This window comes from Enterobacter cloacae complex sp. P16RS2 (genome assembly GCF_014982155.1).
Classification (GTDB): domain Bacteria; phylum Pseudomonadota; class Gammaproteobacteria; order Enterobacterales; family Enterobacteriaceae; genus Enterobacter; species Enterobacter cloacae_M.
Genome location: NZ_JADCKW010000009.1, coordinates 190,664 through 246,515, shown reverse-complemented (window position 1 = coordinate 246,515; position 55,852 = coordinate 190,664). Strand labels below are relative to the sequence as shown.

Genomic DNA, 55,852 nt, shown 5'->3' with positions numbered 1-55,852 from the left:
TCCCTCTGACCTGTCACTTGTTCGGTTGTTTAACGCTCAAACAGGTTAATACTTTTTTCATAGCCAAAAATTTCTATACATCTGTGATCGCGATCACCCTGATAACTTCATGTTGAATTTTTGTTGTCAAAACCCGCCTAAACCCATTGTCTGACAAGATACTCTCCTTCTATCACCGAAGATAAGACCAGCTATTTTTCAGAATATGGGCTATATCACTGCGCCAAGCGGCAAATAGCAGAACATATCGCCAAAGGCCGGTTGAAGTGGGTTAGTGCCAGTCGAAAAAACTACCTTTAATCATCGTATGAAATTTAACGCTGAATAACATTTATATGAACCGACGATTATACCACTTCAGATATATGTAACAGATTATTACAAACGTATTGCCAGATGGGGCAGGATAGTGAACATTACCCGCCGTTTCTCCTCCCAATATAACTATAAGGCGTATGGACGACGGCCATCACGCTATGAACACCCCCGTTAATATGGGATGTAAAAAAAGAGGTATATGTGTCTACTGCAAACAATAAACCAACAGATGAAAGCGTAAGTCTTAACGCTTTTAAACAGCCTAAAGCGTTCTATCTCATCTTCTCTATCGAGTTATGGGAGCGTTTTGGTTATTACGGCCTGCAAGGGATCATGGCGGTTTACCTGGTAAAACAGCTGGGTATGTCCGAAGCCGATTCCATCACGCTGTTCTCTTCCTTTAGTGCTCTGGTGTACGGTCTGGTCGCAATTGGCGGCTGGCTGGGTGATAAAGTCCTCGGGACTAAACGTGTCATCATGCTGGGCGCCATTGTCCTGGCGATTGGCTATGGTCTGGTTGCATGGTCAGGGCACGATGCCGCTGTCGTGTATATGGGTATGGCGACGATTGCCGTCGGTAACGGTCTGTTCAAAGCAAACCCGTCCTCCCTGCTCTCTACCTGCTACAGCAAAGACGATCCGCGTCTGGACGGTGCATTTACCATGTACTACATGTCCATCAACATCGGTTCGTTCTTCTCGATGCTGGCAACCCCTTGGCTCGCGGCGAAATTCGGCTGGAGCGTGGCGTTTGCGCTGAGCTTCGTGGGTATGCTGATCACCGTGGTGAACTTCCTGTTCTGCCGCAGCTGGGTTAAAGACTACGGTTCAAAACCTGACTTCGAGCCTGTGCATATGGGCAAACTGCTGGCCACCATCGTGGGCGTTGTTGTCCTCGCGGCAATCGCCACCTGGCTGCTGCACAACCAGGGTATCGCTCGTGCCGTTCTGGGCGTGGTTGCGCTGGGTATCGTGGTTATCTTTGCGAAAGAAGCGTTCGCCATGCAGGGTGCTGCCCGTCGCAAGATGATTGTGGCGTTCATTCTGATGCTGGAAGCGATTATCTTCTTCGTGCTGTATAGCCAGATGCCAACCTCACTGAACTTCTTCGCCATTCGTAACGTTGAGCACTCAATTCTGGGCATCGCGTTCGAACCGGAACAGTATCAGGCGCTGAACCCGTTCTGGATCATGATTGGTAGCCCGATTCTGGCCGCTATCTATAACAAGATGGGCGACCGTCTGCCAATGCCGCACAAGTTTGCGATCGGTATGGTGCTGTGCTCCGGCGCGTTCCTGGTGCTGCCGCTGGGTACCAAATTTGCCACCGACGCGGGTATCGTGTCCGTTAACTGGCTGATCCTGAGCTACGCGCTACAGTCTATCGGTGAGTTGATGATCTCCGGTCTGGGTCTGGCGATGGTTGCACAGCTGGTTCCTCAGCGTCTGATGGGCTTCATTATGGGTAGCTGGTTCCTGACCACTGCCGGTGCGGCAATCATTGCGGGTAAAATAGCGAACCTGATGGCTGTGCCTGAAAACGTCACTGACCCACTGGTCTCCCTGAACGTCTACGGCACCGTGTTCATGCAGATTGGTATCGCTACTGCGGTTATTGCAGTTCTGATGCTGCTGACCGCGCCGAAACTGAATCGTATGACTCAGGACGACGACAAGACGGCTGAAGCGACCAAAACCGCTACCGCGTAAGATTATTGAGAAACGACGAGCCGCTAATGCATATTAGCGGCTTTTTTTTTGTCCGTTGGCGCACTAACATAGCTGAAACCTCAGCAAAAAGGAGTTACCGATGAAACTGTTCTACAAACCGGGCGCGTGCTCTCTTGCTTCCCATATCACCCTGCGCGAGAGCGGCAAAGATTTCACGCTGGATGGCGTTGATCTGATGAAAAAGCGTCTGGAAAATGGCGATGATTTTCTTGCCATTAACCCCAAGGGACAAGTTCCGGCTCTCCTGCTGGATGACGGTACTCTGCTGACCGAAGGCGTCGCGATAATGCAGTTCCTGGCCGATAGCGTACCCGATCGTCAGCTGCTGGCACCGGTCAGTACCATTTCTCGCTATAAGACGCTGGAATGGCTGAACTACATTGCGACCGAACTGCACAAAGGCTTTACTCCCCTGTTCCGCCCGGATACCCCAGAAGAGTTTAAGCCGACCCTGCGTGCGCTTCTTGAGAAAAAGCTGCAGTACGTTAACGAATCGCTGAAAGACGAACAGTGGATTTGTGGTTCGCGCTTCACGATTGCCGATGCTTATCTGTTTACCGTGCTGCGCTGGGCGCGCGCGGTTAAGCTGAACCTGGAAGGGTTAGACCATATTGCATCGTATATGAAACGCGTGGCAGAGCGTCCTGCAGTGGCTGCGGCGCTGAAAGCGGAAGGGTTGAACTAACCGAGCGGCCTGTGTTGCCGGGTGGCGCCAACGCTTACCCGGCCTACACGTTTTGGCCGGCTATAACCGGGTTGCGCTGAAATAGTGCTCCGGCTTCGCGATACGATCCTGTGCCGCAATCACCTGCAGTTCATATTCCTGCATCTCTTTCGTCGCAATCATGATTTCGTACACCGCCGCGGTAACGTGCTCCAGCGCGTCGCGTATCGTCGCCCCCTGCAGCAATTTCACCAGCAGCAGACCGCTGGTGACATCCCCGACCCCAACCGGCTGGCGCAGGCCGAAATCAACCAGCGGGCGGCTGATATGCCAGGCGTCATCTTTCGTCACCAGAAGCATCTCAAAACGGTCCTGACTCAGCCCTGCGCGCGCAAGGTGTTTTACCAGCACAACTTCCGGCCCCTGAGCGATCAGCTCACGAGACGCGCTTACCGCCTCTTCAACGCTATTAACCGGATGCTCGCAGAGAATTTCGAGTTCGACCAGGTTTGGCGCAATGATATCGCTGGCGGGCAGCGCGTGGCGGACGTGAAACTCTGCAACGCCAGGCGCCACGATGCAGCCTTTCTCCGGGTGGCCCATAACGGGGTCGCAGAAGTATTTTGCCGCCGGGTTTGCGGCTTTCACCTGGCGTACGATACCGAGGATATGCTCCCCCTGCTCCGCTGAGCCGAGGTAGCCGCTCAGCACGGCGTCACAGCGTTTAAGCTGGTCGATATCGGCAATCCCCTGCACAACCTCGCTGAGGTGCGAAGGCGGCATTACGCAGCCGGTCCATTTGCCGTATTGCGTGTGGTTAGAGAACTGTACGGTATTAAGGGGCCAGACGTTGACGCCGAGGCGACGCATCGGGAATTCCGCGGCGCTATTGCCAGCGTGTCCAAAAACAACGTGGGACTGAATGGCGAGGATGTTCTTCATTTTTTTCTTACCAAACCCTGAAAAAACAAAAGGGGCGTGGTTTCCCACGCCCCTGGAGACTGTTAATTATTTCCAGCAGACAAGGCAGTAGTTTTTCTTACCGCGACGCAGCAGCGTGTAGCGGCCATACAGACGGTCACCGTCAACGAAGGTGTATTCCGGGTCGGCCTGTTTCTCACCGTTGATGGTGATAGCGTTAGACGCGATGGTTTTACGCGCCTGACCGCGCGAAGGCTGGAGCTCGGAGTCCACCAGCGCCTGCATCAGGTCAGCCCCTTTTTCCATCTCAACCATCGGCACACCGTCCTGCGCCAGCTGTTCGAAGTCCGCTTCGCTCAAATCGCTCAGGGTACCGTTGAACAGGCTTGCGGTAATGCGTTTTGCCGCGGCCAGACCTTCTTCACCGTGAACCAGTTTAGTCACTTCGTCCGCCAGCACGTACTGAGCGCGCGGTGCTTTACCGCTGTTCTTGTCTTCTTCTTCCAGCGCGTTGATCTCTTCAATGTCCATAAAGGTGAAGAACTTCAGGAAGCGGTAAACATCGGCATCCGCCGTGTTGATCCAGAACTGGTAGAACTTGTACGGGCTGGTTTTCTTCGGATCGAGCCACACCGCGCCGCCTTCGGTTTTACCGAATTTGGTGCCGTCGGCTTTGGTGATCAGCGGAACGGTCAGACCAAAGACCTGGTTCTGGTGCAGACGACGGGTCAGGTCGATACCGGAGGTGATGTTACCCCACTGATCGGAACCGCCAATCTGCAGGGAAACGCCGTGCAGCTTGTTCAGGCAGGCAAAGTCATAACCCTGCAGCAGGTTGTAGGAGAACTCGGTAAAGGAGATACCCTGGTCGTCACGGTTCAGACGCTGCTTCACCGCCTCTTTGTTAATCATCTGGTTAACAGAGAAGTGCTTGCCGATGTCGCGCAGGAAGGTCAGCACGTTCATGCTGCCAAACCAGTCGTAGTTGTTCGCGGCAATGGCAGAGTTATCACCACAGTTGAAGTCGAGGAACGGTGCAACCTGTTTGCGGATCTTATCTACCCACTCCTGCACGGTATCTTCGGTATTCAGTTTACGCTCAGCGGCTTTAAAGCTTGGGTCACCAATCAGGCCGGTCGCGCCACCCACCAGGGCAACAGGCTTATGGCCCGCCATCTGGAAGCGTTTCAGGCATAACAATGGAACAAGATGCCCCAAATGCAAGCTGTCAGCGGTGGGATCGAAGCCGCAATAGAGCGCGATCGGGCCTTGCGCCAGTCGCTCTGCTAACGCTTCCTCGTCCGTCACCTGGGCCACGAGGCCCCGCTCTTGCAATTGTTTAATCAAGTTACTGCTTGCCATCAAATTCTCCATGTATAAACGACTGCACCTTTGCCGGTACACGACTTTTCGCCTGATGCGAAAGGAACATAGAATAAAGCGCAAGCGCGGTGTGCGCTAGCGCTTAAATCAACAAATTTCGGGGATTACGGTGCCAGTCTGTCGATTTTCCAGCCGCCATTCTCGCGCTGGTATAAAAAGCGGTCGTGCAGGCGATGTTCGCCCCCCTGCCAGAACTCTATTTGCTCAACCGGGATGCGGAACCCGCCCCAGAAACTTGGCAGAGGAATTTCCCCCTGCTGGAACTTCTGTTTCAGCTCCAGGAATTTACTTTCCAGCACGCCGCGGGCAGAAATTCGGCTGGACTGTTTTGATACCCAGGCGCCAATCTGGCTGTCGCGCGGGCGGCTGTGGAAATACTTCACCACTTCCAGCGTCGAGAGACGTTCCGCTTTGCCGGTGACCATTACCTGACGTTCCAGCATGTGCCAGGGGAACAGCAGGCTAATACGCGGATTGTTTTCTAAATGGTGCGCCTTGCGGCTGCCGAGGTTGGTATAGAACACCAGCCCTTTCTCGTCATAATGCTTGAGCAATACGATGCGCTGATACGGTTGACCGTTTTCATCCACCGTTGCGACGACCATGGCCGTGGGGTCGGCGAGTTTCGCTTCGCAGGCCTGTTTCAGCCAGCGTTCAAAAAGCACGAGGGGTTCAGCGGGAAGATCCTGGCGACGCAGGCCGCCTTTAGTGTATTCACGGCGCAGATGCGCAATTTGCTGCAGTTCGTCGTTATCTGACATGGCGTTAGCTGACATTGAGAGTGGGTGGCGCTATTGTGCGCCGCCCCTGTAAAAATCTCAACGCTTCGGATTTTCGAGCTGGCAATTGTTCAGCACAATGCGGTCGCGTTTGTAGACCGTGGCGCTGTCGCCTTTCGACCAGAAGACGTAGATACCGTCGGAATAACGCGCACCGGAGGCTGACATCCCCTGCTTCAGCGTCAGCAATTTATTGTCATAAACAAAACTGGCTTCCTGGCGTGGATTGTTCAGCTTTACGGTCAGCGGTTTTTCGTCACAGCGATACTCCAGCGTATCGGTCTGCATGCGCTCAAGGAGCTGGTTGTAGACGCTGCATCCTGACAGCAACAAAGGAGCGGCAATAAGAAGAAGTTTTTTCATGGGCGTATTCCGAAGACTTTCCTGGTCCTGGAGGGCATGGCTGCCCTCCTGTTTCGTTCCATTCTAACGACGACGCGCCGCGCTGAATTTCAGTTAACTCTGATTATGACGAGGATTTGCCGGGAAAATCGCCCCGAGGACGCTCGCCTCGCGCGCGCCGGTTACCGACGGCAAGTTGCCCGGCAGTCCCGCAATGGTGCGCCAGGCAAGCCAGGCGAAGGCCAGCGCCTCCATATCATCACCGCTGATGCCGGCCTCATCGGTCGTGGTCACTTCAGTACCCGGCAGTAGCCCCGCAAGACGCGCCATCACCAGCGGGTTGCGGCTTCCTCCGCCGCACACCAGCAGGCGTTCACATCCGCCGCTGAGCAGAACCTGTTCGGAGATCGACACGGCCGTCAGCTCGGCAAGCGTCGCCTGGATATCTCGCGGTGCGAGCGCCGGGAATGGCGCCAGCTGACGCTCAAGCCAGCCCAGGTTGAAGTATTCACGCCCCGTGCTCTTAGGGGCCGGCAAGGCAAAATAAGGATCGCTCAGCATCGACTGCAGCAGCGGAATAATCACTTTCCCCCCGCTAGCCCACTCCGCGTTTTTATCATACGGTTGTCCGCACTGCCGCCAGATCCAGGCATCCATTAACATATTGCCCGGGCCGGTATCATAGCCGCGTACGGGCTGCCCCGGGATGAGCATCGACAGGTTGGCAATCCCACCAATGTTGAGCACCATACGCCGTTCTGAAGGGTGCGCCAGTAACGCCTGATGGAACGCGGGTACCAGCGGCGCGCCCTGCCCGCCAAGGGCGATATCGCGACGACGGAAATCGCCAACCACCGTCACGCCCGTCTTCGCCACAATCTGGTTGTTATCGCCGATTTGCAGAGTATGCGGGGCCTCTCCGATGGGCTCATGCCAGACCGTTTGTCCGTGACATCCGATAGCGACCACATCCTGCGGGCGAAGATGTTCTTTTTGCATCAAAGCCTGCACCGCATCCGCAAACAGCGCCCCCAGGCGAACATCAAGTTGTCCAAGCTGGGAAAGGGTCAGCTGCTGCCCCTGACAGATACTCAGAATATCCTCTTTCAGTGAAATGGGGATTGGCCAGGTCAGGCTCGCCTGCTGCGCCACCATGTTTTCGTCAATGGCGGCCAGAACGACATCTACCCCATCCAGACTGGTACCTGACATCACACCAATGTAGCGACCCGATTTCATGCGCTTTCCTTACGTTGCGTGGGCTAAGGATATCCACTCAACCATAAACGGCGCAGCTTTGCCATCCGGCGATAATATTTTTTAACAATGTCAGACGGGTAACACGGGCGGATCCTGTTTATGTCTCGTTAAGTCAAATTCAAGTACAATTTTCTTATTGTTAGTGCAAAGATATGAACTATGGCCCCTTATGCCATATAATTTAGCCATAACGGATGCCCCCAATCGGGCGTTTTTGGTGAACAGGAGATTCAAATGATTTTACGTGTACTGGGCGTTTCGCTGATTGGTTTAACTCTGGCTGGCTGTGTGAATGACAGTTCACTTTCTGGCGACGTTTACAGCGCGTCTGAAGCAAAACAGGTTCAGAACGTGACTTACGGCACCGTTGTTAACGCTCGTCCTGTACAAATTCAGGGCGGTGATGAAAACAACGTGATGGGTGCAATCGGCGGTGCCGTTCTGGGTGGTTTCCTGGGTAATACCGTCGGCGGTGGTACAGGCCGTTCTCTGGCGACCGCAGCAGGCGCTGTTGCCGGTGGTGTAGCAGGCCAGGGCGTTCAGGGTGCGATGAACAAAACCCAAGGTGTAGAGCTGGAAATCCGTAAAGATGATGGCAGCACCATCATGGTTGTTCAGAAACAAGGCAGCACTCGCTTCTCTGCAGGCCAGCGCGTTGTGCTGGCAAGCAACGGTAGTCAGGTGACCGTTTCTCCACGTTAATTAAAAATGGATGTGGCCATCGTGCCACATCCATTTACAATATATATCACTCCCACAAATATATTTACAAAATATATTCACCACGCCTATTATTTACCACGGCATATATTGTTTCTGCGCAAAGTATTTAGCGCGCTAATTGATTAAACTCTTCGCATCTCTTTATTCATTATAAATTTGTAAAAATCTATGCTTGCGAATTGTCTCTCCCAAAAGAGCCGTTATATCGCGTTCTGTCTCGGTTGCCTTTTTGTAATCGGGATATTACACGCGCTGTTTTTAAAACTCGTTGAATGGGTTCCGTCCTTTTCACCGCTTTTATTCCCTACGCTCACTATTTTTCTTCTCGTGTTTCACCTGTTTATTGCCTGTTTTATGACAATGAAATACTGGTGTGACAAAAGACGGTTGTATCTGCTTGCAATCGCCTTTGCCTTTGCCGGGTCGGCATCGCTGATGGTCGGAACGCTGTCCAGCTTTCCCGCCTGGCTGGATCTCTATCAGTTCAATGTGGTGAACTACAACGATGCGATGATCTTCTATATGTTCCGCCATCTCCTAATCGCGGTGCTTTTTATCGTTTCGGCAATACTCTTTACCACGCGCAATTGTCCCCTTTCACGGCTGGCGCATATCGCTATTGTCAGCGCCGAGTTTCTCTTTACCGCCTTTGTCGTCGGGGTGGCCTGGATGTATTCCAGTCATTCTTCCTTTTTATCCATCGATCTTGTGGATAATGAAACTCGTGAGTTTATGGTTCTCTGGAGCCACTTTATTAATATTGCATTGATTGCACTCTGGGTGGTCACATTAGCCACGCTGATGTTTATTACGCGTATACGCAATTTATTCTGGGTGGGCGGTAATTTTCTGTGCGTCTGCTATATCGTCACGCTCTCAATGCTGGTAGCGTGTGGACATGTCGAAGGGATATCCTGGTACCGCGCGCGATTATTTGAAACTGTCGCCACGCTGCTGATCATTTTTGTTCTGCTCTACGATGTTTTCAGGCTGTATCGCGACTCGCACATAAAGTATGAGCAGTCCTATCAGAACTCAATTCGCGACCCGCTCACGCGCCTGTATAACCGCAGTTATTTTTATGAATCATTAAAGCAGGCGCTGGATATCGCCAAACCCAGCCGTCCGGTTTCCGTCATCGTCAGCGATCTCGATCGCTTCAAGCGTATCAACGACACCTACGGGCATCTTCAGGGCGACAAGGTCCTGCAGTTTGTTGCTAATCTGCTGATGGATTCCGTGCGCCCCCAGGACATCGCGGCCCGTATCGGTGGTGAGGAGTTTGTTCTGATGCTGGCCAACACCTCATCAGACGCGGCGTACCAGGTGGCGGAACGAATTCGGTTAAATCTGAGCAGCTTCGATAACGCCAGCAGCGGCGGTCAACTACCGGAGCCGATCACCATCAGCATGGGGGTGTTTACGGCGACGTCAGCCGCAGTAGCCGCAGAAACGTGCGTGGAAAATGCCGACAAAGCGATGTATGAAGCGAAGGAGACCGGCCGTAACCGCGTGGTGGTCTTTAAATAAAAAAAGGCCTTGCTGCTGCAAGGCCTTGTTGTTTGTCAGTCGCGCGACTGCAGCTCATGGATGTTTTGTTCCAGGCGGCCAATAAGGCTGATGAGCATTTCAAGCTCCGCCGGAGAAACACCCGAGAGGATTTCACCCCGCGTTTTGGTAATCACGGCTTCCATCTCAGTAATGATGGGAGTCGCTTTCTCTGTAAGTTTAATCCGCTTGGCGCGACGATCGCTGGCGCAGGTTTGCCGCGAGATCAACCCCTTCTCTTCCAGCTGGTCAAGCGTGCGCACCAGCGACGGTTGCTCAATCCCTATCGCTTTTGCCAGTTGTATTTGCGACTGATCGGGCGGCAGCTGATGAATGTTGTGCAGCGTGACCCAATGCGTCTGTGTGAGTTCCAGAGGTTTCAGGCGATGGTCAATCAGAGCACGCCAGACGCGTACCAACCTTGCCAGATCAGAACCTAATGGCGATTCCAATTTCATCTCCTTATAATTAGCTTGCTAAGTTATTATACTGATTTTAGAATAGTGTGCAGCATTTGTATTGCCAAAACAAATGCAATACTGCATTCATCGAACTTAAAAGTATGACTTACACTGAATTATGATGCTTCATCATACTAAGACAAGCCAACGCGGCATTCTGTTCACTGCAAAGGATTTCTGCCCGTGACGTTTTTTCATCGCTCAGAGGGTTTACCCCTTCAGGACCTGATCTTCGGTGCGTCAGTCTACTTTCCTCCTCTGTTTAAGGCCGTTCTGGTGGGCTTTATCCTCTGGCTCATCGCCCATCGTCTGCTTCGCGACTGGATGTACTCCGGCGAAATCTGGCATCCCATGCTGATGGATCTTTCCCTGTTTGCCCTTTCCGTATGCCTGGGCCTTGCCGTGTTGACTGTGTGGTGAATATGTCCCTGAAAACGCTAAAGTACTTTTCCACCCTGTTTGTCCTTGCCCTCGCGCTGGTTGCGGGCTGGTGGATGTGGAATTTTTATATGCAGTCGCCCTGGACGCGTGACGGCAAAGTTCGTGCTGAACAGGTCAGCATTACCCCTCAGGTGTCGGGAAGTATTACGACGCTGTTGGTTAAGGATAACCAGTTCGTCAAAAAGGGAGACATTTTATTCCGCATCGACGACACCCCGTACCACATTGCGATCCTGAACGCCCAGGCGCAGCTGGCTAAAGCCCAGTCGGATCTGGCAAAGGCCAACAACGAGGCCAACCGCCGCCGCCACCTGTCGCAAAACTACATCTCAGCGGAAGATTTAGACACCGCCAATATCAACGTTAAGGCGATGCAGGCTAACGTCAACGTGGCGGAGGCGACGTTGAAGCAGGCGCAGTGGCAACTGACCCAAACCGTGATTACGGCACCTGTTGATGGATGGGTGACCAACCTCTCGGCCCGCGTGGGGAATTATGCCACCACCGGACAACCGATATTCGCCCTCGTCGACAGCCACTCCTTCTACGTCGTGGGCTATTTCGAAGAGACCAAGCTTCGACATATTCGCAAGGGTTCGCCAGCCGCAATAACGCTTTACAGCGGCTCGCAGAAGTTACAGGGTCACGTATCCAGCATTGGCCGCGCCATTTACGATCAAAGCGTTGAAACGGATTCAGGGCTGGTGCCGGACATAAAGCCGAACGTCCCCTGGGTGCGTCTGGCCCAGCGCGTTCCGGTTCGCGTGGAGTTTGACCGTTTACCGCAGGACATTACCCTTGTGTCCGGCACCACCTGCACTGTCTCCATCGGCAACCGGTGATGAAGCTGCAGGGTCTCTCCTGGCAAAACACGCCGTGGATGAAAGCGACGCGTCCCCAGTGGCGCTACGCTCTGCGTAACGGCATTGCCATGTGTCTTGCGCTAACTGTGGCTTATTACCTGAACCTGGATGAGCCCTACTGGGCGATGACGTCTGCGGCGGTGGTCAGTTTTCCGACGGTCGGCGGGGTGATCAGTAAAAGTCTTGGCCGCATCGCAGGCAGCCTGCTGGGTGCCACCGCGGCGTTAATTATCGCCGGCCATACGCTGAACGATCCGTGGCTGTTCCTGCTGAGCATGGCCGCATGGCTGGGGTGCTGTACCTGGGCCTGCGCCCATTTTACCAATAACGTCGCCTACGCGTTCCAGCTGGCGGGCTATACCGCCGCCATCATCGCCTTTCCGGTGGTTAACGTGCTCGACACCACCGAGCTGTGGGATATTGCCCAGGCGCGCGTTTGTGAAGTGATTGTCGGGATCCTCAGCGGCGGCTTCATGATGATGCTCCTCCCCAGCACATCCGACGGCACCGCGCTCATCACCGCGCTGAAAACCATGCATACCCGGTTACTGGAACACGCGAGCCTGCTGTGGCAACCGGATACCAGCGACGATATCCGCCTCGCGCATGAAAAGGTTATCGGACAGATCCTGACGATGAATCTGTTGCGCATTCAGGCGTTCTGGAGCCACTACCGCTTTCGCCGCCAGAACACACTTCTTAACTATCTGCTGCACCAGCAGCTGCGCATGACCAGCGCCATCTCCAGCCTTCGCCGGATGCTGCTCAACTGGCCAACGCCGCCTGAATACACCCGTGCCGTGATTGAAACTCTGCTCACGGCCCTTGCGCGCCCGGATGCGGACATTTACACCGTAGCGCGGATTATCGCCCCGCTTGCTCCGGCTGATGAGTACGACTACCGCCATCGCGCCTTCTGGCAGCGTCTGAATTACTTCTGCCGTCTGTACCTGCGCAGCAGCCGCTGGATTACGGCCATCGAAAACGCGACCCCATTGACGGAGTTCAACGTCCCCGGCAGCCCGGCACTTGCGCGCCATACCGACTATCTGGAAGCGCTGTGGAGCGGTTTTCGCACCTTCTGCGCGCTGATGCTGGTGGGGGCATGGAGCATTACCACGCAGTGGGAGTCCGGTACGGCAGCCCTGACGCTTGCCGCCATCAGCTGCGTGCTTTATTCCGTAGCGGCCTCGCCGTTCAACTCGCTTACGCTCCTGCTGCGCACGCTGTTGCTGCTGTCGCTGTTCAGCTTCGTGGTGAAGTTTGGCCTGATGGTGCAGATAAGCGATCTGTGGCAATTCCTGCTTTTCCTGTTTCCCCTGTTAACCACCATGCAGCTTCTGAAGCTGCAAATGCCTAAGCTGGCGGGCCTCTGGGGACAGCTGATTGTCTTTATGGGCTCGTTTATCTCCGTGACGAATCCACCGGTTTATGATTACGCCGATTTTCTCAATGATAACCTGGCAAAGATCCTCGGCGTGGGGCTGGCGTGGCTGGCTTTCGCGGTGTTACGTCCCGGCTCCGATGCACGCAAGAGCCGCAGGCATATCCGGGAGTTACGCAGAGGGTTTGTCGACCAGCTCAGCCGTAAACCGCATCTGAGCGAAAACGAATATGAATCTCTGGTCTATCATCACGTCAGCCAGCTGAATAACAGCCAGGATGCGCTGTCCCGGCGCTGGCTGCTGCGCTGGGGCGTGGTGCTGTTGAACTGCTCGCACGTGGTCTGGCAGCTTCGCGCGTGGGAAACGCGTTCCGATCCGCTGTCGCAGGTTCGTGATGTTTGCATCTCCCTGCTGCGCAATGTGATGAGCGAGCGCGGTGTCCAGCAGCGGCCGCTCGAAGCCACGCTGAATGAACTGCAGCGGATCTGCGATACGCTGGCACAGCATCATCTGCCCGCAGCCCGTGATTTGGCCTCGATAATCTGGCGCCTGCACTGCTCGCTCTCGCAGCTGGAACAGGCACCGCCACCGGGAACGATTGGGGATCAGATCACGCCGCACGCATAGCGTGCCCCGCCGCCGCCAAGCGGTTTAGGCCGATCGGACATATTGTCGCCGCCGACATGGATCATCAGCGCTTTGCCTTTCACCTCATCCAGCTTTTTCAGTCGCGGCGCGACGACGGGATCTGTGGCTTTACCGTCGTTATTCACCACCAGCACTGGCAGATCGCCTAAATGCCCCATTCCATCCGGGCCTTCATGTTTGCCGGAATGCTGCGGATCGAGGTGGCCTCCTGCCGCTTCCGCAGCAGACGGTTTACCTTCTTTTAAAGCTGGCTGACAGCTGCCTTTGGCATGAACATGGAAACCATGTTCGCCGGGAGGGAGAGCTTTGAGGTTGGGGGCAAACTCCAGTCCTTTATCGGTTTCAGTGATTTTCACCGTTCCGATGGACTGACCCACACCCTGTGGGGTGACGAGATTCATTTCCACTTCGTCACTGGCTGCCTGCGCCCCTGCGCAAACAACCAGCGTGACCAGTGCCAGAGCAAAACGCTTCATATGACCTCCGCGGGTTATTTTTTGCCCCTTAAGTGTATACCAGGGGCAAAGATTTCACCGGAAAGTCACCTTCAGGCGGTTTATGGTACGTCGTAACCCAGCGCGGCCTTACGGATGCGGAACCACTGCTGACGGGTCATCTCCAGCTCTTCAGCGGCCAGCGCAGAACGCACGCGTTCTATTTTGCCGGAGCCGATAATAGGCAGAGGTTTTGACGGCAGGCGCAGGATCCATGCGTAAACAACCTGTTCGATGCTCTCCGCGTTCAGTTCGCGGGCGATGGTTTCAAGCTCGTTGCGCAGCGGCTGGAATTCATCATCATTAAACAAGCGTCCGCCCCCCAGGCAGGACCACGCCATCGGGCGAATGCGCAGCTGCTGTAGTTGATCGAGCGTACCGTCCAGCAGCAGCGGCTGGTGTACTGGGGAGATCTCAACCTGGTTGGTGGCCAGAGTAAACGGCAGACGAGACTGAAGCAGCGCAAACTGTGCCGGGGTAAAGTTAGAGACGCCGAAGTGACGTACTTTCCCACTCTGATGCAGGTTCAGGAAGGCTTCCGCCACCTCATCGGCATCCATCAGCGGGTCGGGGCGGTGGATTAACAGCAGGTCGATACGATCGGTCGCCAGATTGACCAGCGACTGCTCGGCGCTCTTGATGATATGCGCGCTGTCGGTGATGTAATGACCGAGGGCGTGTTCAGGTTTTGCCGTGGTGGCAATCCCACACTTCGTGACGATCTCCATGCGATCGCGCAGGGCTGGAACCAGCTTGAGCGCCTCGCCGAAGGCGGCCTCGCACTGGTAGCCACCGTAAATATCCGCATGATCGACCGTGGTGATGCCTAAATCAAGATGCTCTTCAATAAAGCTCGCCAGCTGGAGGGGGGACATATTCCAGTCCATCAGGCGCCAGTAGCCCATGACAAAACGGGAGAATTCTGGCCCCTGGGGGGCAAGGGTAATTCGCTGAACCATAACATTTTCCTCAAGGACGTAATGTCATGAGTATACGCAATTACCGTGTTAAAAAAGTGAAGGTTGCTGGGGTTCTTCGGTTTCACCCGCTTTGTTTGCGCGTATTTTGCGCAGAAGACGCTGTCGGCAGAGGCGTAACACCTCCTGCTTTTGCGTGTCGCTAAAGTTTTGCCAGTTAAAACGCTCATCGCGGGTACGCATGCACCCGCGGCAATATCCGCGTTCATCGACCTGACAAATACCCCGGCACGGGCTCTGGATGGGGAAAAACTCCAGCTGCTCTGCCACACTCACCTCCCGAAAGCTCCTCTCACCTACAGTGAAGACGTTAATCGCATCACGTGCAAGGCCTATATCACAGATTTATGGCATTAAGGTTTCACTAATCTTCCCTCTCTATACTCGGTCCATCATGACAATAACGGGTTTACCGATCGATGTGGTTAATCAAAAAGTTACAATGTAACGACATTAAATTTACTCTGGGCTGTGCACTCTTTTTTACTCTGCTGAACGGACTGTTTATCCAGCGCAGCTGGGCCATTATCGGCCCAGTCCATCTGCACGACTTCCTCTTTGCCGCATCCGTACCGCTGGTGCTGTTTTGCGGCTGGGTGATTGTCTTTAGCCTGCTTAACATCCCGTATCTCCGCAAGCCGCTGCTGATTATATTGACGATCGGATGCGCCGCGGCAACCTACTTTATGTACACCTATGGCGCGGTGATCGATCAGAACATGATTGTGAACGTGTTCGAAACCAACTCTCAGGAAGCGACCGCTCTGGTGACCCCACAGATGATTCTGTGGATTGTTATAGCCGGCATCGTTCCCTCCGTGGTGCTGGCGTTGACCCGGATTCGTACCGGAAAATGGTGGTACGCGCTGCTGACGCGCGTTGCCGCGATGCTCGGTGCTCTGCTGGTGATTATCCTGATTGCCGCGCTGTTTTATAAAGATTACGCGTCGCTGTTCCGCAATAACAAAAGCATCGTCAAAATGGTCACCCCGGCGAACTATGTCAGCGCCGTGGTGAAGTACAGCAAAATGCGCTGGTTTGCCGGCGATCAAACACTGGTGCGCATTGGTGAAGATGCCCATAAAGGGTCACTGATTACCGGTCAACAAAAGAAAACCGTTCTGGTGCTTGTCGTCGGCGAAGCCTCTCGCGCGGCAAACTACTCCCTGAACGGTTACGAACGCGAAACCAACCCGGAGCTGAAAAAGCAGGACGTGATTAACTTCCCGCAGGCCTCCTCGTGTGGTACCGAAACCGCAGTTTCCGTTCCCTGCATGTTCTCCGGTATGACGCGCAGCAAATACGATGCCGACCTGGCTCACCATCGCGAGGGACTGCTCGACGTGCTTAAGCATGCGGGTATCAATTTGCTGTGGCGCGACAACGACGGCGGCTGTAAAGGTGCCTGCGATCGCGTGCCACATACCGACATGACGCAGTGGCAGCTGGATCAGTTCTGCAAAGACAAATCCTGTATTGACGATGTGAACTTCTACCGTCTGGACAACGTGCTGGATGGCGTGAAGCAAGATACAGTGCTGGTTATCCACCTGATGGGGAGCCACGGTCCGGCATACTATCGCCGTTACCCGGACAACTTCCGTAAATTCACCCCAACCTGCGACACCAATGAAATTCAGGATTGCGATCATCAGGCGCTGATCAATACCTATGACAACACTATCCTCTATACCGACAGCATGGTCAGCAAAACCATTGATGCGCTGAAAGCGCGCCAGTCGAGCATGAACACCGCGCTGATTTATCTCTCAGATCACGGTGAATCGCTGGGCGAAAGCGGTATTTATCTGCACGGTACGCCGTATATGCTGGCGCCGGAGCAGCAAACGCATATTCCGTTTATGTTCTGGCTGTCACCGGATTACGCGAAAAACTTTGGCATCAACGAACAGTGTTTGCGTGACCATGCAGCAAAAAATGCGGTTTCCCAGGACAATTTATTCTCAACCGTATTGGGTATGATGGACGTGAAATCAACGGTTTATCAACCGCAGCTGGATATACTGAGCGCATGTCGTCAGTAAACTCGCTTGCATTAGACCGAACGGTCTATTAGAGTGCGGCCATGAGCAGAAATACTGAACACGATACCCGCGAACATTTACTGGCAACCGGCGAGCAGCTTTGCATGCATCGCGGGTTTACCGGTATGGGATTGAGCGAGCTGTTAAAAACCGCTGAGGTTCCGAAGGGGTCGTTTTATCACTACTTCCGGTCCAAAGAGGCTTTTGGCGTAGCGATGCTGGAGCGTCATTATGCTGGCTACCACCAGCGTCTGGCGACCCACTTTGCTTCAGGTGAAGGTAACTACCGGGATCGTGTTCTGAACTACTATCAGGAAACGCTGAACCAGTTCTGTCAGCAGGGCATTATTAGCGGATGCCTGACCGTTAAACTGTCTGCAGAAGTGTGCGATCTTTCTGAAGATATGCGCACGGCGATGGATAAAGGTGCCCGCGGCGTTATCGCCCTGCTGGCCCAGGCGCTGGAGAAAGGCCGCGATGAAAAAACGCTGGCCTTTTCCGGCGAACCGTTAACCCAGGCGCAGGTGTTATATGCGCTCTGGCTAGGCGCTAACCTGCAGGCAAAAATTTCGCGCAGTGCCGTGCCGCTGGAAAGCGCGCTGGCACATGTGAAAAACAGCATTACTGCGCCTGGCATTTAACAGGCGTTTTTATTTACCCAACTACTAGTCGACTGGTCTACTCAGGAGTCTTTATGTCAGCTGAAAAATTATTTACCCCCTTAAAAGTGGGTGCCGTCACTGCGCCAAACCGCGTGTTTATGGCTCCGCTTACCCGTCTGCGCAGCATTGAGCCGGGCGACATCCCAACTCCACTGATGGGTGAATACTATCGTCAGCGCGCAAGCTCTGGCCTGATCATCACGGAAGCCACGCAGATTTCCGCTCAGGCTAAAGGTTATGCGGGTGCGCCGGGTCTTCACAGCCCGGAACAGATCGCCGCATGGCAGAAAATCACCGCGGGCGTTCACGCTGAAGAGGGTCGCATTGCGGTCCAGCTGTGGCATACCGGTCGTATCTCCCACAGCAGCATTCAGCCTGGGGGCCAGGCTCCGGTCTCCGCTTCGGCCCTGAGTGCAAATACCCGCACTTCCCTGCGTGATGAAAACGGTAATGCGATCCGCGTGGATACCTCTATGCCACGTGCCCTGGAGCTGGATGAAATCCCGGGTATCGTTAACGACTTCCGCCAGGCCGTGGCCAACGCTCGTGAAGCCGGTTTTGACCTGATTGAGCTGCACTCCGCGCACGGCTACCTGCTGCACCAGTTCCTGTCACCGTCGTCCAACCACCGCACCGACCAGTATGGCGGCAGCGTCGAAAACCGCGCTCGACTGGTGCTGGAAGTGGTTGATGCCGTATGTCAGGAGTGGAGCCCGGATCGTATCGGGATCCGCGTTTCCCCAATCGGTTCTTTCCAGAACGTCGACAACGGTCCGAACGAAGAAGCCGATGCCCTGTACCTGATCGAAGAACTGGCTAAACGCGGCATCGCATATCTGCACATGTCAGAGCCGGACTGGGCTGGCGGTAAGCCTTACACGGACGCTTTCCGTCAGAAAGTGCGCGAGCGTTTCCACGGGGTGATCATCGGTGCGGGGGCTTATACCCCGGAGAAAGCCGAAGATCTGATCGGTAAAGGGCTAATCGATGCCGTCGCGTTTGGCCGCGACTACATCGCCAACCCGGATCTGGTTGCCCGCCTGCAGAAAAAAGCGGCCCTGAATCCGCAGCGCCCGGAAAGCTTCTACGGCGGCGGCGCGGAAGGCTACACCGACTACCCTTCTCTGTAATCTCGCCGTTGTTCATTGATAGCGGCGATACTTCGCCGCTATACTAAAACATCGTTTCTGTTCAAAAAGACAGTCTATTCCATTGGTTAATGAGGAAATTATGCGCCTACTTCACACCATGCTGCGCGTTGGCGACCTGCAACGTTCCATTGATTTCTACACTAACGTCCTGGGCATGAAGCTGCTGCGCACCAGCGAAAACCCGGAATACAAATACTCGCTGGCGTTTGTGGGTTACGGCCCGGAAACGGATGAAGCGGTGATCGAGCTGACCTACAACTGGGGCGTAGACAGCTATGAGCTGGGCACCGCCTACGGCCACATCGCGCTGGAAGTGGACAACGCGGCCGAAGCGTGTGAGCGCATTCGCAGCAACGGCGGTAACGTTACGCGCGAAGCGGGCCCGGTAAAAGGTGGCACCACCGTGATTGCGTTCGTGGAAGACCCGGACGGTTACAAAATCGAGCTGATTGAAGCCAAAGACGCGGGTCGCGGTCTGGGCAACTGATCCCTCAGGGCGCAACATGCGCCCGTAGTTTTACTGCATCACCCTGCAAAATTTGCCATAATGCGCTCTGCTTTTTTCCCCTGGTAAGAGACCCTGATGTCCGATAACGCTCAATTTAGCGGTCTGTGCGACCGTTTTCGTGGTTTTTATCCCGTTGTCATTGATGTAGAAACAGCCGGATTTAACGCTAAAACCGATGCGCTGCTCGAAATTGCCGCCATCACGCTGAAGATGGATGAACAGGGCTGGCTTACACCGGACACCACGCTGCATTTCCACGTTGAACCTTTCGAAGGGGCAAACTTACAGCCGGAAGCGCTGGCGTTTAACGGTATCGACCCGCATAACCCGCTGCGTGGTGCAGTCAGTGAATATGATGCGCTGCACGCCATTTTCAAAATGGTGCGTAAAGGCATGAAAGAGAGTAACTGCAGCCGCGCCATCATGGTGGCCCATAACGCCACCTTCGATCACAGCTTTACTATGGCCGCCGCCGAGCGCGCCGCGCTTAAACGCAACCCCTTCCATCCTTTTGTGACCTTCGACACCGCCGCACTGAGCGGCCTGGCCCTGGGACAAACGGTGTTATCAAAAGCCTGCATCACAGCGGGTATACCTTTTGACGGTACGCAGGCGCATTCCGCTTTATACGACACGGAGCGCACCGCAGAGCTGTTCTGTGAGATCGTCAACCGCTGGAAGCGTCTGGGCGGCTGGCCGCTGCCGATGGGCGACAGCGAAGAATAAAAAAAGCGACCTTATCAGGTCGCTTTTTTATTTGCGCAGAAAATTACTCTGCGTCCGGCTCTTCGGTTTTGTACTTCGCCGCCGTCTCTTTGATCAGCTGCTGCAGTTCGCCGCGCTGATACATTTCAATCAGGATATCGCAGCCGCCAACCAGCTCACCGTCAACCCACAGCTGTGGGAAAGTCGGCCAGTTAGCGTACTTAGGCAGCTCAGCGCGGATGTCCGGATTCTGCAGGATATCAACGTAAGCAAAACGCTCACCACAGGCTGACAGCGCCTGAACCGCTTGTGCGGAGAAGCCGCAGCTTGGCAGCTTCGGAGAACCTTTCATATACAGCAGAATCGGGTTTTCAGCGATCTGGCGCTGGATTTTTTCAATAGTGGTGCTCATGTCTTGCTTCCTTTAACTTCTGTTACGGCATTCGTCTGACATTGTAGCGGTTCAGACTGGCATCGGAAAATAACATTTTTGTCACGTTTATACATTCTACCCCGAGTCACGAAAAGTTGCATTGCAAATGGTGTTTACCCCTGCGGCGGTCAGGGTTTTGCTTAGGGAGTGGGCAAATGCGCGACAGAACGATGAATTTTTTTGCACTTGCTAACGAAACACGATTGTAGATTGAAAAATGCTATTAACTTTCTGGGTTTTTATAGATTAGAATCGACGGGCTTTGTAAATCACACGCGGGTATTATTGATGACCTGCATTTATCAGGGGACTGCCCAGTGGCGCGGATAAATAAAATCTCGATCACGCTCTGTGCTTTACTGTTTACTTCACTCACTTTCACGCCAGTGGCAAACGCCTCTCAGCAGGCGCGGCATTCTGCTGTACAAAAAAACCATCTGGTGAAAGCCACAGAACGTAAGAAAAAAACCACCGCTAAGAACGACAAGAAAAAAACACCGGCTCAGACGAAACAGACCGCTTCCAGCAAGACGAAAACAAAACCTTCCCGCACTGCCCACTCCGCTAAAAGTAAAGCTTCGCAAACCGCCGCTAACCTCGTTACTGAAAAATGCATCACGCGTAAAGGCCACAAGGCGAAATGCACGAAGGTCACGAAAATAGCTGAAGTGCATAAAGTGCGTGTACAGAAAGCGCAAAAAACCGCGATGAACAAACTGATGGGGCAGATTGGCAAACCTTATCACTGGGGTGGCAGTTCGCCGCGTACCGGTTTTGACTGCAGCGGCCTCGTCTATTACGCCTATAAAGATCTGGTCAAATTCCGCATTCCTCGTACCGCCAATGAGATGTACCACCTGCGCGATGCCTCACCGGTTGACCGCGGTGAGCTGGAAAACGGCGATCTGGTGTTCTTCCGCACTCAGGGTCGCGGCACGGCTGACCACGTCGGCGTGTATGTCGGCAACGGGAAGTTCATCCAGTCTCCACGTAGCGGCCAGGATATTCAGATCACCTCTCTCAGTGAAGACTACTGGGTACGCCACTACGTCGGCGCGCGTCGCGTGATGACGCCGAAAACCATTCGCTAACCCCTGCCCTGCCACATCCGTGGCAGGGTAAGTTCCTCTTTTGCATACCCTTTCAATTTGCTATCCTGTCCATGTTGTCTGTGTGGTTATTGGCAACACAAAATACAATAAGGAGAGAAGCAATGTCGTTCGAATTACCTGCACTACCGTATGCAAAAGACGCCCTGGCACCGCACATTTCTGCGGAAACCCTGGAATATCATTACGGCAAGCATCACCAGACGTACGTCACCAACCTGAACAATCTGATCAAGGGCACCGATTTTGAAGGCAAAACGCTGGAAGAGATCGTCCGCAGCTCAGAGGGTGGCGTCTTTAACAACGCGGCTCAGGTGTGGAACCACACCTTCTACTGGCACTGCCTGGCGCCGAATGCCGGCGGTGAACCTGCCGGTGAACTGGCTACCGCTATCAACGCCGCATTTGGCAGCTTCGCGGATTTCAAAGCGAAATTTACCGATGCAGCCATCAAGAACTTCGGTTCTGGCTGGACGTGGCTGGTTAAAGAGGCGGATGGCAAACTGGCTATCGTGTCCACTTCAAACGCGGGTACCCCGCTGACTACCAGCGCTAAGCCGCTGATGACAGTGGACGTATGGGAACACGCTTACTACATTGACTACCGCAACGCGCGTCCGAACTACCTGGAGCACTTCTGGGCACTGGTTAACTGGGACTTTGTCGCGAAGAACTTCGCCGCGTAAGAGACACGCAGAAGGGTTCGCCCTTCTGCGTTTTTGGTTTATTCCGCAGCGCAGGCTGCTTCAGGCTGTTTACGACCCGACATCATCACCAGCAGCAGGCCGAGCGCGGCAATAATCGCCCCCATAACCGGCACAAAGCTGTATCCCAGACCACCTGAAATCACGGCCCCACCGGCCGCGGCGCCCAGGGCATTACCCAGGTTAAACGCACCGATATTCACGGAAGATGAAAGTCCCGGCGCCTCGTGCGCGACACGCATCACGCGCATCTGCAGCGGCGGCACCACGGCGAAAGTGGCGGCTCCCCAGACGACCATCGCAATCGCGGCCCCAAACTCATTACGCGCCAGCCACGGAATGGCAACCATGATGACAATCAGCAGGGTTAAGAAGCCCTTAAGCGTCCCGCTCACGGAACGGTCGGCAAATTTCCCGCCGAGATAGTTGCCGATCGAGAAGCCCACGCCAATCAGCACCAGCATCGCGGTCACAAAGAGAGGCGTTGCGTGGGTGATGTCATGCAATACCGGTGAAATATAGGTGTAGAGGGTAAACATCGCCCCTGCCCCCAGCACGGTGGTGAGCAGCGCGGAGAGCACCTGCGGGCGCATCAGCACAGCCAGCTCCTTACGCACTTCCGGACGTTCTCCGGCGCTGCCTTTCGGCAGGGAGAAGAACAGCGCCACCATCGCAACCACGCCCAGCCCGGCCGTCGCCAGGAAGGACATACGCCAGCCGATCGCTTCCCCCAGCCAGGTTGCCGCAGGCACCCCGCCGATGTTGGCAATCGTTAGCCCCATAAACATGGTTGCCACGGCGCTCGCCTGCTTGTGTTTTGGCACCACGCTGGCAGCCACGACCGACCCCAGCCCAAAGAACGCGCCGTGGTTAAGGCTGGTCAGAATGCGCGACAGCATCAATGTGGTGTAGTCCGGCGAAATGGCCGAAAGCACATTGCCCAGGGTGAAAATCGCCATCAGGAAAATCAGCGCATTGCGGCGCGCGCGGTGCGAAAGCAGAAGCGTCATCAGCGGCGCCCCGACCATCACGCCGATAGCGTAGGCGCTAATTAACATCCCTGCCGCAGGGATAGAGACATCTACGCCCCGGGCAATAACAGGCAGTAACCCCATCGGGGAGAATTCAGTGGTGCCAATCCCAAAAGCGCCAATCGCCAGGGCCAGCAGGGGAAAATTGATTTTCATGCGTCAACTCCGGATGCCGTGTCATGTGGTGACACAGAACAAAGAAGCGGAAAGCATGACATCAATCACAAAAAATGAGAAGTTAACAAAATGGCAAAAGATTTTTGCCAGAGAAGTAACAATCCGGGGAGTCGGGAGGGAGAGGGCTCTCCCTCCGCGTAAATCAGTGCAGCGCAGCCGTCAGACCGGCCGCAACAATCAGAGCCAGCACAACAACGGTGGTGAACAGCGAAAACTTAAGATCGGAACTCATCAATTTTTCTCCTTTTAATCCCCACACGAAAAGTGAGCTTGCTCATTTTTGCACAGATTACGTCAAAAATCTTCCTGGATTTATACTGATAACCACTTTACCTCTTCCCCTTTTCATCAAGATAGGACAAAATTCCACGCTAAATTTATTAGCGTACCGGCCATTGACCCCCTCCTGACGTCCCGTGTCGTTTTCCCGGCGTGCCGCAATTCAACATTGCGAGATAAGGGTGAGAGAAGGCAAACGTTTACCTTCAAGTTTTTCAGGAGCTTAGGATATGGTCTGGAGTGACATTTAATGGCAACAATTAAAGACGTAGCAAAACGCGCAAACGTTTCCACTACAACCGTATCACATGTAATTAACAAAACCCGCTTTGTGGCGGAAGAGACGCGCAACGCCGTCTGGGCAGCGATCAAAGAGCTGCACTATTCGCCAAGTGCGGTTGCGCGTAGCCTCAAGGTTAATCACACCAAGTCCATTGGATTGCTGGCGACCAGCAGTGAAGCGGCCTATTTTGCCGAGATCATTGAAGCGGTCGAAAAGAACTGCTTCCAGAAAGGCTATACCCTGATTCTGGGCAACGCGTGGAACAGCATTGAAAAACAGCGTGCCTACCTGTCGATGATGGCGCAAAAGCGCGTTGATGGCCTGCTGGTGATGTGTTCCGAGTATCCGGAGTCCGTGCTGTCGATGCTGGAAGAGTATCGCCATATTCCGATGGTGGTCATGGACTGGGGCGAAGCGCGCGCGGATTTCACCGATTCCGTTATCGATAACGCCTTTGAAGGCGGCTATATGGCCGGTCGTTATCTGATCGAACGCGGTCACCGCGAGATTGGCGTAATCCCCGGTCCGCTGGAGCGCAACACCGGCGCGGGCCGTCTGGCCGGTTTTATGAAAGCGATGGAAGAAGCGTTGATCAACGTGCCGGAAAACTGGATTGTGCAGGGCGACTTTGAGCCGGAATCGGGCTACCGCGCGATGCAGCAGATCGTCTCCCAGCCGCACCGTCCGACCGCCGTGTTCTGCGGAGGCGACATCATGGCCATGGGCGCGCTCTGCGCTGCCGACGAGCTGGGCCTGCGCGTACCGCAGGATATTTCCGTGATCGGGTATGACAACGTGCGTAACGCGCGCTTCTTCACCCCGGCGCTGACCACCATTCACCAGCCAAAAGACTCGCTGGGCGAAACGGCTTTTAACATGCTGATGGACAGGATCGTCAACAAGCGTGAAGAGTCGCAGTCCATTGAAGTTCACCCGCGTCTTATCGAACGCCGTTCCGTTGCGGATGGTCCGTTCCGCGACTACCGACGTTAATCGCTTTACGGGGCCAGCTATGCTGGCTCCCGTAACCATTCCCGGTTCAGCGTTTCGCTGTCTCCCAGATAATCCAGCAGCCAGGCCATAGCAGGCGAGACATCATTTTGCTGCCATGTGAGGCAGCAGGCCGCATCCGGGAACGGATTCTCCAGCGTCAGCTCAACCCACTCTCCGGTATCGATGCGCGGACGCGCGAAATGAACGGGCACCATCGCGACGCACAGCCCGGCGCTGAGGCACGTCGCCGACGATTCCCAGTCAGGGGCCACCACCCGCCGCTGGTTGTCGAGAAGCCAGGTGATACGCTTGGGCAATGAACGGGACGTATCCTCCAGCACCAGCGACGGCCAGTTGCGCAGCGTGTCATCGCTGAGCGGCCCTTCCATCGCCGCCAGCGGATGGTCGCTTGCCACCACGCATTTCCAGCTCAGCATCCCCATATCGCGAAAAGCGTAACGTCCCCCGACCGGGATCGCCTGCGTAGCCCCAATCGCCATCTCTGCCCTGCCGTCCGCCAGCGCATCCCAGACGCCGTTAAACACCTCCTGCGAGACCCGTAGCTCGACGTCAGAAAAATGACGGTAGAAATCGACGATCATCTGCCGGGTGCGTTCCGGCTTAACGATGTTATCCACCGCGATGGAAAGATGTCCCCGCCAGCCGTTAGCGATCTGCTGACACTGTTCGCGGGTGATCTGCATTTTTTTGATAACAGAACGCCCTTCCTTCAAAAACCACGCGCCTGCGGGCGTTAATTCCACATCGCGATGCCGCCGTTCAAACAGCGGAACCGCCAGCCACTCCTCAAGCTGACGCACCGTGTAGCTGATTGCCGAAGGGACGCGGTGCAGCTCCTGCGCCGCACCGCTGAAGCTGCCGTTACGCGCAACAGCATCGACCACTTCAAGAGAATAATCTGACCACATTTTCTGCCTGCAAAATTTTTGAATGCACCCGCCAAATATTAGCGTTTCACAAGCGCCTTTGCACTCCCTACACTCAGCGCCAATGTATACCTGCCTCCTCAGGAGAATAAAATAATGCAACCCAGGAACGGTTTTTTAGTCTGGCTCGGCGGCTTAAGCGTGCTGGGCTTTTTGGCCACCGATATGTACCTGCCGGCGTTTGCCGCCATGCAGGAAGATTTACAAACGCCTGCCGCCGCCATCAGCGCCAGCCTGAGTTTATTCCTCGCCGGCTTTGCCTTCGCTCAGCTGCTCTGGGGACCGCTTTCGGATCGCTTTGGTCGTAAACCGGTACTGTTGCTGGGCCTGGCCATTTTTGCGGTGGGCTGCCTGGGAATGTTATGGGTACGCGATGCCACCTGGCTGCTGGTGCTGCGTTTTATTCAGGCCGTGGGCGTCTGTGCCGCGGCCGTGACATGGCAGGCGCTGGTCACCGACTATTACCCGGCTAACCGCACAAACCGTATTTTCGCCACCATTATGCCGCTGGTGGGTCTCTCACCTGCCCTCGCTCCCCTGCTGGGCAGCTGGATCCTCGCGCATTTCGACTGGCAGGCCATTTTCGCCACGCTGTTTGCCATTACCCTGGTCCTGATGCTGCCGGCGTTCGCCCTCAAGCCCGCGCATAAAAAAGAAGCGCATACTGACGCGAAGCCGATTACCTTCACGTCTCTGCTCAGCACCAAAGCGTATCGCGGTAATGTCCTGATCTATGCCGCCTGCTCGGCAAGCTTCTTCGCGTGGCTCACCGGCTCGCCGTTCATTCTGCACGATATGGGCTACAGCCCGGCAGCCATCGGCCTGAGCTATGTTCCGCAGACCATCGCGTTCCTGGTGGGCGGGTACGGCTGTCGCGCGGCGCTGCAAAAGTGGGAAGGTCAGCAGATGCTGCCGTGGCTACTGGTGCTGTATGCGCTGAGCGTCATCGGGACCTGGGCCGTTGGCTTTATTCCCGGTGCCGGTCTGGCTGAAATTTTGATCCCATTCTGCGTGATGGCCGTCGCGAACGGGGCGATTTACCCTATCGTTGTAGCCCAGGCGCTGCGTCCCTTCCCGCAGGCGACCGGCCGCGCCGCCGCGCTGCAGAACACCCTGCAGCTGGGGCTGTGCTTCCTGTCAAGCCTGGTGGTCTCGGCGCTGATTGCCACGCCGCTCCTGACCACCACCAGCGTGATGCTGGTGACCGTTGCGCTGGCGGTGTTGGGCTATCGCATGCAGGCAGCCGCGCAGCGTGAGCAGGCTAACCGCGCACAGGTTGAAACGTCGCATGCATAATCGCGCCGGAAATCATGTTAATTTTCAGTGATTAGGTTGCTAAGAATTTTCTGTTGAATCACCAAATTTTGAGGCCTATACTAAATTTGGTTCGATTAAATACGATAAATATTAAGTGTTAACGGGAGCCGGAGTGCTCCCGTTTTACCATGGAAGGCATTTCGGCAAGGGTTATCTCCCTTCCTCTGTTCTACGTCGGATATTAGCCTCGCGGTATTTACCGTGAGATTTCTCACAAACCAAAAAAAGCGTCTACGCTGTTTTAAGGTTCTGATCACAGTAGGGTGATGGAGAAGCTATGAGTTCATCGTGTATAGAAGAAGTCAGCGTTCCGGACGACAACTGGTCCCGGATCGTCAGTGAACTGTTAGGTCGAGCAGGCATCACTATCAATGGATCATCGCCATCCGATCCTCAGGTTAAACATCCCGACTTTTTTAAACGCGTGCTGCGAGAGGGATCGTTAGGCCTGGGAGAAAGCTATATGGACGGCTGGTGGGAATGCGAACGTCTGGATACCTTTTTCGCCAGCGTGCTGCGTGCCGGTCTTGAAAATCAACTCCCTCGCAATCTGAAAGACACTTTGCGTGTCGCCTCTGCCCGACTGTTTAATCTGCAAAGTAAAAAACGCGCGTGGATCGTCGGCAAAGAACACTACGATCTGGGCAACGACCTGTTCAGCCGTATGCTGGACCCTTTCATGCAATACTCCTGCGCCTACTGGAAAGACGCGTCGACGCTTGAAGAGGCCCAGCAGGCTAAGCTGCGTCTGATTAGCGAGAAGCTTCAGCTCCAGCCGGGTATGCGCGTACTGGATATCGGCTGCGGCTGGGGTGGGCTGGCGTATTTTATGGCGAAACACTATGGCGTCAGCGTGGTCGGCGTGACGATCTCAGCGGAACAGCAAAAAATGGCGCGGGAGCGCTGTGAGGGTCTTGACGTGGATATCCGGCTGCAGGATTACCGTGACCTGAACGAGCAGTTTGACCGGATCGTCTCCGTCGGCATGTTCGAGCACGTGGGGCCGAAAAACTACGCTACCTATTTTGAGGTGGTGGATCGGAATCTGAAACCGGACGGCATCTTCCTGCTGCACACCATCGGCTCTAAGCGAACCGACAATAACGTCGACCCGTGGATCAACAAATACATCTTTCCGAATGGCTGTTTACCGTCCGTCCGCCAGATTGCCAACGCCAGTGAACCCCATTTCGTGATGGAAGACTGGCATAACTTTGGCGCGGATTACGACACCACGTTGATGGCCTGGCATGCGCGTTTTCAGGAGACCTGGCCTGAGATTGCGGACAACTATTCTGAACGATTCAGGCGGATGTTTAGCTATTATCTGAATGCGTGCGCGGGGGCGTTTCGCGCACGGGATATTCAGCTCTGGCAGGTGGTATTCAGCCGTGGGATTGAACACGGACTACGTGTCGCACGCTAAAAAATAACCCCGGATACCCGGGGTTATTTTTTATTCTTCTTCTTCGGCGGTCTTTATTATTGCCGCTTCTTTTGCTGCCAGCACGCGTTCAACCGTATCCACCACCGCCTGGGTTTGCGGATCAATTTCAATATTCACGCGGTGCCCCAGTTTTTTGGCGCCCAGCGTGGTGCGCTGCAGCGTTTCAGGAATTAAATGCACGCAAAAACGCGTTGGCGTTACTTCACCCACCGTCAGGCTAATCCCATCGATGCCAATAAATCCTTTATAGAGGATGTATTTCATTAATGAAGGATCCTGCATTTTAAACCAGATTTGACGGTTATTTTCCGAGGTCACGATTTTTGCCACTTCAGCGGTGGTCATGATGTGCCCGGACATCAGGTGGCCGCCAATCTCATCGCTAAACTTCGCCGCCCGCTCAACGTTGACAGTATCTCCTACCGCCAGCTCGCCCAGGTTGGTGATGCGCAGCGTCTCTTTCATTAAATCAAAGCTAATCTGGTTGCCGTTAATTTCGGTAACGGTCAGACAGCAGCCGTTGTGAGCAATCGACGCGCCGGTTTCAATACCCTCAAGCATATATTCCGGCAGCTCAACAACATGAGTACGGAAATTAGGTTTTTCATCAATGGACACCACTTTGGCGGTGCCCTGCACAATACCAGTAAACATGCTTACAACTCCTGTTTTTTCCGGACGGTGGTGACACCGTTTAATCCCACCACAATAACAGTTGGAAAAAGAGGTTGCCAGCGGAGCGCATTTTCTGGCGATTTTTTCACTAGATAAATAGCTAAAGCCCGCTACAATAGCTGGCACCCCCCTGCATTTTCTTCTTGCTGCCCGTTTCGGCGGCTTTTTTAGTCTCTCAAATAACTACAAAATAAAGGTGTTCACGTGCAGAAGTACATGAATGAAGCGCGCCAGCTATTGGCACTGGCTATACCAGTGATCGTCGCGCAAGTGGCCCAGACCGCAATGGGATTTGTGGATACGGTAATGGCAGGTGGCTACAGCGCCACCGATATGGCGGCCGTGGCTATCGGCACGTCAATCTGGCTTCCGGCCATCCTGTTCGGCCACGGTCTGCTGCTCGCGCTCACGCCGGTTATCGCTCAGCTCAATGGCTCGGGTCGTCGCGAGCGCATTGCCCATCAGGTTCGTCAGGGTTTCTGGCTGGCAGGGTTTGTTTCCCTGCTGATCATGGTCGTGCTCTGGAACGCGGGCCACATCATTCGCGCTATGCATAACATTGACCCGGCACTGGCTGATAAAGCCGTGGGCTATCTGCGCGCCCTGCTCTGGGGTGCGCCCGGCTACCTCTTTTTCCAGGTGGCGCGTAACCAGTGTGAGGGCCTGGCGAAAACCAAGCCCGGGATGGTGATGGGCTTTATCGGCCTGCTGGTCAACATTCCGGTGAACTATGTCTTTATTTACGGTCATTTCGGGATGCCGGAGCTCGGCGGCGTCGGCTGCGGCGTGGCGACGGCTGCCGTTTACTGGGTGATGTTCTTCTCCATGATCGCCTTTGTAAAACGCGCCCGTTCCATGCGCGATATTCGCAACGAGAAAAGATTTAGCACGCCGGACTGGAACATCATGACGCGTCTGGTGCAGTTAGGGTTACCGATCGCCCTCGCCCTGTTCTTTGAGGTGACCCTGTTTGCCGTGGTCGCCCTGCTGGTCTCCCCGCTGGGCATTGTAAACGTGGCCGGGCACCAGATTGCGCTGAACTTCAGCTCCCTGATGTTCGTCCTGCCGATGTCGCTGGCGGCGGCGGTGACGATCCGCGTCGGCTTCCGCCTGGGCCAGGGCTCAACGCTGGATGCGCAAACGGCCGCCCGGACCGGGCTGGGCGTCGGCGTCTGCATGGCTGTCTGTACGGCGCTCTTTACCGTTGCATTACGCGAGCAGATTGCCCTGCTCTATAACGACAACCCGGAAGTGGTCACGCTGGCATCGCACCTGATGCTGCTGGCCGCGATTTACCAGATCTCTGACTCCATCCAGGTGATTGGCAGCGGCGTGCTGCGTGGATATAAAGACACGCGCTCCATCTTCTTTATCACCTTCATCGCCTACTGGGTGTTGGGTCTGCCGTGTGGCTATATTCTGGCCCTGACGGACTTAGTGGTTGAGCGCATGGGGCCGGCAGGGTTCTGGATGGGCTTTATCATCGGCCTGACGTCGGCGGCGATTATGATGATGATGCGAATGCGCTTCCTGCAGCGCCAGCCATCAACGGTCATTTTGCAGCGCGCGGCACGTTAACGACGCGGTAGCCGCCGGGCGGCGGCTACTTTCTCTTCACTTTGCGCGGTAATGAAGCAATCGCGTGAAATCAGAGAGAAAAATGCATTTTCCCTCTTGCCACCTCGGTGCTGTGCCGCTAATATTCGTCCCCGTTGTCAGCGACAACACGTTGCGTTCATAGCTCAGTTGGTTAGAGCACCACCTTGACATGGTGGGGGTCGTTGGTTCGAGTCCAATTGAACGCACCATTCTGCGTCCGTAGCTCAGTTGGTTAGAGCACCACCTTGACATGGTGGGGGTCGGTGGTTCGAGTCCACTCGGACGCACCATTTCAGTCCTGAAATGGTGCAAATCCTCTTCTGATATCCTGAATTTTCCTAATCCCTTATTTTCATCATTATTCTCCTGCTACGCTTTTCTTATGGAAAAAACACAGGAAACGTGTTGATGAAGAAGATCGCGATTATCGGCTCCGGCCCCACAGGGATTTACACCTTTTATCACCTCCTCAAGAACAGCACGCCGCTCTCCGTTTCCGTTTTCGAACAATCCGAAGACGCTGGCGTGGGTATGCCCTATAACGACGACGATAATTCCCGGCTGATGCTGGCGAACATTGCGAGCATTGAAATCCCGCCCATTTTTATCACCTATCTCGACTGGCTCAAGGAACAGAGTGACGCCCATCTTGCGCGCTTTAAGGTTGATAAAACCCGCCTGCATGACCGGCAGTTCCTGCCCCGGCTTCTGCTGGGTCAATATTTCCGCGACAGCTTTCTTTCCATCGTAAAAGAGGCAAAAAGGCTGGGATTCAACGTTGATGTCCATGAATCTGCGAAGGTCACAGACATCATTCCCGCGACAACCGGCGTTACGCTTTCCGTCAACGGCAGCGTCTTGCCTGAACAATTCGACCTTGCGGTTATCGCCACCGGCCACGTCTGGCCAGACGAGGACGAATCCACGCGCACGTTCTTCCCAAGCCCCTGGTCCGGTCTGATGGACGCCAGTATCCCTCCCTGCCGCGTCGGTATCATGGGGACATCGTTAAGCGGTCTCGACGCGGCCATGGCGGTGGTGATGCAGCACGGTGAATTTCGTGATGATAAATTCGTGCTGGATAAAGGCAGCGACGCGTTGAAGATTGTCCTGATGTCCCGGACGGGCATTCTGCCGGAAGCCGATTTTTACTGCCCTATTCCTTACGAACCGCTGTCGGTATTGACCGAAGGCGCGGCTGAAAGCGAGATTGCCAAAGGATCGGATGGCCTGCTCGACCGTATATTTACCCTGATGGTCAAAGAGCTTCAGCTCGCTGACCCGACGTGGTGCGAGAAAATATCGCTGCATAAGCAGAATGCGGACAGCATTCGTGAGGCCTGGTTTGAGGATCGTAAACGGCACGGCCCCTTTACCTGGGCGGAAGAAAATCTCAACGAGGTTGAACGCAACAAACGGGAACGCCGTACCGTGGCCTGGCGCTATACCGTGCTTCGGCTGCATGAAGTGGTTCAGGAGATCGTCCCCCATCTCGATGAGCAAGACGGTGAACGCTTCAGTCAGGGGCTGGCTCGGGTATTTATCGACAATTATGCCGCCATTCCTCCGCAGTCTATCCGCAGGCTGCTCGCACTTCGCGAAGCCGGCATCATCAGCGTGGCCGCGCTCGGTGACGACTACACGCTCGACGTTGGCAGCGATCGAACGGTGATAACCACAAAAGAGACCGTCTATCGTTTCAACGTATTTATTGACGCACGCGGACAAAAGCCGCTCAAAACGAAAGATCTGCCTTTCCCGACGCTGCGAAAACAGCTGGAAGCAACCGGCGATGAGATACCCGATATCGGCGAGGATTACACCTTAAAAGCGCCTGACACCGTGCGCGGACGCATCGCCTTCGGCGCGATACCGTGGCTGATGCACGACCGTCCCTTCGTTCAGGGGCTGGCGGAATGTGCAGAGATTGCAGAAGCGATGGCGAAGGCGGCTGAAAAACCCGCGTCGGGATCGCGGAGAAGGTTACCGTATATTGAGATCTAACAGGGCTTCCATGCCCTGCTGTCGGTAATTACTCGAAGAAGACTTCCGGGTTTTCCGACAGCGAAACGAAACTTTTCGTCGCTTTATCCAGCGCGAGGATTTCGCCGCTTTCAATATCGTACACCCAGCCGTGCAGTCGGATGGAGTTATTACGCAGGCCCACCGCAACGGACGGATGGGTCTTGATGTTGCTCAGCTGCGCAAACACGTTCTCCTGCACCATCGCATTGACCTTATCGATCGGCTTATCCCAGGTTTTCTTCTCAACCACGGCTTTCGCCGCGTCGGAATAGCGCAGCCAGTGTGACACCGCAGGCATCGGCTCCAGGTTCGCGTTATCGGCGATCGCCTTCATTGCGCCACAGTTGGAGTGACCACAAATCACGATATCCGTGACGCCCAGCGCCACCACGGCGTATTCGATGGTTGCGGACACACCGCCCGGCTCCGGCCCGAAAGGCGGCACGATGTTGCCAGCATTACGAATGACAAAGAGTTGTCCTGGCTCTTGCTGGGTGACCAGTTCCGGGACCAGACGGCTGTCGGAGCATGAGATGAACAGCGCTTTGGGATTCTGGCTGGACGCTAAACTGCGGAAGAGTTCTTTACGTTGCGGGAAAATCTCTTTTTGAAAGCTGAGAAAACCTTCAATGATATGTTGCATAGCAATGTCTCTTTTATCTGTTTTAGTTTAGGCATGATCGAGATCACACTCGTAAAGTTTACCCATCGTGGTTTACTTCAGACAAGCAATATATTTCTGGCCCGACCGCTGCACAATCTCGTCCGCACTGGCCTGGATGTTCTGCCCTTCGAACGCGCCGTAAAGACGTTCAAAGGTTTTGCCTTCGAGATGACTCACCACCGACGCCACGGCGCGGGCCGGCAGCGGAAGATAATTCGGGTAGCTCCACATAAACGAGACGGCGTCTTTACCCGGCGTGACCTGCAGAATATCGCCAACCAGCAATACCCCGTCCCCCTCCTGCCAGTGCAGCACCGTTCCCCCGGCAAAATGCCCACCCAGACGCAGCAGGGTAACCGACGGGAAAATATCCAGCGCATCCCCCTCCCAGAAATGAATGGCCGGGCTGTCGCGCATGACCCACTCTTTGTCGCTGGCGTGCAGATACACCGGCGCATCAAACGCCGCAGCCCACTCCTGCATGGTGGTGTAATAGTGCGGATGTGAAATAGCAATCGCGCTGATGCCGCCGAGGGCGGTAACGAGCGCTTTGGTTGCGGGGTCGAGGTTGGCGATGCAGTCCCAGAGGATATTGCCGTGGGGCGTTTGCAGGAACAGCGCCCGCTGGTTTATCGCAAACGCGGGCACCGTTTTGATCCCAAACAGCCGCGGCTCCAGCTGCTGCCATTTATTGCTATGGGTGGCGGTGACGGTGTCGAGATCGGTCCATGCCTGGCCCGTGGCGGGCACGTACTGGCGCTCATCCTCGCAAATCGGGCATCTGTCCGGCTGCATATCGTAGGCGGTTCCACAGGTTTTACAGAGTGTAATCATGTGCTCTCCTCAGCGATAAAGCACTGAGTATGGCAGGGATTATCCTTATGTGCTGCGAGGTACATTGCTGGCTTTTTTTGCCCTATACTGTGCCAGTATCGAAAACTGAACAGAGCAGGTGCAACATGGAAATTGATCTCGATAACTTAGTGTTTAACGGTCTGGATGAAGCAGAAGAGCGTAATGCGGAACGTCTGGACGACGCGGATAAAAAAGCGCAGGCGATTGTCGCCGACGACGACTGCGGCGACGCCTGCAAGATCTAATAAAAAAGCACCGGGAAGCCGGTGCTTTTTTATTTCACTCGTTAAACGTCACGCACACTTCGTTCCAGTAGGTTTCGCGCGTGCGGCGCAGTTCAGCGTGGCGTTTTATCATGGAACCACTCCGGGTCAATGTTGGCAACGTCGACGCCATACAGGCTGGCGACAGGCAGGATCGACTCAAGAACACGTTGCGCGCTGTTCTCCGCATTCGCTGGCCGGGCCGCAAAAAACCGCCGTAACGTGCTGATCCATTTTTTCATCGTCTTACCCTCTCTCGCCGTATCTGCCTTCAGTTAAGCACCCCAATCCCGTGCAGGGGAAATACCAAAATCCACTGTCGATGTGCAGGATCTGCAAATAGCACCCTCGTCCTTTTCACTCTTCATTAACACCTTGTTCACTAATGCTTTTTTGCTCATAGCAAAGAACGATTTCTTATTTGGCGATAGCTTTCCCTTATGGGAGCGTAACGGGGTAAAACAAAAACAACGGGATGGCGAATGACTATGGCAGCAAAAATGAAAGGGTTTAAAAAACGGACGCTGGCTCTGGGCGTAGTGGCAGCCTGGGGCCTGCTTTCAGCGCAGGCGCAGGCCGATCGGCTGGCGGATATTAAGGCAGCAGGGGTGGTGAAAGTGGCCACGTTTGATGCCAACCCGCCGTTTGGCTCGATTGATGCCAAAACGCATGAGATCGTGGGTTACGACGTGGACTTCGCCAAAGCGCTGGCAAAATCGCTCGGCGTGAAGCTTGAACTGGTTGCCACCAATCCGGCTAACCGTATTCCGCTGCTGCAGTCCGGTAAAGCCGATCTGATCGTGGCGGATATCACCATCACCCCGGAACGCGCGCAGGTGATTGACTTCTCGACGCCTTACTTTGTCACCGGCCAGCAGTTCCTCGTGCCGGCTAAATCACCGGACAAGCTTGATGACTATAGCCGGGCGCGCATTGGCGCAGTCAAAGGCACAACAGGCGAGCAGGCGCTGCACCAGCGTTTCCCGCAGTCACGCGTGCTCTCTTATGACGATATTCCGCTGGCGCTGACGGCACTGCGCAACGGTAACGTACAGGCCATCACCCAGGACAGCACCATTCTGGCCGGTCTGCTGGCGCAGGCGCCGGATAAAGCGAACTTTAAAATCCTGCCCGACCTGCTCAGCAAAGAAGAGATTGGCGTTGGGGTGAAAAAAGGCGAAACGGCGCTGCTGAAGGCCGTTAACGACGAGCTGGTTAACCTCGAGAAGACCGGTCAGGCAGCAAAAATCTACGATGTCTGGTTTGGCCCAAACACGCCTTCCCCACAGCCTCGCGCCTTTAAAATAGAAGCCAGATAATTATGCTCTCAGGTTTATTTTCACACTCCGCGGCCGGTGCCGCGGATTTTTCACATCTGGAACAGGCCAGCGTCGAGTTTCGTCACGTGGACAAACGCTACGGTGACCATCAGGTTTTAAACGACATTAACCTCACCATCACGCCCGGTGAAGTGGTCGCCATCCTCGGCCCGTCGGGTTCCGGTAAATCCACCCTGATTCGTCTCATCAACCAGCTTGAAACCCTGAGCGGCGGAGAGATTCTGGTCGACAACAAGCCTACCGGAAAGCTCTCCGGTACCGGGCTGCGCCAGCTGCGAAGCCGCGTGGGGTTTGTGTTCCAGCAGTTCAATCTTTACGCCCACCTCACTGCCAGCCAGAACATTACCCTGGCGCTGGAGCACGTTCACGGCTGGAAGCCGCAGCCCGCACGGGAGCGCGCGCTGGCCCTGCTGGAGAAGGTCGGGATGCTGGAAAAAGCCCACCATTTCCCGGCAGAACTTTCCGGTGGACAGCAGCAGCGCGTCGCGATTGCCCGCGCCCTGGCCTCTTCACCGCAAATCATTCTGTTCGATGAACCCACCTCCGCGCTGGATCCGGAGATGATTGGTGAAGTGCTGTACGTGATGAAAGCCCTCGCCCACAGCGGGATCACGATGATCGTGGTGACCCACGAGATGCAGTTTGCCCGGGAAATTGCCGACCGGATTGTCTTTATCGACGGCGGGCAAATTCTGGAAACCGCGCCGCCGGCACAGTTTTTCAGCCAGCCGTCGCATCCGCGCGCGCAGCGGTTCCTGCAAAAGGTGCTCAACCCGCTGCATCAGGAGCATCTGTAATGCCCGCGCTCGACTGGCAGGGGGTACTGACCGGACAGCCTCTGCAGTGGATACTCTCCGGATTCCTCACCACCCTGTGGGTGACGCTGGCGGGGATCGTGCTGGCCAGCCTGCTCGCACTGCTCTTTATGCTCCTGCGCCTTTCCGGGGGACACGTCGGGAAAGCGATCGTCAGCGGCTGGGTATCACTCTTTCGCAATACCCCGCTGCTGGTGCAGCTACTGTTCTGGTATTTTGCCGCCTGGAACGGGCTGCCGCAGGCGTTTCGTGACGCGGTCAACGCCGATCACAGCTGGTCGATTCTGCCCGGCGACGTCTGGTGGTTTACGCCCGAATTTTTATGCTCTGCCTGGGGGCTGGGCGTTTTTACCTCGGCGTTTTTAATCGAAGAGGTGGAAGCAGGATTGCGTTCCGTGCCCGCCGGGCAGCGGGAGGCGGCGCTCGCCCAGGGATTCTCCACGTGGCGCTTGTTTCGCTTCATCCTTCTGCCGCAGGGCCTGGCTAACGCCTGGCAGCCCGTTGTGGGCCAGTATCTCAACCTCATGAAGCTCTCCTCGCTCGCCAGCGGGATTGGCTTCGCCGAGCTCACCTACCAGGTCAGGCAAATCGAAAGCTTTAACGCGCACGCGCTGGAGGCATTTACCCTCGGTACCGCTCTCTATCTGCTGACCGGTCTGGTCATGGGAATGGTGCTGGTCCGCCTTGGGCCGCAGGCGAAACGTAAACGCCCAGGCGTCGCCACCACAGGGAGTGAAAAACATGATTGCCGGACTTAATGTCATCAGCGATAACCTCGATTATCTGCTGTGGGGACGCGCGGCAGCCGGTGAACCGGGAGGCGTACTGCTTTCGTTAATGATGGCAGCAGGCGCTGCGGTTATCGCTCTGCCCGGAGGGATACTGCTCGCGTGCCTGGCCTGGCGCTTTACCGGGCTCGTGCGAAAGGTCCTCTTTTTATGGGCAGAGCTGATTCGCGGGATCCCGCTCATCTTCGTGATTTTCTGGATGTGGTATCTCCTGCCGCTCATGACCGGGGGCGATCTGCCCGGGGCGCTGACCGTCACGCTGGCGCTGGCCTGGTTTACGGCGGCCACCGTGATGCACTCGGTGCTGGCCGGGCTGAGCGCGCTGCCGACCGGGCAGTACGAGGCCGCGCTGTCACAGGGATTCAGCACGCGGCAAACCCTGTGGCGCGTGCTTCTGCCGCAGGCGCTGAGGAATATTCTGCCGTCGCTGGTGGGGATTTTTATTAGCCTGCTGAAGGATACGTCGCTGGCGTTTATCGTGAACGTACCGGAGCTGACCACGGTGGCGGGACAGGTCAACAACCGGGTGCAAATCTACCCGGCGGCCATTTTTATCTTTACGGGCGTGGTCTACTACCTGCTCTGCTGCTCGCTCGAGCAGCTTGCGAAACGCTGGCGCATTACCCGGCCAGCGCTTTAACCACCGTTTCCATCGCTTCGGTTGTCAATTCACTGCGTTTAACGCGCTGGTTCGCCAGCGCGGTACGCAGGACTCCGGCAATGACAATATGCTTTGGCTCCTGCCCTAAATCACGCATCTCAAGCACGACCTTCCCGACCACCCGGCACATCTCCTGATACAGCGCTTCATCTTTGGTCACGTTACCCATCGTCATCACTCCATTGCCTGTTAAACGTTGAGCTTAAATGATTCTCCAGCCGGATACAAAAAAGAAGCCCGGCGAGAGACTCGCCGGGCTTCATCTGTAAAATCAGTAAATTAGTTGTTTACTGGGATGACCGCGCCTTTGTACTTGGTGCGGATCCAATCCTGAATCTCTTTCGAGTGCAGCACGTTCACCAGCGCAACGATGTCTTTCTTCTTCTCGTCACCGCGATGCACGGTAATGATGTTGGCGTACGGGTTGTTTTCACCGCTCTCTACCGCAATCGGGTCGTGAACCGGATCCAGACCCGCGTCAATCGCGTAGTTGGCGTTGATCACTACCGCATCGCCTTCGTTGTTGTTGTACATCTGCGGCAGCAGAGAGGCTTCCACGTTCGGCGTGAACTTCAGCTTTTTCGGGTTCTCAACGATGTCGCTGATGCGCGCGGTCACTTTATCGATGCCCGGCTTCAGCTTGATCACGCCCTCTTTCTCGAAGATGGAGAGAATACGCCCCTCTTCAGAAACCGCATCACGCATGATGATCTTGCCACCTTCAGGCAAGTCTTTCAGCGACTTGTATTTTTTGGAGTAGATGCCGATTGGCTCAATGTGGATCGCGCCCGCACTGACGAAATCGTAGTCTTTATCGCCCGCATGATCCTTCAGCACGCTGTTCAGGTAAGGAATGTGCTGGAAATAGTTCGCGTCGATGTCATGACCCGCCAGCGCGGTGTTCGGCAGAATGTAGTCCTGGAACGGTTTGATCTCCAGGTCGATACCCTGCTTCGCCAGAATTGGCTTTGCCTGCTCCAGAATTTCGGCGTGCGGCGTGTTGGATGCGCCCACGGTCAGGGTGTCGGCCCAGGAGGCGAAGCTCAGGGCGCTCAGAGTTGCGGCGGCGATCAGTGTCAGTGTCTTTTTCATGATGTGGTTCCTGTGTGTTATTAGAGATTATCTTTTGTCTAACAGTGAAGTAATGACATCGCCGCAGAACTGGATAATGAAAACGATGATCAGAATGGTCACCGTTGCCACCAGCGTGACGTCACCATGGTTGCGCTGGAATCCTTCCAGATAAGCCAGATTTCCCAAACCACCGGCGCCAATCACCCCCGCCATTGCGCTGTAGCTCACCAGCGCAATCAGCGTCACCGTAATACCTGATACCAGTGCGGGTGATGATTCCGGCAGTAAAACCCGAAACACTAACGTGCTCAGTCGTGCGCCCATCGAGCGCGTTGCTTCGATGACGCCTTTATCCACTTCACGCAGGGCGATCTCCACCAGGCGTGCGTAGAACGGTGCCGCGCCCACAATCAGCGCCGGCAGCGCCGCGTTGGCGCCAAGAATGGTGCCGACGACGGTCTTGGTGAACGGGATCAGCAGGACAATCAAAATGATGAACGGAATAGAGCGGAACACGTTCACCACAATCGAAATCACGCTGTAAACCGTGCGGTTATGGAACAGACCGCCGCGCGCGGTTAAAAACAGCGCCAGACCCAGCACGATGCCCAGCACAAAGGTCGCCACGCCGGACAGCGCGGTCATGTACAGCGTCTCAAGCGTCGCCGCCCAGAGCTGATCCCACTTGAGATGCGGAAAGAGATTCTCAGCCATGTTTAATCACCTCGCCTTCAATATCGCTGTGCTGCAGGTCGGCGAGGATATTGTTCAGTTGTTCGTCAGATGCCACGACGTGCACCCAGAGTTGACCAAACACGCCGTGAGCGGTTTGGGTCATTTTTCCGTGCAGGATGTTAAACGGCAGGCCGTAGCGCAGCGTCAGTTCGCCCACAATCGGCTTATGCGTGCTGTGCCCGGTAAAGGTCAGCCTGATGACCGTCCCTTCCAGATCGTTTGCCAGTTCGGTATTGAACGTTTCTTCTTCAGCGTACTGGCTCACCTGACGCACAAACTGCTGCGTAATCGGCTGCTGCGGATGGGTAAAGACGCTCAGCACGTCTCCCTCTTCCACCACCTTACCGTTCTCCATTACCGCCACGCGGTCGCAGATTTTGCGCACCACGTGCATCTCGTGCGTGATCAGCACGATGGTCAGCTTAAAGCGGCGGTTAATATCCAGCAGCAGATCGAGGATCTGATCGGTGGTCTGCGGGTCAAGCGCGGAGGTGGCTTCATCGCAGAGCAGCACATCCGGGCGATTAGCCAGCGCACGCGCAATACCCACGCGCTGCTTTTGACCACCGCTCAGCTGCGACGGATAGGCATGCTCGCGGCCTTTCAGGCCAACGAGTTCAATAAGCTCGGCCACGCGGGCCTTAATTTCGGCTTTCGGTACGCCGGCAATTTGCATCGAGAACGCAATATTCTCGCTGACCGTGCGCGACCACAGCAGGTTAAAGTGCTGAAACACCATGCTGATCTTCAGACGCGCCTGGCGCAGCGCTTCACCTTTTGCGGCAGAAATGTTCTGCCCGTTGATGGTTACGCTGCCGCTGCTCGGTTTTTCCAGCCCGTTGAGCAGGCGGATAAGCGTGCTTTTACCTGCGCCGCTGTAACCAATGATCCCGTATATCTGTCCCTGTGCTATCGTCAAATTGACGTTATCAACGGCTGTGAGTGCCACCTTTCCGTTGTCAAAAACCTTCGAAATATTGCTCAGTACAATCATTCTTATTCGTTATCCGTGCCGCCCGTGGCGGTTTAGCAGTATGGATGTCCAAACGATAGTAAACAGCCGTTACCAGCTTTTAAATGAACAAAAAAGAATGTGTTATAACTTTCCGAAATAAACAGCGGATTTACCGGGTGGGAAGCATTTAGACCAATTTCAGCAATGATTATCTGCCGGATGCATATCTGCTGGCGGACGGGCGCAAAAAACGGTCATTTTTGCAGCATTTTATCCCGATATAGCCATCCTCACATCCAGACAACTTTACGTCTTGCTGTCCTGCCATCCAGAAATGGCATTTATATTCCTTTCTGTTCTAAACGGCAGTGAATGGTTCTTTATTGAGAAAATTTCACCGCCCTATCATCCCGTCATGACATCCAGAAAGGAAAACATCATGACGATTTATCACTCCGTCACCGAACTGATTGGCCGTACCCCGCTTATCCAGCTGCACAAGCTTGATACCGGCCCCTGCTCGCTGTTCCTGAAGCTGGAAAACCAGAATCCGGGCGGCTCTATTAAGGATCGCGTTGCGCTGTCGATGATTAACGAAGCGGAGCGTACCGGCCAGCTGCAGCCGGGCGGCACGATTATTGAGGCGACGGCGGGGAATACCGGTCTCGGCCTGGCCCTGATTGCCGCCCAGAAAGGCTACTCGCTGATCCTGGTGGTGCCGGACAAAATGAGCCGCGAGAAGATTTTCCACCTGCGCGCGCTGGGTGCCCAGGTGGTGCTGACCCGCTCCGACGTCAACAAGGGCCACCCTGCCTACTACCAGGATTACGCCCAGCGCCTGGCCAACGAGCTGCCCGGCGCGTTTTACATCGACCAGTTCAATAACGAGGCCAACCCGCTGGCGCACCGCACAACCACGGCGCCGGAACTGTATGAACAGCTTGACGGCCGGATCGACGCCATCGTCGTGGGCGTCGGCTCAGGCGGCACGCTGGGCGGCCTGCAGGCGTGGTTCGCCGAGCACTCTCCGCATACTGAATTTGTCCTGGCAGACCCGGCCGGATCCGTTCTGGCCGACCAGGTGGAAACCGGACGCTACCACGACGCGGGCTCCTGGCTGGTTGAAGGTATTGGCGAAGACTTTATTCCGCCGCTGGCCCACATTGAAGGGGTGAATCGCGCCTGGCGCATCACCGACCGAGAGGCCTTCACCACCGCGCGCGATCTGCTGAAAACGGAAGGCATTCTGGCGGGCTCCTCCAGCGGCACGCTGCTGGCGGCCGCGCTGAAGTATTGCCAGGCGCAGACCGCGCCGAAACGCGTGGTGACCTTCGCCTGCGACAGCGGCAATAAGTATCTCTCGAAGATGTTTAACGACGACTGGATGCGACAGCAGGGGCTCATCACGCGTCCTCAGGCCGGCGACCTCTCCGACTACATCGCCCTGCGTCACGATGAAGGCGCCACCGTCACCGCGGTCCCGGACGACACGCTTTCCACCGTACTGGCACGCATGCGCCTGTATGACATCTCCCAGCTGCCGGTGCTGGAGAACGGCAAGGTGGTGGGCATTATCGACGAGTGGGATCTTCTGCGGCATATCGGCGGCGACGGCGACCGCTTCGCGCTTCCGGTGACGGCAGCCATGACGCGCCAGGTGGAGTTCCTTGATAAACACGCCCCGGAAAGCGCCCTGAACGCCATCTTCGACCGCGGTCTGGTGGCAGTGATTAATGACAACGACCGTTTTCTCGGTCTGATTACGCGCAGCGACGTTCTGACCGCCTGGCGCAACCGTCTTCAGCAATAAAGGAATCGATGATGAAAAACCTGGCTACCCTGAGCGTACACAGCGGCGAGTTCAACGACCAGCACGGCGCCGTCATGCCGCCGATTTACGCCACCTCGACGTTTGCGCAACCGTCACCCGGCGAGCATACCGGCTATGAATATTCCCGCAGCGGCAACCCTACACGCCATGCGCTGGAAACCGCCATCGCCGAACTGGAAGGCGGCACGCGCGGCTACGCCTTCGCCTCCGGTCTGGCGGCCATCTCCACGGTGCTCGAACTGCTGGACAAAGACAGCCATATCGTCGCCATTGATGACGTTTACGGTGGGACGTACCGCCTGATCGAAAACGTGCGCAAGCGCAGCACCGGCCTGCAGGTCAGCTGGGTTAAACCGGACGACTTAGCCGGTCTTGAGGACGCCATCCGCCCGGATACGCGTATGGTGTGGGTCGAAACGCCAACCAATCCGCTGCTGAAGCTGGCGGATCTGGCGGCCATTGCGGCGATCGCCCGCCGTCATAACGTCATCAGCGTGGCGGACAACACCTTCGCGTCGCCGGTGATCCACCGTCCGCTGGAGTCGGGTTTCGATATCGTGGTGCACTCCGCCACCAAATACCTGAACGGCCACTCTGACGTGGTGGCCGGGCTGGCGATTGTCGGGGACAACAGGGAACTGGCGGATAAGCTGGGCTATCTGCAAAACGCGGTGGGCGGCGTACTTGATCCGTTCAGCAGCTTCCTGACCCTGCGCGGTATTCGCACGCTTGCGTTGAGGGTAGAAAAGCACAGCACCAACGCGCTTACGATTGCGCAATGGCTGGATCAGCATCCTCTGGTCGAAAAGGTTTTCTATCCCGGCCTGGAATCGCATCCGCAATATCAGCTTGCCCGCACGCAGATGGCCCTGCCCGGTGGGATGATTTCCGTCGTGGTAAAAGGGGATGCGCAACGCGCCACCGAGGTGATTCGCAACCTGAAACTGTTCACCCTCGCGGAAAGCCTCGGCGGTGTGGAAAGTCTGGTGAGCCAGCCTTACAGCATGACGCACGCCTCGATTCCGCTGGAGCAACGCCTGGCAAACGGCATTGTGCCGCAGCTGATCCGTCTGTCGGTCGGGATTGAAGATCCCAAAGACCTGATTGCCGACCTCAGCCAGGCGCTGCAAAAATAAGCAAAACGCGGCAGGTCAATCACCTGCCGCCATAAGTTGTCATCATGGCTTAACGCCTTGATAACAATATTATGTGAAACTGCACAGATTATTTCTGAAACACCGTTTCCATTTTCCTTTTATCTTAAAATCAGCGTATAATGCGCGCCTAATCCCTGGTGAATGGTTTCAGCGCTTGGAATACAAAAAACAACGTACAACTTCTCCCCTCCTTAGTTGGGCTGTCACTCAGGCACACTTTCTTCTGCACGCTCATTTGATGTCTCCTATCCTTAGTGCGTGTCATATACTCTTTTGCAACACAGGTTTGACTCCGCGGCGGTGCGCCCCCGGAGCGAGATTTCCATATCCTTCCCAACTTAAAGACTAAGACTGTCATGAAAAAGACGAAAATTGTTTGTACTATCGGCCCGAAAACCGAATCTGAAGAGATGCTGACCAAAATGCTGGACGCCGGCATGAACGTGATGCGTCTGAACTTCTCCCACGGTGATTACGCAGAACACGGTCAGCGTATCCAGAACTTGCGCAACGTGATGAGCAAGACCGGTAAAAAAGCTGCCATCCTGCTGGACACCAAAGGTCCAGAAATCCGTACCATCAAACTGGAAGGCGGTAACGACGTCTCTCTGAAAGCGGGCCAGACCTTCACCTTCACCACTGACAAATCCGTTGTCGGCAACAGCGAAATCGTTGCAGTGACCTATGAAGGCTTCACCAACGACCTGTCCGTCGGTAACACCGTGCTGGTAGACGATGGTCTGATCGGTATGGAAGTCACCGCTATCGAAGGCAACAAGGTTATCTGTAAAGTGCTGAACAACGGCGACCTGGGCGAAAACAAAGGCGTTAACCTGCCGGGCGTTTCTATCGCACTGCCTGCGCTGGCTGAAAAAGACAAACAGGACCTGATCTTCGGTTGCGAACAAGGCGTTGACTTTGTTGCGGCCTCCTTCATCCGTAAGCGCTCAGACGTGGTTGAAATTCGTGAGCACCTGAAAGCGCACGGCGGCGAGAAGATCCAGATTATCTCCAAAATTGAAAACCAGGAAGGCCTGAACAACTTCGACGAAATCCTCGAAGCGTCTGACGGCATCATGGTTGCACGTGGCGACCTGGGCGTTGAAATCCCGGTTGAAGAAGTGATCTTCGCGCAGAAGATGATGATCGAGAAATGCGTTCGTGCGCGCAAAGTGGTTATCACCGCAACACAGATGCTGGACTCCATGATCAAAAACCCACGCCCAACCCGTGCAGAAGCAGGCGACGTGGCTAACGCCATCCTCGACGGTACTGATGCCGTTATGCTGTCTGGCGAATCCGCGAAGGGTAAATACCCGCTGGAAGCAGTGACCATCATGGCTACCATCTGCGAACGTACCGACCGCGTAATGAAAAGCCGTCTGGACTACAACAACGACAGCCGCAAGCTGCGCATCACCGAAGCGGTTTGCCGCGGTGCAGTAGAAACGGCTGAGAAACTGGAAGCACCACTGATCGTGGTTGCCACCCAGGGCGGTAAATCAGCTCGCGCGGTGCGTAAATACTTCCCGGATGCAACTATCCTGGCGCTGACTACCAACGAAACCACGGCTCGTCAGCTGGTGCTGAGCAAAGGCGTGATCCCTCACCTGGTGAAAGAGATCGCGTCTACGGATGATTTCTACCGTCTGGGTAAAGAAGTAGCTCTGGAGCTGGTGGATCGTGGTCTGGCACAGAAAGGTGACGTTGTGGTCATGGTTTCTGGCGCGCTGGTACCAAGCGGAACCACCAATACCGCATCTGTTCACGTGCTGTAATAATTCCCGAACGAATTAATTTTGATAAAAAGCGCCCTCCGGGCGCTTTTTTTATTCCTGGCATTAGCCAAAGTCATTCAAATTGCAAATCGGGTTTCTCTATTTAATTGCGAATTATCTAAGATGAATCCGATGATAAATGCCTTTTTTTCCTTAGATTTTTGCTCAAAAAGGGCTGATTCGATGCTTCTTTGAGCGAACGATCAAAAATAGGTGTATTCCCATCAAAAAAATATTCTCAACCCAAAAAACTTTGTGTAATACTTGTAACGCTACATGGAGATTAACTCAATCTAGAGGGTATTAATAATGAATCGTACTAAACTGGTACTGGGCGCGGTAATCCTGGGTTCTACTCTGCTGGCTGGTTGCTCCAGCAACGCTAAAATCGATCAGCTGTCTTCTGACGTTCAGACTCTGAACGCTAAAGTTGACCAGCTGAGCAACGACGTGAACGCAATGCGTTCCGACGTTCAGGCTGCTAAAGACGACGCAGCTCGCGCTAACCAGCGTCTGGACAACCAGGCTACTAAATACCGTAAGTAATAGTACCTGTTAATAAAATGGCGCACATTGTGCGCCATTTTTTTTGCCTGAGTCAAACGGCTACTGCGTCACCTTCTCCCCTTCATCTTCCGCTACCGCAGCAGACACCCGGCTGTTCTGCACCGACAATACGCTATTGCTGGCTGAAGGACCGCTCCCTGACGACACGATAACCGGGATGCCCGCACGACGTGCCAGGGCTTTCTCAATCAGCGCCTTATCGCTTCCCGCCTGTGAAACAAAAGTCGCAAAGTCGGCGGAGTGGGTAATGGGCGAGACCTGCGGATTTTCCCCCTCAACCTGCGCCAGCGGGCGATGGACCTCAATATAGCGTTTACCGTCCGGCTCCACGGAGAACTTCACGGGTTCATTAATAATCTGTACCCGCGTGCCAACCCGCACCTGTTCGAACAGCGCTTTGATATCCGGGGCGTTCATCCGCATACAGCCGGAGCTGACCCGCAGGCCCACGCTGTCCGGCGCGCTGGTGCCGTGGATGAGATATTCCCCGTTGCCCACGCCTAAACGCAGTGCAAAGCGCCCCAGCGGGTTGTTTGGCCCGGCAGGTACCACCGGAGGTAATTTAATTCCCTGCTCCAGAGAGCGGGCTCTAATGCCCGGCGTGGGTGTCCAGGTGGGATTCGGGATTTTCTGGCTTACCCGCGTGGTCGTGACCGGTGTTTCCAGCCCCAGCTGTCCGATGCCGAGCGGGAAGACCTGAACGATATTTTCTCCCGGCGGGAAGTAGTAGAGCCGCAGCTCTGCGAGGTTCACCACAATCCCCTCGCGCGGCGTGTCCGGCAGCAGCATCTGCGACGGAATGGTAATGACGGTTCCCGGCGCAGGGTTTACTGGCGCAATGGTATTGTTTGTTTCCAGGATCACCTGCGCCGCGGTATTAAACCGACGGGCGATGGTCTGCAGCTTATTATCCCCTTCCTGTATCGTGTAGGTTTGATTCTGCCCAATCAGGCGACTGCCTGCGGGCGGCAACGGATAGTCCATCGCGCGGGCCGAATTAAGTGCGCCGAGCGAACTGAGGAGTAATAGAGTTATTAGAGACGCGCGCTTCATGCTGAGATTCCTTATTCACTGGCAGGACGCCAGAAAGCTGAAAAACCAGCGAGGCGGGAACCACCTCGCGAAACAGAATGAATGCTGTTCTGTAAGTCTAGCTAAGGATTGCAGCTTTGGCGCGGATCGCGCGAATCATCGCTTCCAGTCCCTGGGAACGAGACGGGGTGAGGTGTTGGGTCAGGGCCATTTTTTCAAACCACGGGCGGACATCAAACGCGACAATATCCTGCGCCGACATCCGGTGGTAAAGAATAAAGACGACCGCAATAAGCCCTTTTACAATGGCCGCATCGCTGTCGCCGTGCAGTGCTATCGTGCCGTCGTCAGACTGTTCCATCACAATCCACACCTGGCTCTGACAGCCCTGAATACTGTTTTCCGGGTTATGCGCCTCTTCACCGAGCGGCGGCAAACGCTGCCCCAGCTCGATGATATAAAGGTACTTCTCTTCCCAGTTTGCGCAACGCCCAAAGTTGCGCAGCAATTTGTCTCTGTCCGGCAGTTCTGCCATCTTTTGCCTCTCCGTTAGCCCAGCAGCTGGTGAATGCGCTTAAGCCCCGCCGCCAGCCTGTCGACCTCTTCCGTTGTGTTGTACATCACCAGCGACGCGCGGCACATTGCCGGCACCTGGTAAAACGCCATCAGCGGCATGGCGCAGTGGTGCCCGGTACGGACTGCCACGCCGTAGTTATCGAGGAAACTGCCCACGTCATAGGCGTGATGTTTCCCGAGATTAAACGCGATCACCCCTTGCCGGTCGGCAGGCCCGTAGAGGGTCAGATCCGGCACGCTGGCAAGCTCGGCAAGCGCATAGTGCATCAGCAGCTGTTCGTACTCCTGAATGCTATCAAGGCCGATTGCGGAGACGTAGGAAACCGCCGCCCCCAGCCCGATAATCCCGCCGGTGTTGGGCGTACCCGCCTCAAAACGCCACGGCGCGCGCGCGTAGGTCGTGCCTTCGGTCAGGCTGACGGTGGCGATCATCGAGCCGCCCCCTTCCCACGGCGGCATCGCCTGCAGAATGTCTTCCTTCACGTAGAGCACGCCGATCCCGGTCGGCCCATAGAGCTTGTGGCCTGAGAAGACGTAGAAATCGCAGTCCAGCGCCTGAACGTCAACCGCGTGGTGCATTACCGCCTGGGCGCCGTCAATCAGCACCTTCGCGCCGGCCTGATGGGCTTTTTCGACAATCTCTGCCACCGGGTTTTCAGTCCCGAGCACGTTAGAGACCTGGGTGACCGCCACCAGCCGCGTGCGGTCATCCAGCAATGCGTCGAGCTGCTCGAGCTGCAGCGTCCCGTCAACGTTCAGCGGAATGACCCGCAATTGCGCGCCAACGCGCTCGCAGAGCATCTGCCACGGCACGATATTGGCGTGGTGCTCCATCTGGGTGATAATAATGTTATCCCCCGCGTGGACCTGCGCGTTGCCCCAGCTGTTGGCGACAAGGTTGATTCCTTCGGTGGTTCCGCGCACGAAGACCAGCTCCTCAGGCGATTTTGCATTGAGGAAGGCGGCAATTTGCGTGCGCACGTTTTCCATACGCTGGGTCGCCTCGGCGCTCAGGGTATGAATACCGCGATGCACGGCGGCGTAGCCGTGGCGATAAAACTCGGCTTCCGCATCCACGACTGGGTTCGGCTTCTGCGCGCTGGCCGCGCTGTCCAGATAGGCCAGAGGAAGACCGTTCACTTCACGGGTCAGAACCGGAAAATCTGCCCGCACTTTCTCGACGGGAAAACTCATGCTTCGCCTCCAGGCAGACGCTGACCGATACGCGCCAGCACCTGCTGTTTCAACTGACCATCGTTCAGCGCTTCCGTCAGTTCGGCGGCAAACGCATAGATAATCATTTTCTGCGCCGCCTGCTGGTCGATGCCGCGGGAACGCAGGTAGAACATCTGCTCGTCGTCGATGCGCCCGACCGTTGCACCGTGGCTGCACTTCACGTCGTCGGCGTAGATCTCCAGCTGCGGTTTGGTGTCCACCTCCGCCAGGCGCCCTAACAGCAGATTGTTGTTGGTCATCTGCCCGTCGGTTTTAATGGCGTGCTGCGCCACGTTAATCAGGCCGTTAAACACCGCGCGACCTCTGTCACTCACGATGGTTTTGTGCAGCTGGCGGCTGTTGCAGTAGCCCTTGTTGTGCTCCAGCCAGGTGCGCGTGTCGCACACCTCTGATTTAACCGGCATCGCCAGGCTGTTGATGCGCAGCGTGGTGTTTTCACCGTTAAGCTGCGTGCTGGTGTTGTGGCGCAGCACCGACCCGCCGAGCAGGAAGCTATGGCTGTAGGCTGCGGCATCTTGCCCAAGTAAAATGTCGTTATGGGCAAAGTGGTGGCTCTGCGGGTTCTCGAACGCCAGCTTGACGTGGTGAAGCTGGGCATTGGCGGCCACGTTCATCGTCAAACGCGAGCCGGTAAAGTGGCGCGTCTCGTTAAGGCTGACGTAATGTTCAATCACCGTGGCCTCAGCCCCCTCCGCCAGCTCAAGATGATGGCGATAGTGCGCGGTGTTGATTTCGTCGCCGTCCAGCCCCTGGGTGATGTGCATCAGCAGCAGCGGCTTTGCCGGACGCTGGTTACGCTTCACGCCGATATGCGTCACGCTGCGGGCCAGGCTCTCGGTCAGGTGCAGGAAAACCTCAGGCTGAACCGGGGCGCTCAGGGGCTGGCGATCGTCGTTTATCACAATATCAAATCCGCTCCCCTGAAGGGCGTCGCTCAGCTCCGGACGGAACTCACCGTCGACAAAAACCAGGCGCACGGCATCCACGTTTACGGCCAGCGCATCACGCTGCGCCGGGGTGAGATCCGCCAGACGGGTCACAAACTCGGCGTTCAGCAGGCCATCAAGCGGGGTATATTTCCAGTTCTCATGCTTACGCGTCGGCAGGCCGAGACGCAGCATCTGCTGCAGATGCTGCTGCGCCTGCTCAGAGCGCGTGCCGCCCTGGGCTTCAAACAGCCGGTGCCACTGCTGGAGCGCATTACTGCTGTTCGGTAAGCCAGCCATAACCCTGCTCCTCCAGTTGTTTAACCAGCGTGAAATCTCCGGATTTCACAATACGCCCCTGGTAAAGCACATGGACGTAATCCGGCTTGATGTAGTCCAGAATGCGCTGGTAGTGGGTGACGATAATGAATGAACGCTTGCCGTCGCGCAGGGAGTTAACTCCGTCAGCGACAATCTTCAGGGCGTCGATATCCAGACCGGAGTCGGTCTCATCCAGAATGCACAGCTCGGGCTCCAGAACGGCCATCTGCAGAATGTCATTACGCTTTTTCTCGCCCCCGGAAAAACCGACGTTCACCGAGCGGGTGAGCAAATCTTCCGGCATTTTCAGCAGCTTGATTTTCTCTTCCATTAAATCCTGGAAGTCGAAGCGGTCGAGCGCCTCCAGCCCCCGGTATTTTCGCACCGCGTTGAGCGCGGTTTGCAGGAAGAACTGGTTGCTGACGCCCGGAATTTCAACCGGGTATTGGAAGGCCATAAAGATGCCCTCTCCCGCACGGTCTTCCGGTGACATCTCCAGCAGATCTTTGCCGTTAAACTCCACCGAGCCGTGGGTTACCTCGTAATCTTCGCGCCCCGCCAGCGTCGCAGAAAGCGTACTTTTACCGGAACCGTTTGGCCCCATGATGGCGTGAACTTCACCCGGCTTAACGTCAAAATTGAGGCCACGCAGGATGGCTTTGTCTTCTACGCTAACCTGTAAATCTTTAATGCTTAACATGTGCTTTCCTTAACCGACGCTGTGTTCAAGACTAATGGCGAGGAGTTTCTGGGCTTCAACGGCAAATTCCAGCGGCAGTTCAGAGAACACGTCCTTACAGAAGCCGTTAACGATCATCGAGATGGCATCTTCTTCGCTGATCCCGCGCTGCAGGCAATAGAAGAGCTGATCTTCCCCAATCCGCGACGTCGTCGCCTCGTGCTCAAGCTGGGCCGTATTATTGCGGCACTCAACGTACGGGAAGGTATGCGCCCCGCAGTCTGCGCCGATCAGCATCGAATCACACTGGGTAAAGTTTCGCGCATTGGTGGCCGTCGGCATGATTTTCACCAGCCCGCGATAGCTGTTCTGACTGTGCCCGGCGGAAATGCCTTTCGAGATAATGGTCGACCTGGTGTTTTTACCTATGTGGATCATCTTGGTGCCGGTATCGGCCTGCTGGTGGCCGCTGGTCAGCGCCACGGAGTAAAACTCACCGATGGAGTTATCCCCGCGCAGAATGCAGCTCGGGTATTTCCAGGTGATGGCCGAGCCGGTTTCAGACTGAGTCCACGACATCTTGCTGTTTTCGCCTTCGCACAGCGCGCGCTTGGTGACGAAGTTCAGGATACCGCCGGTATTGCCGTCGCCCGGGAACCAGTTTTGCACCGTGGAGTATTTCACCTCGGCGTCTTTATGAATAATGACCTCCACCACCGCCGCGTGCAGCTGATAGCTGTCGCGGACTGGGGCGGAGCACCCTTCGATGTAGCTGACGTAGCTGCCTTCATCCGCGACCAGAATGGTGCGTTCGAACTGGCCGGTTTTTTCGGCATTAATACGGAAATAGGTGGATAGCTCCATCGGACAGCGCACGCCTTTCGGTACGTAAATAAAGGTACCGTCCGAGGCCACCGCCGCGTTAAGAGCCGCAAAGAAGTTATCGTTTGAAGGCACTACGGTCCCGATGTACTTTTTCACCAGTTCCGGATGATCTTGAATCGCTTCGCCGAAGGAGCAGAAAATGATCCCCTGCTCTGCCAGCTTCTCGCGGTAGGTGGTGGCCACCGAGACGGAGTCGAAAATGGCGTCCACCGCCACCTCTTTCCCTTCGCGAACGGGCACGCCAAGCTGGTTAAAGGCCTCTTCCACCTCTTTGCTGAGGAAGCTGTTTTCAGCGCCAGTTTGCTGTACCGCGCCGGGCTGCGAGGCGCAGGTATCGTCACAGCTGCCGCAGGAGGGCGCAGAATAGTAGCTGTAATCCTGATAGTTCAGCTTGTCATAGTGCGCTTTCAGCCAGTGCGGCTCTTCCATCTCCAGCCAGGCGCGGAAGGCGCTCAGGCGGAACTCCAGCATCCACTCCGGCTCGTTACGTTTCGCCGAGATCGCCCGCACGACATCTTCGTTAATGCCTTTCGCCAGCTCATCGGTCTGCAGCTGGGTGAAGAACCCCTCTTTATAGTTGAGGTGCCCACCGCTCCAGGTATTTACATCACTCGTTGCTTCAGTATTACGAGACATAGTACCGCCTATACCCCAAAGCTTTCGCCGCAGCCGCATTCGTTCTGGGCTTTCGGGTTATGAAATTTGAATAACTGGTTTAAGCCTTCGCGGACGTAGTCCACTTCGGTGCCGTCAATAAACGGCATGGCCTGCAGCGCGACGTACAGTTTCGCGCCGTCCGTCTCGAACACCAGGTCATCTTTCTCGGGTTCGGTGACGGTATCGAGCACGTAGCCGAAACCTGCGCAGCCGGTCTGTTTGACACCCAGGCGCACGCCGAGGATCTCGGGCTTTTTCGCCACCAGCTCGTGAATATGTGCCGCCGCCGCTGGCGTGAGCGTTAAGCCGCGCCAGGCGAAATCGGCAGGATTAAAGGTTTCTGAATGCAGTTCCATAGGTCCACCTCATCTGATAAGCCATCAGGGCATAACACCATGTTAGTGATAACGATTATCACTTCAACCCTCTGTCAGCAGGGGCATTAGGCTAAAGCGCCCTTTTTGCCTGGTTTTATTAAGCATAGACCCTGTGAGAGGATGCAGTCAGGATGGATGTATTTGTTCAATGCATTGATTAATAATGCATTTCGTCGCGGCATTCATAACGAAGAGAAGAAAAGTAAAATATGCATCGGAAATGCCTATTTTTGAGATAGATTTTGCACAGAAAATGCCAAAAACAAAAAAGGCCCTTAAGGCCTCTTAATACTCAATGATGAAATGCGACAGCAAATCCCTGTTCACGCCAGTGGTCGAGCTGTTCCTGCTGGCGAGGCGTTGGGGATTTCCCCGTCCAGACGAAGATTTTTTGCCCGGGGAACAGTTCAGGACGCGGCGAATCGATGGGTTCCGCCAGGACGTCAATGTGCCAGCCCTTCTGCGCCAGGCGCGCAGCTTCCAGCCACAGGTGGGTGCGGTCATCGCATTCCCAGCCAATCAACAGTGCGTCTTTACCGGCTTTCTTACGGGACTCCGCCAGGCTTGCAATCGCGAATTCAATCAGAACTCCGTCTAACAGGCTCGCCATATGACGCACGGTATTTTGGTCCTGGTTCATGCGCTGACGGACGGGAGAGATAATATTGTCTATCAGCGCGTCTATCGCGTGATCGCGGCGGAACTCGCCAATTTTGGCACGCAGCTTTGCCGGGCTGGCGTAACGCAGAACGGTCATCATCTCTTCCTGGAATGAAACCCAGTTGCCCTGCGTCAAAACTTCTTTGTTTTCCAGCAAGGCTTTGACTTTTCCGACCGAGACGCCGCTTTTCATCAGGCGTTTGATCTCTTCGATACGCAGGATATCTTCATCGTCAAACTGACGATGGCCCCCTTCGCTGCGCTGCGGCTTCAACAATCCATAACGGCGCTGCCAGGCACGCAGCGTAACGGGGTTGATACCGCATCGTTCGGCCACTTCGCCGATACTGTAATAGGCCATTAACTCCCTCACGCTCAGAACTTCCATACCTAACTGCACCAACCTTATCAGATTGTACACACTATTTGTATAACTAAGACCGCATTTTGAACCGATGAACGGGGTTCTTTTCCATCCACCTGTTAATACATTGTTGTATAAAATTTGCCGTTCGTACAGTTAACTCTGCCGGATTGTGTACAGCTTTATCAGAATTCGAACTTTTTCTCCGGCCACGCAATCGCGGGAATACCGCCGTGTCGCGGGCTGGCAAAAAGATGCCCCTGGAACTGGGATATTCCCGCTGACTCCAGCCACATCCACTCTTCAGCCTTCTCTACCCCCACCGCGCAGAACTGGATCTCAAGCGAGGCACAGCATTTGATAATCGCCTGGATAATGGCCTGTCGGGGACCACTTTTGTGCACGTTTGCGACCAGATCGCGATTAATCTTAATTCTGTCCGGCTGAAACTGAGCCAGCAGCTGCAACCCGGCAAATCCGGCACCAAAGTGATCGATCGTCACGCTGATGCCCGCGCTTTTTAACTGCCTGACCGAATCCGTGAATTCATCGAATCGGGAAATGGCTTCGCTCTCGGTAAACTCCACCACAATTTGCTCGGGTACAAACCCATTTGCTTCAATGGCGGTGAGCAGGAAATCCACGGCGTTGGGAATGTTGACCAGCGTCATCGGCAGCAGGTTAAGGGATAACGTCTGGTCCTGGAGCCCCAGCGCGCTGGCCATGGAGAGCGCAACCTGCTTGCTTTGTAAATCCGAGGCATACACGTCGTCACGCGGCAGACTGGCGAAGTAAACTCCCGGCGCGCCGCCGTCAGGCGTGCGGAGAAGCGCCTCCCAGGAGACGACCTGCTGCATAAACGGATCGACTATCGGCTGGAACGCGAAGCTGCAATCCGCCCCTTTCGCGACCACCTCGGGCTGTGCGGACAAGCGCGTCTCTTCGCGCACGAATTCCCAGGAATCCGCAGGAGGCAGTTCAAAATAGTTCGCTTTTTCCGTGGCCTCGACAAAGGTGCGGAAAAACTGCAGCGGGCGGTCGTTGTACGTCAGCTGATAGCGCGTCGTCCCCCTGTTGAGCACCTCTTGCAGCACCTCGTCCCTGTCGAAGTGGCGTAAATCAAAAAGCTCCATGCCCACGTTGCCAAAACGACGGACAGGTCCGTGATCGCGCATCAGCTCCACTACGTTGTGGTGGCGAGGGTCGTTGCAAATCTGCTCATAGATGGCAGAAACGTGTTCCACTGGCCCTTCAAGCAGCTGAAAAAAATGTGTGCCATTGAACAGCAGGATCCCCGTGATATTGGATTGCTGGTTTTTACTATTTGCAGCAGCAACCATGACTTCCAGCGCTTTCACTGGAACGTCCTCGCAGATATGACTGCGGTAAATGATGGTGGTGAGCATGCGATTCCTGGGGTTAGGGGTTTGGCCACAAAAGAGGTGGATAAGGTTCATTTATAGCACATTAATTGCCTGACAAATAATCTACATCTCAATCATTTACGGCAGTTAATATGGCCTTTTTTCTCAACTGTACAACTTACCAGCGGCCGCGCTTTTTGTACAATATATCCTGCATAGCTACCGCACCCCACTCAACACCTAACAAAATGAAAAATAAATAAT

Annotated in this window: 58 protein-coding genes and 2 tRNA genes; 30 read left to right on the top strand and 30 right to left on the bottom strand. The window is 55.3% G+C overall.

What is annotated here, in order from left to right:
- Positions 1–519 precede the first annotated feature (519 nt).
- Together dtpA and gstA are read left to right on the top strand one after the other, a co-directional pair.
- Positions 520–2,028: a dipeptide/tripeptide permease DtpA gene (gene dtpA / locus INF68_RS06225; protein WP_023311373.1), complete on the top strand. Its 1,509-nt coding sequence runs from the start codon at positions 520–522 to the stop codon at positions 2,026–2,028.
- Between the two features lie 100 nt (positions 2,029–2,128).
- The gene (gene gstA / locus INF68_RS06220; protein ID WP_048977464.1) at positions 2,129–2,734 is read left to right on the top strand and encodes a glutathione transferase GstA; all 606 of its coding nucleotides are present in this window, start codon (positions 2,129–2,131) and stop codon (positions 2,732–2,734) included.
- Positions 2,735–2,794: 60 nt separating this feature from the next.
- Here gstA and pdxY read toward each other — a convergent pair whose 3' ends face one another.
- From pdxY to anmK, 5 genes are all read right to left on the bottom strand, one after another.
- Complete coding sequence (pdxY, locus tag INF68_RS06215) at positions 2,795–3,655, bottom strand: pyridoxal kinase PdxY (RefSeq protein ID WP_193525280.1); 861 nt, start codon at positions 3,653–3,655, stop codon at positions 2,795–2,797.
- Positions 3,656–3,721: 66 nt separating this feature from the next.
- The gene (gene tyrS / locus INF68_RS06210; protein WP_047648003.1) at positions 3,722–4,996 is read right to left on the bottom strand and encodes a tyrosine--tRNA ligase; all 1,275 of its coding nucleotides are present in this window, start codon (positions 4,994–4,996) and stop codon (positions 3,722–3,724) included.
- Positions 4,997–5,121: 125 nt separating this feature from the next.
- Positions 5,122–5,778 carry a pyridoxamine 5'-phosphate oxidase gene (gene pdxH / locus INF68_RS06205; RefSeq protein ID WP_126786143.1) on the bottom strand — a complete coding sequence of 219 codons (657 nt, stop codon included), beginning with the start codon at positions 5,776–5,778 and terminating at the stop codon, positions 5,122–5,124.
- A gap of 57 nt (positions 5,779–5,835) precedes the next feature.
- Entirely contained in the window at positions 5,836–6,159 is a 324-nt protein-coding gene (gene mliC, locus INF68_RS06200) for a C-type lysozyme inhibitor (RefSeq protein WP_023311369.1), read from the bottom strand.
- Positions 6,160–6,252: 93 nt separating this feature from the next.
- A complete protein-coding gene (gene anmK, locus INF68_RS06195) occupies positions 6,253–7,377 on the bottom strand; it encodes an anhydro-N-acetylmuramic acid kinase (RefSeq protein ID WP_126786144.1) in 1,125 nt (374 codons plus the stop codon).
- 255 nt (positions 7,378–7,632) lie between these two features.
- On the opposite strand from anmK, the gene slyB reads away from it, so the two are divergent.
- Together slyB and INF68_RS06185 are read left to right on the top strand one after the other, a co-directional pair.
- Complete coding sequence (gene slyB, locus INF68_RS06190) at positions 7,633–8,100, top strand: outer membrane lipoprotein SlyB (RefSeq protein WP_008500578.1); 468 nt, start codon at positions 7,633–7,635, stop codon at positions 8,098–8,100.
- Between the two features lie 189 nt (positions 8,101–8,289).
- Positions 8,290–9,651 carry a GGDEF domain-containing protein gene (locus tag INF68_RS06185; protein WP_126786145.1) on the top strand — a complete coding sequence of 454 codons (1,362 nt, stop codon included), beginning with the start codon at positions 8,290–8,292 and terminating at the stop codon, positions 9,649–9,651.
- 35 nt (positions 9,652–9,686) lie between these two features.
- On the opposite strand, the gene slyA is transcribed toward INF68_RS06185, so the two are convergent.
- Positions 9,687–10,127 carry a transcriptional regulator SlyA gene (gene slyA / locus INF68_RS06180; protein ID WP_109844369.1) on the bottom strand — a complete coding sequence of 147 codons (441 nt, stop codon included), beginning with the start codon at positions 10,125–10,127 and terminating at the stop codon, positions 9,687–9,689.
- A 186-nt stretch (positions 10,128–10,313) separates the two neighbouring features.
- Here slyA and INF68_RS06175 point away from each other — a divergent pair, with 186 nt between their 5' ends.
- From INF68_RS06175 to INF68_RS06165, 3 genes are read left to right on the top strand one after another with little or no spacing between them, the layout of a single operon-like run.
- Positions 10,314–10,550 (top strand): DUF1656 domain-containing protein, encoded by a 237-nt coding sequence (locus INF68_RS06175; protein ID WP_032657739.1) that lies wholly within the window; start codon positions 10,314–10,316, stop codon positions 10,548–10,550.
- 2 nt (positions 10,551–10,552) lie between these two features.
- The gene (locus INF68_RS06170; RefSeq protein ID WP_109844371.1) at positions 10,553–11,413 is read left to right on the top strand and encodes an HlyD family secretion protein; all 861 of its coding nucleotides are present in this window, start codon (positions 10,553–10,555) and stop codon (positions 11,411–11,413) included.
- A complete protein-coding gene (locus INF68_RS06165; RefSeq protein WP_126786147.1) occupies positions 11,413–13,446 on the top strand; it encodes an FUSC family protein in 2,034 nt (677 codons plus the stop codon). Before INF68_RS06170 ends, INF68_RS06165 begins: the two co-directional genes overlap by 1 nt.
- Here INF68_RS06165 and sodC read toward each other — a convergent pair.
- The 3 genes from sodC to INF68_RS06150 all read right to left on the bottom strand — a co-directional run bounded on the left by sodC (position 13,425) and on the right by INF68_RS06150 (position 15,208).
- Positions 13,425–13,943, bottom strand: coding sequence for a superoxide dismutase [Cu-Zn] SodC (sodC, locus tag INF68_RS06160; protein ID WP_045887807.1), 519 nt, complete (start codon positions 13,941–13,943; stop codon positions 13,425–13,427). The two genes, INF68_RS06165 and sodC, sit on opposite strands and share 22 nt — an antisense overlap.
- An 80-nt stretch (positions 13,944–14,023) precedes the next feature.
- Positions 14,024–14,920, bottom strand: a complete 897-nt coding sequence (locus INF68_RS06155; RefSeq protein ID WP_045401379.1) for an aldo/keto reductase family oxidoreductase — start codon at positions 14,918–14,920, stop codon at positions 14,024–14,026.
- Positions 14,921–14,968: 48 nt separating this feature from the next.
- Complete coding sequence (locus tag INF68_RS06150) at positions 14,969–15,208, bottom strand: DUF1289 domain-containing protein (RefSeq protein ID WP_008500587.1); 240 nt, start codon at positions 15,206–15,208, stop codon at positions 14,969–14,971.
- Between the two features lie 149 nt (positions 15,209–15,357).
- Here INF68_RS06150 and eptA point away from each other — a divergent pair, with 149 nt between their 5' ends.
- The 5 genes from eptA to rnt all read left to right on the top strand — a co-directional run bounded on the left by eptA (position 15,358) and on the right by rnt (position 20,030).
- Positions 15,358–16,983 carry a phosphoethanolamine transferase EptA gene (gene eptA, locus INF68_RS06145; RefSeq protein ID WP_109844373.1) on the top strand — a complete coding sequence of 542 codons (1,626 nt, stop codon included), beginning with the start codon at positions 15,358–15,360 and terminating at the stop codon, positions 16,981–16,983.
- A gap of 41 nt (positions 16,984–17,024) precedes the next feature.
- Positions 17,025–17,624, top strand: coding sequence for a TetR/AcrR family transcriptional regulator (locus tag INF68_RS06140; protein WP_047061657.1), 600 nt, complete (start codon positions 17,025–17,027; stop codon positions 17,622–17,624).
- A 53-nt stretch (positions 17,625–17,677) separates the two neighbouring features.
- Complete coding sequence (locus tag INF68_RS06135; RefSeq protein ID WP_023311356.1) at positions 17,678–18,775, top strand: alkene reductase; 1,098 nt, start codon at positions 17,678–17,680, stop codon at positions 18,773–18,775.
- A 100-nt stretch (positions 18,776–18,875) separates the two neighbouring features.
- Complete coding sequence (gene gloA, locus INF68_RS06130; RefSeq protein ID WP_013096923.1) at positions 18,876–19,283, top strand: lactoylglutathione lyase; 408 nt, start codon at positions 18,876–18,878, stop codon at positions 19,281–19,283.
- Positions 19,284–19,379: 96 nt separating this feature from the next.
- Positions 19,380–20,030, top strand: a complete 651-nt coding sequence (rnt, locus tag INF68_RS06125) for a ribonuclease T (RefSeq protein WP_023311355.1) — start codon at positions 19,380–19,382, stop codon at positions 20,028–20,030.
- A gap of 43 nt (positions 20,031–20,073) precedes the next feature.
- On the opposite strand, the gene grxD is transcribed toward rnt, so the two are convergent.
- Positions 20,074–20,421: a monothiol glutaredoxin 4 gene (grxD, locus tag INF68_RS06120; RefSeq protein WP_003832760.1), complete on the bottom strand. Its 348-nt coding sequence runs from the start codon at positions 20,419–20,421 to the stop codon at positions 20,074–20,076.
- A 338-nt stretch (positions 20,422–20,759) separates the two neighbouring features.
- On the opposite strand from grxD, the gene INF68_RS06115 reads away from it, so the two are divergent.
- Together INF68_RS06115 and sodB are read left to right on the top strand one after the other, a co-directional pair.
- Positions 20,760–21,533: a C40 family peptidase gene (locus INF68_RS06115; protein ID WP_023311354.1), complete on the top strand. Its 774-nt coding sequence runs from the start codon at positions 20,760–20,762 to the stop codon at positions 21,531–21,533.
- Between the two features lie 122 nt (positions 21,534–21,655).
- Positions 21,656–22,237, top strand: a complete 582-nt coding sequence (sodB, locus tag INF68_RS06110) for a superoxide dismutase [Fe] (protein ID WP_023311353.1) — start codon at positions 21,656–21,658, stop codon at positions 22,235–22,237.
- Positions 22,238–22,275: 38 nt separating this feature from the next.
- On the opposite strand, the gene INF68_RS06105 is transcribed toward sodB, so the two are convergent.
- Both INF68_RS06105 and INF68_RS06100 read right to left on the bottom strand, forming a co-directional pair.
- Positions 22,276–23,442: an MFS transporter gene (locus tag INF68_RS06105; RefSeq protein ID WP_109844376.1), complete on the bottom strand. Its 1,167-nt coding sequence runs from the start codon at positions 23,440–23,442 to the stop codon at positions 22,276–22,278.
- 163 nt (positions 23,443–23,605) lie between these two features.
- Positions 23,606–23,695 carry a YnhF family membrane protein gene (locus INF68_RS06100; RefSeq protein WP_008500596.1) on the bottom strand — a complete coding sequence of 30 codons (90 nt, stop codon included), beginning with the start codon at positions 23,693–23,695 and terminating at the stop codon, positions 23,606–23,608.
- Between the two features lie 297 nt (positions 23,696–23,992).
- On the opposite strand from INF68_RS06100, the gene purR reads away from it, so the two are divergent.
- Positions 23,993–25,018, top strand: coding sequence for an HTH-type transcriptional repressor PurR (gene purR / locus INF68_RS06095; RefSeq protein WP_023335431.1), 1,026 nt, complete (start codon positions 23,993–23,995; stop codon positions 25,016–25,018).
- Between the two features lie 17 nt (positions 25,019–25,035).
- Here purR and punR read toward each other — a convergent pair whose 3' ends face one another.
- A complete protein-coding gene (gene punR / locus INF68_RS06090) occupies positions 25,036–25,947 on the bottom strand; it encodes a DNA-binding transcriptional activator PunR (RefSeq protein WP_023311350.1) in 912 nt (303 codons plus the stop codon).
- 114 nt (positions 25,948–26,061) lie between these two features.
- Between punR and punC the strand changes: the two genes are divergently transcribed.
- Positions 26,062–27,261 (top strand): purine nucleoside transporter PunC, encoded by a 1,200-nt coding sequence (gene punC, locus INF68_RS06085; RefSeq protein WP_109844378.1) that lies wholly within the window; start codon positions 26,062–26,064, stop codon positions 27,259–27,261.
- Positions 27,262–27,559: 298 nt separating this feature from the next.
- Positions 27,560–28,708: a cyclopropane fatty acyl phospholipid synthase gene (gene cfa / locus INF68_RS06080; protein ID WP_045353815.1), complete on the top strand. Its 1,149-nt coding sequence runs from the start codon at positions 27,560–27,562 to the stop codon at positions 28,706–28,708.
- Between the two features lie 30 nt (positions 28,709–28,738).
- Here the strand turns inward: cfa and INF68_RS06075 are convergent, their stop codons facing one another.
- Entirely contained in the window at positions 28,739–29,383 is a 645-nt protein-coding gene (locus tag INF68_RS06075) for a riboflavin synthase subunit alpha (protein ID WP_109844379.1), read from the bottom strand.
- Between the two features lie 225 nt (positions 29,384–29,608).
- On the opposite strand from INF68_RS06075, the gene mdtK reads away from it, so the two are divergent.
- From mdtK to INF68_RS06055, 4 genes are all read left to right on the top strand, one after another.
- Entirely contained in the window at positions 29,609–30,982 is a 1,374-nt protein-coding gene (mdtK, locus tag INF68_RS06070) for an MdtK family multidrug efflux MATE transporter (protein WP_023311346.1), read from the top strand.
- Between the two features lie 153 nt (positions 30,983–31,135).
- A tRNA-Val gene (locus tag INF68_RS06065) sits at positions 31,136–31,212 on the top strand.
- A 4-nt stretch (positions 31,213–31,216) separates the two neighbouring features.
- Positions 31,217–31,293 (top strand) — tRNA-Val (locus INF68_RS06060).
- Between the two features lie 118 nt (positions 31,294–31,411).
- Positions 31,412–33,007, top strand: coding sequence for an FAD-NAD(P)-binding protein (locus INF68_RS06055; protein WP_126786149.1), 1,596 nt, complete (start codon positions 31,412–31,414; stop codon positions 33,005–33,007).
- A gap of 28 nt (positions 33,008–33,035) precedes the next feature.
- On the opposite strand, the gene INF68_RS06050 is transcribed toward INF68_RS06055, so the two are convergent.
- On the bottom strand, positions 33,036–33,671 hold the full coding sequence (locus INF68_RS06050) for a carbonic anhydrase (RefSeq protein WP_109844381.1): 636 nt from the start codon (positions 33,669–33,671) through the stop codon (positions 33,036–33,038).
- Positions 33,672–33,743: 72 nt separating this feature from the next.
- The gene (locus tag INF68_RS06045) at positions 33,744–34,526 is read right to left on the bottom strand and encodes an MBL fold metallo-hydrolase (protein ID WP_126786150.1); all 783 of its coding nucleotides are present in this window, start codon (positions 34,524–34,526) and stop codon (positions 33,744–33,746) included.
- 125 nt (positions 34,527–34,651) lie between these two features.
- On the opposite strand from INF68_RS06045, the gene INF68_RS06040 reads away from it, so the two are divergent.
- The gene (locus INF68_RS06040; RefSeq protein WP_003857665.1) at positions 34,652–34,792 is read left to right on the top strand and encodes a hypothetical protein; all 141 of its coding nucleotides are present in this window, start codon (positions 34,652–34,654) and stop codon (positions 34,790–34,792) included.
- A 92-nt stretch (positions 34,793–34,884) separates the two neighbouring features.
- Here the strand turns inward: INF68_RS06040 and INF68_RS06035 are convergent, their stop codons facing one another.
- On the bottom strand, positions 34,885–35,052 hold the full coding sequence (locus tag INF68_RS06035) for a hypothetical protein (RefSeq protein WP_032666818.1): 168 nt from the start codon (positions 35,050–35,052) through the stop codon (positions 34,885–34,887).
- A 246-nt stretch (positions 35,053–35,298) separates the two neighbouring features.
- Between INF68_RS06035 and INF68_RS06030 the strand changes: the two genes are divergently transcribed.
- From INF68_RS06030 to INF68_RS06015, 4 genes are read left to right on the top strand one after another with little or no spacing between them, the layout of a single operon-like run.
- Positions 35,299–36,129 carry an ABC transporter substrate-binding protein gene (locus INF68_RS06030; protein WP_109844383.1) on the top strand — a complete coding sequence of 277 codons (831 nt, stop codon included), beginning with the start codon at positions 35,299–35,301 and terminating at the stop codon, positions 36,127–36,129.
- Between the two features lie 2 nt (positions 36,130–36,131).
- Complete coding sequence (locus tag INF68_RS06025) at positions 36,132–36,947, top strand: amino acid ABC transporter ATP-binding protein (protein WP_126786152.1); 816 nt, start codon at positions 36,132–36,134, stop codon at positions 36,945–36,947.
- Positions 36,947–37,723: an amino acid ABC transporter permease gene (locus tag INF68_RS06020; RefSeq protein ID WP_126786153.1), complete on the top strand. Its 777-nt coding sequence runs from the start codon at positions 36,947–36,949 to the stop codon at positions 37,721–37,723. The genes INF68_RS06025 and INF68_RS06020 overlap by 1 nt, the downstream gene beginning before the upstream one ends.
- A complete protein-coding gene (locus INF68_RS06015; RefSeq protein ID WP_126786154.1) occupies positions 37,707–38,393 on the top strand; it encodes an amino acid ABC transporter permease in 687 nt (228 codons plus the stop codon). Before INF68_RS06020 ends, INF68_RS06015 begins: the two co-directional genes overlap by 17 nt.
- On the opposite strand, the gene fumD is transcribed toward INF68_RS06015, so the two are convergent.
- From fumD to INF68_RS05995, 4 genes are all read right to left on the bottom strand, one after another.
- Positions 38,374–38,583, bottom strand: a complete 210-nt coding sequence (fumD, locus tag INF68_RS06010) for a fumarate hydratase FumD (protein ID WP_008500615.1) — start codon at positions 38,581–38,583, stop codon at positions 38,374–38,376. The two genes, INF68_RS06015 and fumD, sit on opposite strands and share 20 nt — an antisense overlap.
- A gap of 110 nt (positions 38,584–38,693) precedes the next feature.
- Positions 38,694–39,506 (bottom strand): MetQ/NlpA family ABC transporter substrate-binding protein, encoded by an 813-nt coding sequence (locus tag INF68_RS06005; RefSeq protein WP_008500616.1) that lies wholly within the window; start codon positions 39,504–39,506, stop codon positions 38,694–38,696.
- Between the two features lie 27 nt (positions 39,507–39,533).
- Positions 39,534–40,202 (bottom strand): methionine ABC transporter permease, encoded by a 669-nt coding sequence (locus INF68_RS06000; protein ID WP_008500617.1) that lies wholly within the window; start codon positions 40,200–40,202, stop codon positions 39,534–39,536.
- Positions 40,195–41,217 carry a methionine ABC transporter ATP-binding protein gene (locus INF68_RS05995; protein WP_045910313.1) on the bottom strand — a complete coding sequence of 341 codons (1,023 nt, stop codon included), beginning with the start codon at positions 41,215–41,217 and terminating at the stop codon, positions 40,195–40,197. The genes INF68_RS06000 and INF68_RS05995 overlap by 8 nt, the downstream gene beginning before the upstream one ends.
- Before the next feature lie 400 nt (positions 41,218–41,617).
- Here INF68_RS05995 and INF68_RS05990 point away from each other — a divergent pair, with 400 nt between their 5' ends.
- The 4 genes from INF68_RS05990 to lpp all read left to right on the top strand — a co-directional run bounded on the left by INF68_RS05990 (position 41,618) and on the right by lpp (position 46,490).
- Positions 41,618–42,988 (top strand): cystathionine beta-synthase, encoded by a 1,371-nt coding sequence (locus INF68_RS05990; protein WP_126786155.1) that lies wholly within the window; start codon positions 41,618–41,620, stop codon positions 42,986–42,988.
- Between the two features lie 11 nt (positions 42,989–42,999).
- Entirely contained in the window at positions 43,000–44,145 is a 1,146-nt protein-coding gene (locus tag INF68_RS05985) for a PLP-dependent aspartate aminotransferase family protein (RefSeq protein ID WP_126786230.1), read from the top strand.
- Between the two features lie 377 nt (positions 44,146–44,522).
- A complete protein-coding gene (gene pykF / locus INF68_RS05980) occupies positions 44,523–45,944 on the top strand; it encodes a pyruvate kinase PykF (protein ID WP_023311333.1) in 1,422 nt (473 codons plus the stop codon).
- Positions 45,945–46,253: 309 nt separating this feature from the next.
- On the top strand, positions 46,254–46,490 hold the full coding sequence (gene lpp / locus INF68_RS05975) for a murein lipoprotein Lpp (RefSeq protein ID WP_001082307.1): 237 nt from the start codon (positions 46,254–46,256) through the stop codon (positions 46,488–46,490).
- Positions 46,491–46,550: 60 nt separating this feature from the next.
- Here lpp and INF68_RS05970 read toward each other — a convergent pair whose 3' ends face one another.
- The 9 genes from INF68_RS05970 to INF68_RS05930 form a co-directional block, all read right to left on the bottom strand.
- Positions 46,551–47,564 (bottom strand): L,D-transpeptidase family protein, encoded by a 1,014-nt coding sequence (locus INF68_RS05970; RefSeq protein WP_126786156.1) that lies wholly within the window; start codon positions 47,562–47,564, stop codon positions 46,551–46,553.
- Positions 47,565–47,661: 97 nt separating this feature from the next.
- Positions 47,662–48,078, bottom strand: a complete 417-nt coding sequence (sufE, locus tag INF68_RS05965; RefSeq protein WP_023311331.1) for a cysteine desulfuration protein SufE — start codon at positions 48,076–48,078, stop codon at positions 47,662–47,664.
- Positions 48,079–48,092: 14 nt separating this feature from the next.
- Entirely contained in the window at positions 48,093–49,313 is a 1,221-nt protein-coding gene (gene sufS, locus INF68_RS05960) for a cysteine desulfurase SufS (RefSeq protein WP_126786157.1), read from the bottom strand.
- A complete protein-coding gene (gene sufD / locus INF68_RS05955) occupies positions 49,310–50,581 on the bottom strand; it encodes a Fe-S cluster assembly protein SufD (protein ID WP_126786158.1) in 1,272 nt (423 codons plus the stop codon). Before sufD ends, sufS begins: the two co-directional genes overlap by 4 nt.
- The gene (gene sufC, locus INF68_RS05950) at positions 50,556–51,302 is read right to left on the bottom strand and encodes a Fe-S cluster assembly ATPase SufC (RefSeq protein WP_014831592.1); all 747 of its coding nucleotides are present in this window, start codon (positions 51,300–51,302) and stop codon (positions 50,556–50,558) included. The genes sufD and sufC overlap by 26 nt, the downstream gene beginning before the upstream one ends.
- A 9-nt stretch (positions 51,303–51,311) precedes the next feature.
- Positions 51,312–52,802: a Fe-S cluster assembly protein SufB gene (gene sufB / locus INF68_RS05945; RefSeq protein ID WP_126786159.1), complete on the bottom strand. Its 1,491-nt coding sequence runs from the start codon at positions 52,800–52,802 to the stop codon at positions 51,312–51,314.
- 8 nt (positions 52,803–52,810) lie between these two features.
- Entirely contained in the window at positions 52,811–53,179 is a 369-nt protein-coding gene (sufA, locus tag INF68_RS05940; RefSeq protein WP_008500631.1) for a Fe-S cluster assembly scaffold SufA, read from the bottom strand.
- A gap of 313 nt (positions 53,180–53,492) precedes the next feature.
- On the bottom strand, positions 53,493–54,221 hold the full coding sequence (locus INF68_RS05935; protein ID WP_023311326.1) for a MerR family transcriptional regulator: 729 nt from the start codon (positions 54,219–54,221) through the stop codon (positions 53,493–53,495).
- A gap of 188 nt (positions 54,222–54,409) precedes the next feature.
- A complete protein-coding gene (locus INF68_RS05930; protein ID WP_023311325.1) occupies positions 54,410–55,630 on the bottom strand; it encodes a diguanylate phosphodiesterase in 1,221 nt (406 codons plus the stop codon).
- Positions 55,631–55,852: the final 222 nt, after the last annotated feature.

Coding starts and splice junctions, on each gene's coding strand:
- gstA (WP_048977464.1), top strand. CDS start 2,129: ATGAAACTGTTCTACAAACCGGGCGCGTGCTCTCTTGCTTCCCATATC.
- pdxY (WP_193525280.1), bottom strand. CDS start 3,655: ATGAAGAACATCCTCGCCATTCAGTCCCACGTTGTTTTTGGACACGCT.
- tyrS (WP_047648003.1), bottom strand. CDS start 4,996: ATGGCAAGCAGTAACTTGATTAAACAATTGCAAGAGCGGGGCCTCGTG.
- pdxH (WP_126786143.1), bottom strand. CDS start 5,778: ATGTCAGATAACGACGAACTGCAGCAAATTGCGCATCTGCGCCGTGAA.
- mliC (WP_023311369.1), bottom strand. CDS start 6,159: ATGAAAAAACTTCTTCTTATTGCCGCTCCTTTGTTGCTGTCAGGATGC.
- anmK (WP_126786144.1), bottom strand. CDS start 7,377: ATGAAATCGGGTCGCTACATTGGTGTGATGTCAGGTACCAGTCTGGAT.
- slyB (WP_008500578.1), top strand. CDS start 7,633: ATGATTTTACGTGTACTGGGCGTTTCGCTGATTGGTTTAACTCTGGCT.
- INF68_RS06185 (WP_126786145.1), top strand. CDS start 8,290: ATGCTTGCGAATTGTCTCTCCCAAAAGAGCCGTTATATCGCGTTCTGT.
- slyA (WP_109844369.1), bottom strand. CDS start 10,127: ATGAAATTGGAATCGCCATTAGGTTCTGATCTGGCAAGGTTGGTACGC.
- INF68_RS06170 (WP_109844371.1), top strand. CDS start 10,553: ATGTCCCTGAAAACGCTAAAGTACTTTTCCACCCTGTTTGTCCTTGCC.
- INF68_RS06165 (WP_126786147.1), top strand. CDS start 11,413: ATGAAGCTGCAGGGTCTCTCCTGGCAAAACACGCCGTGGATGAAAGCG.
- sodC (WP_045887807.1), bottom strand. CDS start 13,943: ATGAAGCGTTTTGCTCTGGCACTGGTCACGCTGGTTGTTTGCGCAGGG.
- INF68_RS06155 (WP_045401379.1), bottom strand. CDS start 14,920: ATGGTTCAGCGAATTACCCTTGCCCCCCAGGGGCCAGAATTCTCCCGT.
- eptA (WP_109844373.1), top strand. CDS start 15,358: ATGTGGTTAATCAAAAAGTTACAATGTAACGACATTAAATTTACTCTG.
- INF68_RS06140 (WP_047061657.1), top strand. CDS start 17,025: ATGAGCAGAAATACTGAACACGATACCCGCGAACATTTACTGGCAACC.
- INF68_RS06135 (WP_023311356.1), top strand. CDS start 17,678: ATGTCAGCTGAAAAATTATTTACCCCCTTAAAAGTGGGTGCCGTCACT.
- gloA (WP_013096923.1), top strand. CDS start 18,876: ATGCGCCTACTTCACACCATGCTGCGCGTTGGCGACCTGCAACGTTCC.
- rnt (WP_023311355.1), top strand. CDS start 19,380: ATGTCCGATAACGCTCAATTTAGCGGTCTGTGCGACCGTTTTCGTGGT.
- grxD (WP_003832760.1), bottom strand. CDS start 20,421: ATGAGCACCACTATTGAAAAAATCCAGCGCCAGATCGCTGAAAACCCG.
- sodB (WP_023311353.1), top strand. CDS start 21,656: ATGTCGTTCGAATTACCTGCACTACCGTATGCAAAAGACGCCCTGGCA.
- INF68_RS06105 (WP_109844376.1), bottom strand. CDS start 23,442: ATGAAAATCAATTTTCCCCTGCTGGCCCTGGCGATTGGCGCTTTTGGG.
- INF68_RS06100 (WP_008500596.1), bottom strand. CDS start 23,695: ATGAGTTCCGATCTTAAGTTTTCGCTGTTCACCACCGTTGTTGTGCTG.
- purR (WP_023335431.1), top strand. CDS start 23,993: ATGGCAACAATTAAAGACGTAGCAAAACGCGCAAACGTTTCCACTACA.
- punR (WP_023311350.1), bottom strand. CDS start 25,947: ATGTGGTCAGATTATTCTCTTGAAGTGGTCGATGCTGTTGCGCGTAAC.
- punC (WP_109844378.1), top strand. CDS start 26,062: ATGCAACCCAGGAACGGTTTTTTAGTCTGGCTCGGCGGCTTAAGCGTG.
- cfa (WP_045353815.1), top strand. CDS start 27,560: ATGAGTTCATCGTGTATAGAAGAAGTCAGCGTTCCGGACGACAACTGG.
- INF68_RS06075 (WP_109844379.1), bottom strand. CDS start 29,383: ATGTTTACTGGTATTGTGCAGGGCACCGCCAAAGTGGTGTCCATTGAT.
- INF68_RS06055 (WP_126786149.1), top strand. CDS start 31,412: ATGAAGAAGATCGCGATTATCGGCTCCGGCCCCACAGGGATTTACACC.
- INF68_RS06050 (WP_109844381.1), bottom strand. CDS start 33,671: ATGCAACATATCATTGAAGGTTTTCTCAGCTTTCAAAAAGAGATTTTC.
- INF68_RS06045 (WP_126786150.1), bottom strand. CDS start 34,526: ATGATTACACTCTGTAAAACCTGTGGAACCGCCTACGATATGCAGCCG.
- INF68_RS06040 (WP_003857665.1), top strand. CDS start 34,652: ATGGAAATTGATCTCGATAACTTAGTGTTTAACGGTCTGGATGAAGCA.
- INF68_RS06035 (WP_032666818.1), bottom strand. CDS start 35,052: ATGAAAAAATGGATCAGCACGTTACGGCGGTTTTTTGCGGCCCGGCCA.
- INF68_RS06030 (WP_109844383.1), top strand. CDS start 35,299: ATGGCAGCAAAAATGAAAGGGTTTAAAAAACGGACGCTGGCTCTGGGC.
- INF68_RS06025 (WP_126786152.1), top strand. CDS start 36,132: ATGCTCTCAGGTTTATTTTCACACTCCGCGGCCGGTGCCGCGGATTTT.
- INF68_RS06020 (WP_126786153.1), top strand. CDS start 36,947: ATGCCCGCGCTCGACTGGCAGGGGGTACTGACCGGACAGCCTCTGCAG.
- INF68_RS06015 (WP_126786154.1), top strand. CDS start 37,707: ATGATTGCCGGACTTAATGTCATCAGCGATAACCTCGATTATCTGCTG.
- fumD (WP_008500615.1), bottom strand. CDS start 38,583: ATGGGTAACGTGACCAAAGATGAAGCGCTGTATCAGGAGATGTGCCGG.
- INF68_RS06005 (WP_008500616.1), bottom strand. CDS start 39,506: ATGAAAAAGACACTGACACTGATCGCCGCCGCAACTCTGAGCGCCCTG.
- INF68_RS06000 (WP_008500617.1), bottom strand. CDS start 40,202: ATGGCTGAGAATCTCTTTCCGCATCTCAAGTGGGATCAGCTCTGGGCG.
- INF68_RS05995 (WP_045910313.1), bottom strand. CDS start 41,217: ATGATTGTACTGAGCAATATTTCGAAGGTTTTTGACAACGGAAAGGTG.
- INF68_RS05990 (WP_126786155.1), top strand. CDS start 41,618: ATGACGATTTATCACTCCGTCACCGAACTGATTGGCCGTACCCCGCTT.
- INF68_RS05985 (WP_126786230.1), top strand. CDS start 43,000: ATGAAAAACCTGGCTACCCTGAGCGTACACAGCGGCGAGTTCAACGAC.
- pykF (WP_023311333.1), top strand. CDS start 44,523: ATGAAAAAGACGAAAATTGTTTGTACTATCGGCCCGAAAACCGAATCT.
- lpp (WP_001082307.1), top strand. CDS start 46,254: ATGAATCGTACTAAACTGGTACTGGGCGCGGTAATCCTGGGTTCTACT.
- INF68_RS05970 (WP_126786156.1), bottom strand. CDS start 47,564: ATGAAGCGCGCGTCTCTAATAACTCTATTACTCCTCAGTTCGCTCGGC.
- sufE (WP_023311331.1), bottom strand. CDS start 48,078: ATGGCAGAACTGCCGGACAGAGACAAATTGCTGCGCAACTTTGGGCGT.
- sufS (WP_126786157.1), bottom strand. CDS start 49,313: ATGAGTTTTCCCGTCGAGAAAGTGCGGGCAGATTTTCCGGTTCTGACC.
- sufD (WP_126786158.1), bottom strand. CDS start 50,581: ATGGCTGGCTTACCGAACAGCAGTAATGCGCTCCAGCAGTGGCACCGG.
- sufC (WP_014831592.1), bottom strand. CDS start 51,302: ATGTTAAGCATTAAAGATTTACAGGTTAGCGTAGAAGACAAAGCCATC.
- sufB (WP_126786159.1), bottom strand. CDS start 52,802: ATGTCTCGTAATACTGAAGCAACGAGTGATGTAAATACCTGGAGCGGT.
- sufA (WP_008500631.1), bottom strand. CDS start 53,179: ATGGAACTGCATTCAGAAACCTTTAATCCTGCCGATTTCGCCTGGCGC.
- INF68_RS05935 (WP_023311326.1), bottom strand. CDS start 54,221: ATGGCCTATTACAGTATCGGCGAAGTGGCCGAACGATGCGGTATCAAC.
- INF68_RS05930 (WP_023311325.1), bottom strand. CDS start 55,630: ATGCTCACCACCATCATTTACCGCAGTCATATCTGCGAGGACGTTCCA.